Here is a 57,671-nt window from a genome sequence, read left to right as displayed (position 1 = left end):
GCATTCAGTGATAAGCGGACCGGTGGGGCTTGAAGACGTAACTCCACTCCGCGATCCAGGACTTCATTTTCTCCGCCACGAGGGAAGCGAGCAGGAATTCTTGGCGCTGGCCAAGAGCCATGCCCAACACATCCATGGCCTCGACTTCACTCTTGCTGTTCCACCCAGAATGGAAGATTGGCCATGAACAAGGATGCGAAACGGGTAGAAGAAATACTTGCCGCGGTGAAGCCGCTCGCAGCTGAATATTACCGGCTCACCAATAAGCCTCTCGGGGTCACCGGCGAGGTTGCGGAGTACGTCGCAGCCCAGAAACTTGGGCTGACACTCGCGCCGCCACGGACCTCCGGTTACGATGCCATCCGCAAGACGCCGTTAGGCGACGAGCGCATCCAGATCAAGGGGCGCGCGTTCGGCGAGACCTCCACGCCAAGTCAGCGGCTGGGGTCGATCAAGCCGGGGGCGGCCTGTGACACCGTGTTGCTCGTCATCCTCGACAACGCAACGCTTGAGCCAACGGGCATGTGGGAAGCACCCTACCCCAAGGTTATCGCCAAACTCGCCGAGCCTGGTTCAACCGCTCGCAATGTCCGGGGTTCGTTGAGCATTAGCGCCTTCAAGCAATGGGCACGTCCCATCTGGAGCGTCAACCCGCCCAAAACGCCTTCCGTTCGGTAGCTCCTGCATCCCTCATTGCTCATCTCACCGGCGCGGCCTGACCTTGCACTCAGGCTGACCTGACGGAGATCTCCGTTCGCCGCAAGGTGCAAGCCCTCGCGCAAGCGCGCCCTTCGGGTGCAGCGCCCGTCTCTCTAAGTGTCTGTTCCAAAACATGTTGAGTCGAATGAATCGGTTGTGATTCAAGGTGAGCGGCCTGATTCGATGGGGACGCGCCGCCAATGTGGACTACCGAGAACCGTGCACGCTACGACCGCAGCCGCCTGCGCTATCCGAGCGACTTGACCGACGAGGAGTGGGCGCTGATCGCGCCTCGCATCCCGCCGGCCAAGCGCGGCGGCAACAAGCGTACGGTGGACCTGCGCGAGATTGCCAACGGGCTGATGTACATCCTGAGCACAGGTTGCCAGTGGCGCGCGATCCCCAAGGACCTGCCGCCGCGCTCGACGCTGTATGGCTACTTCGATCTGTGGAGCTGGAACGGCACGCTCGATAAAATTCATCACGCCCTCTATGTCGAATGTCGCGAAAGGGCCGAGCGCGAGGCTTCTCCCACCGCCGCCATCATCGATAGCCAGAGCGTGAAAAGCGCTGAAAAAGGGGGCCTCATGATCTCCATGGCTACGACGCGGGCAAGAAGATCAAGGGCAAGAAGCGGCACATTCTCGTCGACACGCAAGGCCTCTTGATGCACGCCATCGTGCATGCGGCGGACATCCAGGATCGCGACGGCGGCGTGCTCCTGATGGCAACGTTGTTCGGCCTCTATCCCTTTCTTCTGAAGCTCTACGCCGACGGCGGATATCAAGGGCCACATTTCCAGAAGGGGCTGCGTAGCGCTCTGAAGCGCGTGAACCTCGAAATCGTCAAACGCTCCGATCAGGCTCACCGTTTCGTCGTCTTGCCCAAACGCTGGATCGTCGAGCGTACCTTTGCCTGGCTCGGGCGATGCCGAAGACTGTCCAAAGATTGGGAATGCTTCAATCACAGGGCGCTCGCCTTTCTCAAGCTGGCCTCCATCCGACTCATGCTGCGAAAGCTATGCAATCCAAGGTAATCTTTCCGGACAGACTCTAAGTGACTGCACGCCAGACCCTTGTGACAGCCAGCTGCGAATCGCGCATTTTCATCAATGGCTGTCATTTGCTCGCTGGTATAAAAATTCTGAATCGTTGCCCCTGATCGATTCGATAATTTAATTGGACGGCCGTTTCGGCAGCTGCGATTCTGACGCATGTCCGAACTCACGGTGCAATACCTCGTGCTCGAACGCTGCGATCCGGCCCGTAACATGGCGCGGTTCTATGTGCTCACGATCGAGCCGACACTGTTTGGCGATACTGCATTGGTGCGCGAATGGGGGCGTCTCGGCCAGCGCGGCCGGCGGCGCCTCGATCTGTTCGCTGGGCGGGTGCAGGCCATCGAGGCGCTCGAGACGTGGCTCGTGCGCAAAGCACGTCGCGGCTACGTCCGGCGAAATTCAACAGCTTCACCTTATGCTGATTCCGCTCGATGTCGCCCACCATTCCGGAATGATCTCGCCCACCGTTCCGATTTGATGTCGCCCACCATTCCGAGATGATCTCGCCCACCATTCCGGGATGATGTCGCCCGGGGTGACGAGGCCTCTTCTGGCTCCGATACGGTCCCGCCTTTCGGCTTTGCGAAGGGGGACCTGGATGCCGACGGAGAGGTTTGCGATGCGCCATGTGCGCGATGTGATCAGATTGAAGTCGGCCGGGATGCCGACCCGCGAGATTGCGCGGCGGGTCGGCACGGCCCCTTCGACGGTGCGGTTGACGATCCGCCGGTTCGAGGCGGCGGGGCTGACCTGGCCGTTGCCAGACGACGTCACCGACACGGTGCTGGAGGCCCGGCTGTTCGCCAGCGCCGGAGCCGGTCCGGGCACCCGGCGGGGCCATCGGCGGCAGGCCGAGCCGGACTGGGCGGCGGTGCATCGCGAGCTCAAGCGCAAGCACGTGACGCTGTCGATCGTGTGGGAGGAGTACATCGCGGGCGAACCCAGCGGGTATCGCTATTCGCGGTTCTGCGAGCTCTACCGGGCTTGGGAAGGCCGGCTGTCGGTGACGATGCGCCAGTCGCACGCTGCCGGCGAGAAGCTGTTCGTCGACTATGCGGGCGACGGCGTGCCGGTGGTGATCGACCGGCTCACCGGCGAGCGGCGCGCCGCGCAGATTTTCGTCGCGGTGCTCGGCGCATCGAGCTTCACCTACGCGCAGGCGACCTGGACGCAGGGCCTCGCCGACTGGATCAGCGGGCACGTCGGCGCCTTCGAGGCGATCGGCGGCGTGCCGGCACTGCTGGTGCCGGACAACACCAAGGTCGGTGATCAAGGCCTGCCTCTACGATCCGCAGATCAACCGCAGCTACGCCGATATGGCGGCGCATTACGGCACCGCCATTCTGCCTGCCAGGCCACGACGGCCACGGGACAAGGCCAAGGTCGAGCAGGCGGTCCTCATGGTCGAGCGCTGGCTGCTCGGACGGCTGCGCCACCGGATCTTCCACAGCCTCGCCGAGGTCAACGCGGCGATCGCCGAGTTAATGACCCGGCTCAACGAGGAGCGGCCGATCCGGCGGCTCGGCGTCACCCGCCGCAAGCTATTGGAGGAGATCGACCGGCCGGCACTGAAGGTCTTGCCGGAGAGCCCTTACGTGTTCGCCGAGTGGCGGATCTGCCGGGTCAGCATCGACTATCACGTCGAGGTCGAGGCGCATTACTACAGCGTCCCGCATCGCTTCGTCCGCGCCGAGGTCGAGGTGCGCTTCACCGCCCGCACCGTGGAGATTTTCCACAAGGGCGAGCGGATCGCCGCGCATCAACGCGTGAGCGGCAACCACAAGCACACGACCGTGCCGGAGCACATGGCCTCCAGTCATCGGCGCTACGCCGGCTGGACCATCGAGCGCATCCGCAAGGATGCCGCCACGATCGGGCCGGCCACCGCGGCGCTGTGTGATCTGATCCTGGATGAACGCACACACCCCGAGCAGGGCTTCCGCGCCTGCCTCGGCATCATCCGGCTGGCCCGCTCCTACGGGCAAGAGCGGCTCGATGCCGCAGCCATACGGGCGATCGATATCGGCGCGCGCACTTACGGTTCGGTCAAATCGATCCTCGCCAACAATCTTGATCGGCGTCCTTCACCCAAGCGCTCCGCGGACGACGCGCCGATCCTCCATCCCAACATCCGCGGGCCGCGCTACTACAATTAGGAGATCACGCCTTGCTCACCCATCCGACCCTCGATCAGCTCCATCAGCTCGGCCTTCACGGCATGGCCAAGGCCTTCGCCGACATCGAAGCCGGCGGCGAGGCCGCCAGCCTCGGCCACGCCGAATGGCTTGCGCTCCTGCTCGAACGTGAAGCGTCGCTGCGACGCGACAAGCGACTGTCGAAGCGGCTTCAATATGCCAAGCTGCGCCAGCAGGCCTGCGTCGAGGACATCGACTATCGCACCCCGCGCGGCCTCGACCGCAGCCTCTTGACGATGCTGGTCGAAGGCCAATGGATCGCCGACCACGCCAATCTTTTGATCTGTGGCCCGTCCGGCGTCGGCAAGAGCTGGCTCGCCTCGGCGCTCGGCAACAAAGCCTGCCGCGACAATCGCTCCGTGCTCTATCAGCGCGTCCCGCGACTGTTCAGCGATCTGGCTTTGGCGCGCGGTGACGGCCGCCACCCCCGCCTGCTGCGCGCGCTCGGCCGCGTCGATCTCCTCATCCTTGATGGTGTGGACGGCCTCACCTCAACGGCATCATAGTGCCAAGGCGTGGTCGCCAGAGCGCCACAAAGAAGGGAGACCGTCCGAGATGAAGTTTATCAGAATAGGCGTTGATCTCGCCAAGAACTATTTTCAGATTCATGCGCTGTCTAGTGAGGATGCACCAGCCGTAAAGCGCAAGCTGACGCGCCGGACGATGCGCGAGTTCTTCTCGAAGATCGAGCCGTGCCGCGTTGGCATGGAGGCTTGCGGCTCAGCGCACTATTGGGCGCGCGAACTGAAGGCCATGGGACACGATGTGTCTCTGATGCCGCCGGCCTACACAAAGCCCTATGTCAAACGAGGTAAGAACGATGCCGTCGATGCGGAAGCCATCTGTGAAGCGGTCTCGCGTCCTGCCATGCGTTTTGTGCCGATCAAGAGCGCTGATCAGCAAGCGACCCTGATGTTGCACAAGACGCGCGAGCTGCTGGTCAAACAGCGAACGATGAGCGTGAACGCTCTACGCGGCCACTTGGCCGAATTCGGTCTTGTCGTCGCCAAGGGCACCGGCCGCGTCGACGAGCTTTTAGGCCTCGCAGAAGGCGACGCGACTCTTCCCGACGCTGCTGTCGTGGCCGCGAAGGTTCTCGGTCAGCAAATTGATGCGCTCGGAAGCGCGCTCGATGATTTGGAGAGAGAGATCGCCAAGGCTCACGCGCTCAGCGAGACGAGCCGTTCGCTCGGAGAAATTCCCGGCGTTGGCAAGCTTGTTGCCTCGGTAATTACAGCCAGTGTACCAGACCCAAGCGTATTCAATTCGGGACGGGATTTTGCTGCCTGGCTGGGTCTGACACCCAGGCAAATTTCGAGCGGGGGTAAACCAACTCTCGGAACCATCACCAAGGCGGGTAATCGATATATAAGGAAGCTACTCGTTCTCGGAGCAACATCGCTTCTAAACGTTGTGGAAAAACGCCGCGGCGGCTTGCGCGACTGGATTGTCGGGCTTTTGGCTAAAAAGCTGGCGCGGCTTGTGACCGTCGCCCTCGCCAACAAGCTTGCTCGGATCATCTGGGCAATGATGAAAACCGGAGAATGCTTCCGCACCGAGATGTTCGCCAAACCTTGAGTGTCGGACAGCCGCATCCGAATCAAAGAATTATAAGCTTGGTAAGTGCAAGAAAGGCATGATGAAAGACAACGGTCGCCACCGAAAACCAGGAAAACCCGACCAGTCGTGTGAGCTTTAAAGCTCGCATCCTTGATGTGACCCCTTGGTTGTCGGACTTCATCAGGGCCAGCGGAGATATGATCCGCGCTAAAGGCCGGACATACGATCGCAGCCGTCCAAGTCGTTCGCAGTGCCAAATTGTGCTTGCCATCAGAGGCCGTCCACATATGACGACTGGGGACCCGAACCGCTCACCGCCGACCAGCGTCGTGATCTACTCGAGATCGTCGATGATCGCTACGACAAGGGATCATTGTTGATCACAAGTCAGCTCCCCGTGTCGCAATGGCATGACGTGATTGCCGATCCCACGCTTGGCGATGCCATCTTGGATCGCATCATTCACAATGCACACCGCATCGAGCTCAAGGGCGACAGCCTGCGTCGGCGGGCCGACGATAGGACAAACGCGTGACCACCGCACGCCCGATCGCCCCACCGGCCCACAGGTCCCTCCCATGGACCGCCGGACCGATCTCCAAACCCTCCCGTCTGTCTTGACCAGGAAGACCATTTCCAGCACACATTAAACACGTCAGTCGTGTTCGCCTCCGCAAGTGATCACCATCGTCTGGAATCCGTGATCACGATCGCCTGCAATCGCTGATCACCATCAGTGGAATACGCACCGTCGTCCGCCGCCTCATGGGCTATGGCCGCTTCGATGGCGTCGAGACGGCGCGTATGATGGGCGACATCAACTTCTTCCAACCGTCGTTCAAGCTGAAGGAGAAGCGTCGCGAAGGAGCTAAAGTGATCAAGCGCTATCATCTCCCATCGACGCCCTAAGAGCGTGCCTTAGCGCATCCCAAGGTGACCGCGGCCGTGAAGAAACGGCTACGCGATCAGTATCGCTCGCTCGATCCGGTCGCGCTGTTGGCAGAGATTCGCGCGATCCAAGAGGAACTAGGCAATCGCGTCGATCGTCGTGCCGGACAGGCGCGCGGCCCGCAACCCGCTCACACTAGCATCCTGCCAGCGACCGCAGCGACGTTCGCGAAGACGCTCGGCAAGAGCGTGACGGTCGGCGAGCCGCGTGCTACACACCGGCGAACTCGTCGACCCTATAAGACCAGAGTTCGCATGCCGTCCAAGCTCGACCCGCATATTGCCGCGATCGAAGCGTGGCTCGCAGAGCAGCCGCAGCTGACGGCACTCGCAATTGTCGGCCGGCTGCGCGAGAAACACCCCGAGGAGTTCGGAAAGAGACAGCATTCGATTGTGCAACGTCTGCTGAGGGCGCTCAGACGAAGGGCTGCCGAACGGTTGGTCGCCCAGGGCCCGCTCGACGACGCCACAACCGCTGCCCCATGGCCCGGGGCTGTGGACGGCCCGGGCTATGTAGGGCCCGACCCGCCCACAGCCCCTCTCGTCGAGCAAGCCGGTCGTCGAGCAAGCCGGAAAAGCCACTTGGCGCGGCCAATCCTTCAAGGTCGTATCGACCAGTACGATGGCGCCATGAGGGTAACATTCGCTAATGCGGCAATACGCGAGCCAAAATTGGACACGATGACGTAATTGCGGTCGGCGCCCGCGGCTCGAAAGGTCCGCTATCTTCAAGCCTTCCCGCAATCTCGCGAATCGGAGGGGGCTATGAAGCAATATGTTGGGCTGGATGTCTCGCAAAGAGAAACGTCAGTATGTGTGGTCGACGAAGTGGGTCAGGTCTTGTTCGAGGGAAAGGCCAAGTCCGACCCGGGGGCGCTCACGGCACTGCTTCGCAAGCGGGCGCCACAGGCGGAGCGCATCGGATTTGAGACCGGGGCGATGGCGAGTTGGCTATGGCATGAACTTCGTAGGGTTGATCTTCCGGTGGTCTGCATCGACGCGCGGCATGCCCACGCGGCTTTGTCCGTACGCATGAACAAGAGCGATCGGAATGATGCTCGAGGTCTGGCCGAATTGGTGCGGGTTGGCTGGTATCGAGAAGTCAAAGTCAAGAGTGAGGAAAGTCAGAAGATCCGCGCGATACTCATCGCGAGATCTCGGCTCGTGGCCATTCGTCGAGATATCGAGAACCAGGTCCGCAGTCTAATCAAAGAATACGGCTTGCTCTTCCCACGCGCGATCGGACTGAAGTTTCGCAATCAGGTCTGCGAGCTATTGGGCGAAGATCATCAACTCCTCGGTGTGATCGCGCCGCTTCTGTCGATCCATGAGCAGATCTGCAAGCAGCAAAGCAAGTTCGACGACGAAGTCCGCCAGTTGGCGAAGTCGGATGAGACGACGCGCCGCCTGATGACGGTTCCTGGTGTCGGCGTGGTGACCGCCTTGGCCTTCCGCCATACGATCGACGACCCATCGCGCTTCCGATCGGCATCAAGCGTCGGCGCCTATCTGGGTCTTACGCCCCGACGAAACCAGTCTGGTGAAACTGACATCAATGGCAAGATATCACGATGGGGCGACCGTCTTCTCCGAACGTACCTGTACGAGGCGGCGACCGTCCTGCTTTATCGAACGAAGAAATGGTCCTCTCTCAAGGCTTGGGGCATGAAGCTCGCCAATCGGATTGGCATGCGAAAGGCAAAGGTCGCCATCGCGCGCAAAATCGCCATCGTTCTTCACTGTATCTGGGTCGACGGCACATCGTTCGACTGGGGCCAGGCGAAGGAAGCCTGATCCGATCTTGTAAAGTTCCTGGTCCGGGCTGCCGGACTGGCGATGTCCCGCTGGGACGGTGTTGTGGCGACCTCGGTCAATCGGCTGGTGGCGGCTCGTCCGCACTCCGCTGCAAACGTTGAGGCGCCCGACCCGGACATCATCATGAGGCGCTGCGCGACCTCGGAAAGGACCGTGACCCCAGCGAAGACATCAACCAGCCCCGGCGATCCAATGCCTGGCCGGCAAAGCACGTATCAGCCGCGCCCGCGCCGTCTCCGCAACCCGGACCAGCTCCGACGGCGCGAGCACTACCTCCGTGCCGTGGGCGAGTTCAGAAATGTAAGCTTGACAACAAACCGCAATTAAAGGACGCCGATTGACAAAGCGAACGTCCTTCTGTCGTTCCCGCGTGGATAAGAGGGACCGGCTTACCGTCATCAACGCCGTTTGAGGCAATGCGGTTTTGGCAACGATTTCGCCTGTAAGCGTCCCGAGCTTATCCTCAACGTGGACCGCCCCCTATATATCCACCTATTGCGGCAGCTGCCATCCCAACAACGCCGACAATTGCAAACACAACCCCCCAAAGCACGCCTCCCGAAGTAGCAGATGCTTCCTCAGGAGTTAGTTCCGTTAGACCCAAGGCTGAGATATCGGCCTTCATTGCTGTGTCCTTTCCAAATCTTAGGATGAGTGAGCGATGCTGGCAAGAAAATCAAGAATCGTGCCAACTGCATAGGAACAGCCCAGAAAAGCGTTCTGCTATCTATTCAACGGCTTAACTGAGTGCGGCGGCACGCCGGCCGAACATCACCGTGTCACGGACGCGACAAAACGCCCTTACTAACCTACTCCGAGGCCCTCCGGCACGTGCAGGCTCAAGAGGCCAAGGGCAACATGGTGGCCTGGGTCATCGATCGCGCCGGAGCAGGCGCCACCAAATAGGAATGGTGATCACGCATCGGTCTGCAATTGATCGTAAGGCCGGCTCAAGCGCCTTGATTTGCACTGACGTCTATTTTGATCACGGCGTGTACCGACGCAGCCTCCACTTTTCCAACAATGCGTAGAAGCTGGCCTCAAACGCCTGCCGATCAATGACAGAGCTGGCCCCGGTTGTTTGGACAGAATTTCCGCGTTGATAGGTGGAGCGTCTGCCGTGGTTAGGCTGCCATGCGGAGCGGCAGCGAGTTGAAGTAGGCTTGATCCGGAGCGCCGCGGTCAAGGCTCGAGTGGGGACGCCGGCCATTGTACAACAAGGCTTGAGAACGCCCACGGGACCGTATGCCGTGAGGTTCTGTACCGGCATCACCCTTGGGCAGGCCGCGAGGTTTTCGTCCATGGTGTGATCGACAAGGCGGACGGCGTTGTTTTCCGCTGCACGCTGGATGGATCGGAGACGCGGCGTTTTCTGGAGATCCCATCCTGGATGTTCGACCGCGCGGCATGTGCTCGCGGTGGCAGCCTAACGGCAGAGCCCTTTGTCAGCCTGGAAGCGCTCAACGCGTTGTCGTCGCTTGTCGATTCAGCGGTCAAGAGCGCGACATCATCATTGAATGAACCGCTTTCCGGTGCATGCGGAGTCTCTCACGATGAGAATCGGGGAGAGGCTCATGGCAAGCAGGACGGCGATATCGGCGAACCCGGTTCGGCGCAACCGGCGGTTCGGCGTGCATCAGATGGACCTGTTCACGGGTGGCATAGCGCACGGCGCCGTCGGGGTACCGGAATGGCGGGAGCTGCCGAAGGAGGCGCAGGATGCGCTGGTGAACTTGATGACGCAGCTGGTGCTGGACCATGCACGGGTAAGCGCAACGCTCGCGAAGAGGGAAGACGGTCATGATCAGTGACAAGGTCCGCCCTCACCATCTCGAACGCAAGGCGATCCTCTATGTGCGCCAGTCCTCCGCCCATCAGGTTCTGCACAATCGTGAGAGCAGCGCGTTGCAATACGCGATGCGCGACCGATTGACGGCGCTGGGGTGGTCCAAGATCGAGGTGATCGACGATGATCTTGGGCGTTCCGCTGCCGGCGGCGTCCAGCGCGCGGGCTTCGAGCGGATGGTGGCCGAGGTCTGCCTCGGCAAGGTCGGCGCAGTCTGTGCGCGGGAGGTCTCGCACTTTGCCCGCAATAGCCGGGATTGGCAACAGCTGATCGAGATGTGTCGCGTCGTCGACACGGTGCTGGTTGACCAGGAAGCTGTCTATGCTCCGCGGCATGGCAACGACCGACTGCTTCTCGGGCTGAAGGGGAGCCTCAACGAGTATGAGCTGGACCTTTTGCGACAACGCTCGCTCTCGGCACGCTACGAGAAGGCCAGCCGTGGCGAACTGATTGCGGCCACGCCAGTCGGCTTTGTGAAGGTTGGTGATCGCTACGAGAAGGATCCGGACCGGCGTGTGCAGGACGCCATTACGCTCGTCTTCGACAAGATCGAGGAACTCGGGACCGCGCGGCAGGCGCTGCTGTGGTTCCATGAGCACGGCCTCGACCTACCAGTGAAGCAGCCGAACGGCGACACAGCCTGGCGGCGGCCCAGCTACGCGACTCTCCACAGGATGGTCGAGAACCCGGTCTACGGCGGAGCCTACGCCTATGGTAGAACAGCCGTAGCGACGGGGTACGGCGTCCATGGCGCAGGCGCGAAGATCCGGCGGAAGGCGCGCGCCGAGTGGCTCGTCCTCAAGCCGGACGCCCACGAAGGCTATGTGAACTGGGAGAGGTTCGAAGCGATCCGTACAATGGTCTCCAGTAACGTGCCCACGAGCCGGCATCATGGCGCGCCCAAGCATGGCGAGGCGCTGCTCGCTGGGCTCATCCGCTGCCGGCGTTGTGGCCGCAAGCTGACGCTGCGCTACAGCGGTATGAAGCATCACATCCCCCGTTACAGCTGCTCGCGCGGCTGGATGGACAACGGCGAACCGCGCTGCATCGCGTTCGGTGGCTTGCGCGTCGATGATGCGATCGAAGGGGCACTGCTCGGCGTTGTCGGACCCGGCGCCGTTGCGGCGGCTACGGCCGCCGCAGCCCAAGCCACACATCAGAGGGATCAAGTTCGCGAAGCGCTCGGCCGTGATCTCGAAGCGGCCCGTTACGCCGCCGATCGTGCCTTCCGGCAATATGACACGGCGGATCCGGCAAATCGCCTGGTTGCCGCGGAGCTTGAGACGCGCTGGAATCGCTCGCTTGCCCGTGTCTGCATATTTCAGTGATCGTGAGCAGCGATTTCGCGCGATCATGAGCGCCGAATTCAGACGATCGTGAGCAGCCTCGCTCCGGCCGAGGCGGTGATAGGGTCAGCGTTCTGGCTGCTCGTCAAGGGTGATGGTTTTGGCGTTGCGTTTTCGCATGCTTTCGCCAGCAAGCTGGAGGCGGTGAGCGTTGTGGACGAGGCGATCCAGAATCGCGTCGCCTAGCGTGGGATCTCCGATAACTTCGTGCCATGTGTCCACAGGGAGTTGGCTGGTTACGATGGTGGAGGAGCGGCCATGGCGATCGTCAAGGATTTCCAGTAGATCGCGCCGCTCGGCAGCGGTGAGCACCGACAATCCCCAATCATCCAAAATCAGAACCTGGGCGCGGCCAAGGGTTTTGAGCAAGCGGGCATAACGTCCATCGCCCCGCGCGAGCCCCAACGCTTCGAACAATCTTGGGACGCGGTGATAGAGGACCGAGCGATTATCTCGGCAGGCCTTGTGGCCGAGGGCACAGGCTAACCAACTTTTGCCCAATCCGGTCGCCCCGGTTATGAGCAAATTCTCGTGGCGATCGATCCAGTCGCCGCTGGCGAGCTTGGCGAAGACGGCCCGGTCGATACCCCGCGGCGTGCGCAAATCGACGTCCTCCACGCAGGCATTCTGGCGGAGCGAGGCCAGCTTGAGGCGCGTGGTGAGCCGCCTGGTGTCGCGTTCCGCCGCTTCCCGGTCGACCAGCAGGCCGATGCGATCTTCGAACGGCAAGGCTTCGAGATCAGGCGATCGTCGCTGCTCCTCGAAGGCCTTGGCCATGCCGCTCAAGCCGAGCTCGATCAGGCGTTCGTGGGTGGGATGGTTGAGCATACAGGTCTCCTTGGCTTCAGTGAAAATAATCGCGGCCGCGGATGTTGCCGTGGCGCAGGGGTTGGTGTTCGGAGGGCTCGTCGAGAAAGGTACGATCCAGACCGTTCTGGAGGATGGAGCGGATCGAGGCGACGGATCGCGCCTTGATCAGAATGCCGCGCCGGCAGGCCGCTTCGACGCGCTCCGCGCTGTAGCTTTTGACCAGTGACAGAATGCCGAGGCAGGTGCGAAAGCCTTGCTCGGGATGCGGCCGGGCCGCGATCACGGCCTGGAAGAAGGCGGCGGTCGACGGACCGATCCGCTCGCCGGCGACGATCACTCCGGCGGGCGTCCATTGACCGTAGCGCCGATGGGCGCTGGGCATATGGTCGGCGATGGTGGTGTGGCCCCGCCGGTTGGGCGCGCGGGCGTGGCTGGCGATCCTGCGGCCGTTGTGGAAGATCTCGACCGTTCTGTCATCGATGCGTGCGTCGACAAGCTCACGGATGAGCCGATACGGCGCGGAATACCAGTGTCCATCGATCTCGATATGATAGTCGGGGCCGATCCGGCATCGCTTCCAGCGTGCGAAAGCGTAAGCCTGGTCCGGCAGCTTTGTAAGCTTGGGCTTGTCGAGCTCGGCGAACAGTTCGGCGCGACTGGCGCCAAAGTCGCGCATCTGCCTTGCATTGAGTTCGACGACGAGTGTTTTGATGGCTGCGTTCAGCTCCGCCAACGAAAAGAAGCGTTGGTTGCGCAGCCGCGCCAGAATCCATCGCTGGGCGACTTGCACCGCAACTTCGACCTTTGCCTTATCTTTTGGGCGCCGCGGCCGGGCTGCGAGAATGGCCGTGCCGTAATGGCTCGCCATCTCGGCATAGGTTCGGTTGAGGCCGGGATCGTGGCGGTCGGGATTGGTGACGGCGGCCTTGAGATTGTCGCAGACTACGAATGTCGGCACGCCGCCGAGGAAGGCGAAAAGATTGATGTGGACCCGGATCCAGTCGGCGAGCCCCTCGCTTGGACAGGCCTCGGCATAGGTATAGTTGGAGGCGCCCATCGCCGCGACGAACAGCTTCATCGACTGCACTTCCCCGTTTGAGGGATCGATGACGTCGATGGTGTCGCCGGCGAAATCCACGAAAACCTTCTCGCCGCCCAGATGCGTCTGCCGCATCGAAGGCCGGGCTCGCCCCTTCCAGGCCTCGTACGTCGTGCAGAACCAGGTGTAGCCGAAGCCATCGGGATGGGTGGCGCGATACTCGTCCCACAGCAGCCGACGGGTCACGTTGCGTCGGCGCAGCTCCTTGTCGACATAGCCCCAGTCGGGAACGGCCCGCTGGGGGCTCTGCGACGCAGGCCTCGGCGCCGGGAAAAGCAGCAGCTCCAGGTCCTCGTCGCTCATTCCGGCCGGCAACGGCCAGTTCAGCCCGGCAGCCCCGGCTCGGCGTAGATAGCTGTGCACGGCGCCGTTGCTGATGCCCAAGGTGCGCGCGATGGCTCGCTCCGGCAAGCCTTGAACATGTTTTAAGCGGAGAACCTCTTTGATCCGGCGCATCGACAATCTCTGGGTGGGCATCGGCCTTCCTCGTTCACTGACGAGGCAGTTCCTAAGCCGGTTGAGTTGTCGGCCGAAGCGGGCTGAGTTGCTGAAAAGCTGCTCACGATCCCGCGAAATCCGTGCTCACGATCGTCTGAAATCTCTGCTCACGATCCCCTGAAATCCGTGCTCACGATCCCGCGAAACATGCACCCGTGTCGTCGAGGTAGAGAGCAAGATTGCCGCGCATGATGCGACGACCGCACCGACAGCGATCGATCCAACGATGCTCAGCGTGCTGGCCTCAGACCTCAAGTCAATCTGGTCAGGGCCGACCATCGATGCGCGGCTGAAGAAGCGCATCGTCCGTACGCTGATCCACGAGGTCGTTGCCGATATCGATGACGAAGCGTCCGAGATCGTTCTTGTCGTGCATTGGGCGGGCGGCGCTCACAGCGAGATGCGGCTGCCGAAGCGTCGACGGGGGCAGCGTAACAGCACCTCCGGTGACATCATCGCAGCCATCCGGCAACTGGTGCTGATCGCCAGCGACGACCTGATTGCGGGCCTGCTCAACCGCAACGGCCTCAAGACGGGCAACGGCAACCGTTGGACCCGTGAGCGCGTCACAACCACGCGATCTTATCATCGGATACCCGTCTTTCGGCGGGCCGAGGATAGCGTCGAGCCATGGCTCAATCTCTCCGACGCCGCCAGGCTTATCAAGGTCGCATCCAAGACGCTGCGCTTGGCCGCAGAAGCTGGTCAGATCGACGCGGTCCACCCTCTGCCGGATGGGCCATGGATCTTTGCGCGCGCGGCCTTGACCACGGATGCCGCCACATCCATCACCGAACGAGCGCGGCAGAACCCAAGATACCCCGCAGGATCGCATCCCGATCAACAAAGTCTCTTCTCTTCAACAACATAGACAAATGGGTGTTCTGATGCGCGGTTGTAAAAGTCGAGGTATCGGCCGATCGAGGCTCGAGCTTCGCTGACGCTCTCGTAGGCCCGCAGATAAACCTCCTCGTATTTGACGCTGCGCCACAGCCGCTCGACGAACACGTTGTCCCGCCAGGCGCCCCGGCCGTCCATACTGATGGCGATGCCGTTGTCGGTGAGCACGCCGGTGAACGCCGCGCCGGTGAACTGCCGAGCCTTGGTCGGTGTTGAAGATCTCCGGTTTGCCGTGACGAGCCAGGGCATCTTCCAGTGTCGCGACGCAGAATGCAGCCTCCATGGTGATCGACAGCCGCCACGACAGAACCCGGCGGGTCGCCCAGTCCAGCACCACGGCCAGATAGACGAAGCCTTGCGCCATCGGGATGTAGGTGATGTCCATCGCCCAGACCTGGTTCGGACGCGTGATCTCCATACCACGCAGCAGGTACGGATAGATCTTGTGGCCGGGCTCGGGTTGGGTGGTGCGCGGACGGCGATAGAGCGCCTCTATCCCCATCCGCCGCATTAGCGTTTTGACATGCCGGCGGCCGATCTTGCACCCCTCGGCAGCCAGCAGGGGGGATGTCCCGGGTTCTGTTGAATTTCTGAAGAGGTCGGCGTTGCCCACCTTGAGCCGGTAGGCTCGGGGTGCTGATTCCACAAAGGAGAGCAACGCCATGACGAGAGATATCACACCGGCTGGTTGGCCGGCGACCGGGGCTGTGGAGAAATCATTTGCGGAAGTGCGAGCGAGCTTCGATCGGTTCTGCCTTGCGGCAGGAATCGAGGCGCTCGGCACGATGATGGAGGCGGATGTGACAGCGGCCTGCGGGCCGCGCCACGGTCGTGATGCGGCGCGGCGGGCGCACCGTTGGGGCCGAACGCGGGGGCGGATCGGTTTCCACGGCGGCAAGATCGAGGTCGATCGCCCGCGGGTCCGGGGCATGGACGGCCGCGAGGTCACGATCCCGAGCTGGGAAACGGCGGCGCAGGAGGACTGGCTCGGTCGCTGGGCGATGAACCTGATGCTGATCAATGTGTCGACGCGCCGGTTCGGCCGCGCCGTCCGGCTGCCCGAGGGTGACGTGCCGGCACCGCCCGGATCGGGGATTTCGAAGTCGGCGGCCTCGCGGAGGTTCGTGGCTCTGTCGGCGGCGCGGCTGGCCGACTTCATGGCTGCCGATCTGTCCGCGCTCGACCTTCTGGTGGTCCAAATCGACGGGCTGCATCTCGACGACGATCTCGTGCTGGTGGCCGCGATCGGGGTTGACGGCGAAGGCAACAAGCATCCGCTGGCGCTGGTGGAAGGGGCGACCGAGAATGCAGCAACGGTTCAGGCCCTGCTGGACAACCTGGTCTCGCGCGGGCTCGACCCGACGGTGCCAAGACTGTTCATCGCCGACGGCGCGAAGGCGTTGTCGAAGGCGATCCGCCGCACCTTCGGTTCGGCCGCTGCGATCCAGCGCTGCCAGATCCACAAGGCGCGCAACATCATGGAACGCCTGCCGAAAGAGCATCATGCGGCCACCCGCCGGGTGCTGCGCCAGGCCTGGGAGCTCGATGACGCCGACAAGGCTGAAAAATTGATCCGCAATCTCGCGCGTCGACTCGACCAGCAATGGCCCGGCGTTGCGGCCAGTATCCTCGAAGGCCTCGACGAAATCCTGACTGTCGTCCGGTTGAAGTTGCCGAAGGAGCTTCGCCGATCGCTCGCCTGTACCAATATCGCCGAGAACATGATGGGCACCATTCGCCGCGTCACGCGCAACGTTAAACGCTGGCGGGATGCCGGTATGGCCTTGCGATGGGTCGCGGCCGGTATGATCGAGGCCAACAAGGGCTTCCGACGATTGAAGGCGCATAAGCAATTGTCGGTTCTGCGTGCGGCCCTTCAAGCTCACCACGATCGCATGACAATCAAGTCCGTTGCCCACGTCACGAGGGCTGCGTAATATTCATTCCGGCAACGTCGACCCGACGTAGTTCAACAGCGATCGGGACATCCCCCCAGCAGGCCTCGCAGCATTCGCGAACCGGCGAAGGAAAACTCCAGATGCATCCGGTCGAGCCTTTGCATCAGCGCGAGGTCTTTGGGCGGCACTGGACGCGGCAGATAGTAGACGCTGCCGCGGCTGATGTTCAGAGCTTCCGCCTGCTTGCCGATCGGCAGATCGTGTTCACGGTCGATCATCGCTTTGCGCTCAGCAATCCCGCCTTGGTGAGCGCTCCTTCTAAAAAACTGAGCGGGCGCTGCGCGCCCCCTGTGGGATATAAACGGGCGTCAACTCGCCGATCTTGGCATGCAGCGACTTCACGTCGACGGTGGGTTCGGCGATCCGACTCCCGCCGCCCGGACCGAAAACATCGGCAGCGCGGCCTTCGAGCTGGCCCTTCCACGATGTGATCTGATTGGGGTGAACGTCGAACTGCTCCGCTAGTTGCGCCAGCGTGCGGTCACCCTTGACGGCGGCAAGCGCCACCTTCGCCTTGAAAGCCGGAGTGTGGTTCCGCCGTGCTCGTCTGCTCATCGTCTCTCCTGATTCGCGGGTCAATCTTGCCCGCCGTCAGGCAGAAACTCCACTTATCGCACTGTTCAGATTTGCGGGGCCGGCTCAATCCTCGAATGGCTCGGAATAAAAACGTCAAAATCACTGTGATGAACCACTAGCGAGAACGCCCAATTGCAACCCTTCTCCACTGTAGCAGGTGTTCTGACGCGTGATCGTTCATCATAACGCAATCAACAGAGTTGTCGAACGAAACGTTCCGCCCATAAAAAGCGAGCCAAGGTGCTTGTTGCGGAAAATTCGTGTGTTGTTATCACCCTGTTCAAGAGCGCCATGACAGCCTCTTGCGAAACCAAGCCGAAGTCGGCCAAGGCGCAAGAAGCAAGCTGTGATGAAATTATGTCCGCACGAGCCGCAATCGCCTTTGGCAGTACAAGCGCGAAAGTCTCCTTTGCGTATCCGTGTGGAAATACGTCAGAGCCCAAGCGCTCACTCAAATAAGAACGGAGGAGTTCCTTGCCCGAGCGAAGTGCAAACGGAAGCTTCGCTCCAAAATTGATCAATCTCGGATCGCCGAATGGGCGGACGGGCCAAAGACCTCGCGTCGCGAGTGGGCGAGCATGACAAAGACTTGCGAGCAGAGTTGTGGATAGAGTGGCGCTGAGGGGGGCGCTAAAAAGGAAGGATGAACGAGCGGCGTCGAGCCCACGTTTCGTCAACAGGTCTTCTGCAAGCCCAAGTGCGATATCCAGGTCGGGTGAAGACGGAGATCTGGGTTCCTCCTCGTCGCTGCTGAAGCGAGCGCAAAGCTCGTCTCCTCCTATGCCGGTCCAGATTATTTCGCAGCCATCACCTCGGAACCGATCCCAGAGTGACCCGAACGCCTCAAGGTAATACTCTGAAATGAGTGGCAGGCGTCCTTTCAGGTCAAGATCTAGATCAATCGCCGGCATGTGGGCGTGCATGTCAACTTTGTGATCGCGACAATCCAGTGCGCTCAAAATGTTAGCTCGGCGGTCAATCTGCTTGGGGCTACTCCCGTCGCCCAATAGTATCCCGCCACATGCTAGCGATGCTACACTCTCGCTAACAGCAACTGCGACGGAAGCGGAGTCCATTCCTCCGCTCAGCTCCACAGCGTTTGCGCAGAAGGCCGTCGGCCGCGAACGAACAACCGCCTGAAGAGTATCAGAAAACTCAAGGACATAATTGCTCCCCTCTCGTCCAGAGAGCTCAGGGGCTGATGAAGTTGTCGCGCCGTACTCAAATGACGTTTCCGATCTGTCGACGTACAAGGTGGAGCCAGCAGTCAGCAGGTTAACGCCAACGCAGGCCTGTCGCGCAGAGTAGAACGTTCTCATCGACAGGTGATGCGCTATAATCTCTGCATCAATCGCTCGCGATTTATCCAAAAACTCGACAAAATCCCAGGAGAGCGTAACCGTGCGAGCGCGCTCCTCCACGTGGAAGTAAATTGGGAGGCTGCCAATATGGCCTGCTCGTACACGCAACCGAGGACCCCGGCGAGCGGCCTCGATCACGATAAAATCGAGCGGCCAGTGCATGCATTTCTGGTAGTGCTGACGAAACTGATCTGTAGACGCATGGTCTATTACGACCGAATGAACGCCAGCCCCGTCCGCCGCTCCTTGACGCTCACGTATGACGAAGAACCATTGCTCAGTGCTCTTCACTAACGAGCTCTCAAGACTCTTATGTTGGAAAGGCCAGATGCAGCTTTCACCAAACTCTATCGAACAGCCTTTGACAACAGGATCGAAGTTTTCCAGGTCGGCTATTTTCAGAGTGGCCTTGAGCATTTGTTCCTCGACTTAAACGTTACCGCCTCTCGTGTGAGAGGCGGTAACAGAGTGAAGAATGATCTTAAAGGTAACCTTCGTTAGCGCTGTCGCTAGGGAAGGGGCCCTTCGGATACGAAGTAGTGGGAGGTGGCAGCACCGGTAAGGGGAGGTCAGTTGTATCGGGCCGCGATGGCCGCTTAGACGTGTCTGCAGTTGCGCTCTTCATGTCGTGTTCCTATTGATAGCGTGATCGGGCTTCTCGTCGTGTGGCGCGGCAGCGTGTCGAGCCACTCTATAGCGTCTCTCATGTGAGAAGCCGGGCGACAACCTACCAAGATTTGCGGGTTGGATGACGGTGCTGGACAGAATTGGGTTGGAGCTTAGTAACGGTAAACGGCAGCAAATTCCGCAGAGCCGCATCTTTACGTGAGATCGTATGGAATCCAGATCGCAAGGCCATGTCGGCTCTCTCAGTGCAAGCAAAGCCCCATTCCCTGGATCCGCCGCAGATCAGGTCAACGACAGCACATTGTCGCCGGTTTCCGAAATTCTGCATGCGTACTGGCGATCCGATCGGCGCTTGCTTCTCATCGTTGCCACAGTGGTGCTGATCTCCAGCACGAGCAGCGTCGCAGCCCCCTATGTAGTCGTCCGTGAACAAGGCTCTAAGCGATTGAGCGAGAGTCTGTTTTTCGGATTTGAGACGGTTTGAGATTGCAGGGATTGGGAGGTAAAGACCGCCAAAGCCTGCAAATTCGATTGTGGATTGAACGAAGCCGCTGCCGCGGCGTAGGGGGCAAGGTGGCATAGATCGCCTCCTGGCTGAGAGGATGTGGGTGTTGGAGCCCACCCCCTCAGACAGGAGTATCGAGATGGCCGATTTGAGCCCTCTTCGCCGCCGCATGATCGAAGACATGACCGTCCGCAATCTGTCGCCGGCGACGCAAAGATCCTACATCAGCGCGGTTTCGAAGTTCAGCCGCTATTTTGGCCGATCGCCTGACCGGTTAGAGCTGGAAGACGTCCGCGCCTTCCAGGTGCATTTGGTCTCGACCGGCATCTCATGGCCGGCGCTGAACCAGATCGTCTGTGCGCTACGGTTTTTCTACGGCGTCACGCTCGGCGAGGCGCTCATCCCAGAGCGCATTCCCTATGCGCGAGAACCGCGCAAGCTGCCGGTCGTTCTCAGCGCCGACGAAGTGGTTCAGTTTCTTGAAGCGGTATCGAGCCTGAAGAGCCGCGCCGCGCTCACCACCGCCTATGCGGCCGGGCTCAGGGCCTCGGAGGTTGCGGGACTGCGGATCGAAGACATCGACAGCGCCCGCGGCGTCATCCAGGTGCGCCACGGCAAGGGCGCGAAGGATCGCAACGTGATGCTGTCGCCCCAGCTGCTGGGCATCCTGCGCACCTACTGGCGGCTCGCCCGGCCGCGGCTTTATCTGTTCCCTGGTCGTGACGAAGATCATCCGATCGATCAGACCGTGCTGCATGCCGCCTGCCGGTCGGCGGTGAAGGCTGCGGGCCTGACCAAGCGCGTCACGCTGCACACGCTGCGCCACAGCTTCGCGACACATCTTCTCGAGAACGGAACCGATATCCGGATCATCCAGGTCTTGCTCGGGCACAATAATTTGTCGTCGACAGCGCGCTACACGCAGGTCGCCACCGATACGATCCGAGCGACGCAGAGCCCGCTCGATCGCCTGTCGCTGGAGGTGACGCCACCTGGATGACCCGCAGCGGGATGCGGGTCATGACCCGCTCCGACATCCGCTCCAACAGGCCCGCCATCGAGATTGCCGATATTCTGCGCCGGCATGGCGACGCCTATCGCCGTGTACATGCCGGTCATCTGGGGCGGGTCGAGCGGCGCGTGATGAGCGCGATCGTTGCGTGCCGGACCGAGGCGCTCGGCGGCCACATGCAGGCTTGCGACGACTGCGGCACGACACGCGTTGCCTATAATTCCTGCCGCAATCGGCACTGTCCGAAGTGTCAGGGGAGAGCCCGAGCCGCGTGGCTCGCCGCGCGTCAAGCCGACCTGCTTCCGGTTCCCTATTTCCACGTCGTCTTTACACTTCCCGCACCGATCGCCGCGATCGCTTTCCAGAACAAGGCCGTCGTCTATGCCATCCTGTTCAAGGCTGCCGCCGAGGCGATGACGACGCTCGCCGCCAATCCACGCCGGCTCGGCGGTGCGATCGGCGGCGTCGCCGTCCTCCACACCTGGGGACAGACGCTGATGCATCATCCCCACGTCCATTGCGTCGTTCCGGGTGGCGGCCTCTCGCCCGATGGCGCGCGCTGGACCGCTTGCCGACCGAACTTCTTCCTGGCCGTCAAACCGTTGTCCAGACTATTTCGCACACTTTTTCTCAAACGTCTGTCGGCAGCCTTCAACTCCGGTGCCTTGCGTTTCTTCGGCGATCTCGGAGCTCTGGCCGAGCCGGCTGCCTTTGCGGCCCACCTCGACGCCATGCGACGCATCAACTGGGTTGTTTACGCCAAGCGGCCCTTCGGCGGACCCGCACAGGTCCTGGCCTATCTCGGCCGCTACACCCATCGCGTCGCGATCGCCAACAGCCGGCTCGTCGCACTCGACGACGATCATGTCGCCTTCTCATGGAAGGACTATCGCCAAAACAGCGCGACAAAGATCATGAATCTCAAGCCCGATGAGTTCATTCGCCGTTTCCTGCTTCATACGCCGCCTGACGGCTTCCACCGCATCCGCCACTTCGGCTTCATGGCCAACCGCCATCGCGCTGCCAAGCTCGCCCTTTGCCGCGAACTTCTCGATCATGAGCGAACAGCCCCAAACGATGGCCAGCCGTCGCCTGTGGATTCGGAGGCTCAAACCTGGGCCGAGGTTCCTGCCTGTCCCGATTGTGGTGGCGTCATGCGCATCATTGAGCGCTTTCGACATAGCTTCAGACGCCCCAGCCCTCGAACATCACCGTTCCGATGCGACACATCGTGAGCCAAGTCATGTCGTGCACGACGATCATCATTCGTCATTTCGCTCCCAGCGTCTCGATCATCGCGGACGATGTCGAATCCGTGCTGTCACACTGCGCGACAACAACCGTCCGATGCAGCAAAAGGCCTATCGCGATCTCAGGCGAAGCGCGTCTGATCTCAACTCTTCCAGGATGCGCACTCCTGTGTCTCTGCCTCACGCGCCGAGCCAGCAGATCGGGCATGGCGATCTCGAACAATCCCCATAGCTGCAAAACCGCGAATAGCCTCCCGCGCCTTCGTTCAATCCGGCTTCAATGAGGTCGCGTCATAAGCGCCTGCCGCGCCCTCGCGTGAGCGCGACCTCACAGAACCCTCCAGATTCCCTTTCGCAGCGGACCATGATTCTGTGTTGCATCGGAGGGGACGATGCGACCGAAGAAGCACAAGACGACGGGATCGAACGACCTGTTCCGGGCGCGGCTGGACCAGATCATCAATCTGAAGCACGAGCTGGTTCTGTTGGCCGGCAAGATCGATTGGGACTGGATCGACGGCGAGATCGCGCCGCTCTACAGCGAGAACGGCCGGCCGGGGATCGAGACCCGCTTCATGATCGGGCTGCTGTTGCTCAAGCAGATTTACGGGCTGTCCGATGAGGGGATTTGCGAGCGCTGGGTCCACGACCCGTATTTCCAGTACTTCACCGGCGAAGAGTTCTTCCAGCACGCCTTCCCGCACGAGCGATCGGACCTGAGCCATTGGCGCAAGCGGCTCGGCGACAAGCTGGAACTGCTGCTGGCCGAGAGCCTGCGGGTGGCGCACGAGGCCGGCGCGTTACGCGGCCAGGACCTCAAGCGGGTCACGGTCGATACCACGGTGCAGCCAAAGGCCATCACCTTTCCGACCGACGCCAAGCTGCTGCATGCGGCCATCAAGGGGCTCAACCGCCTGGCGAGAAGGCACGGCGTCAGGCTGCGGCAGTCCTATTCTCGGATCGCCAAGGCCGCCGCGATGATGGCGGGCCGCTACGCCCATGCCAAACAATTCAGGCGGCATCAGCGGCAGTTGCGTATCCTGCGCTCAAGGCTCGGCCGGATCATCCGCGATATCCGCCGCAAGATCGACGGCCAGCCAGCCCTGGAGGAGGCGTTCGCCCTTCCGCTTGGCCGGGCCAGCCAGATCCGCTCGCAGCAGCAGCGCCAACGCGGCTGGAAGCTTTATTCTTTCCATGCCCCGGAGGTGGAGTGCATCGGCAAGGGCAAGGCCTCCGCGCCGTACGAGTTCGGCGTCAAGGCTTCCATCGTCACCAACAACCGCCGAGCTCCCGGCGGTCTGTTCGTGCTACACGTCAGGGCGCTGCCCGATAATCCGTATGACGGTCACACCCTGCGCGACGTCATCGACCGCACCGAGGCACTCACCGGCTGTCCGATCGAGCGGGCCTATGTCGACAAGGGGTATCGCGGCCACGACGCTCAAAATCCACGTCGCGTCTTCATCTCCGGCCAGAAGCGCGGCGTCTTCGGGATCATCAAGCGCGAGTTGCGCCGCCGATCCGCCATCGAGCCCATCATCGGACACCTGAAGGCCGAAGGTCACCTCGGGCGCTGCTACCTCAAAGGCCGCGCAGGAGACGCCGCCAACGTCGTCCTCTCCGCCGTAGGCCACAACTTCCGCCGCATCCTCGCCTGGCTGAGAGATTTCTTGGACCTGTTCCTGATCCGGATATGGCGCACGTTCACATGTCCCATCCCGCTCAATTCGGATTCTTAACGGACGACTATGTATTTTCGGGTCTCATTGATCGCCTCCCGCGGGGGGGAAGGCATGTCGGCGTTTGCCTGGGGATTCGCCGGCTATGCGGTCCTGCTCGGCATAGCCTCCGCATTGCAGCGCATGCTGCAGTATCTTTCCTTCATGACAGCCGAGAACCTGGGCTTCATCGCTGCAACTCGCTTTTTCGATCGCATCCTGAGAAAAACCTCAGCCTTTCTTCTTGAGCACAATCCCGTGGAGATACAGAGTGCGGCTGCGCGCGGGTGCAGCGCGTTGACGACGTTGGTCCAGCTTGGAATTATGATATTCATCCCGGCTGCAGCGCAGCTTCTGCTTACGCTCGCTATTCTCGGTGTGCTCGTCAATATCCAGATCGCTGCAATCGTCGTCGCTTATGGGGCTGTCGCGATTACATTGGGGTGGAGTTCCACGCGTCGGGCGCGCGTGTTTCTGGACCGGGCCATCGAAGCCGGACAGGAGAATGCGCGTTTCGTCGGCAACGTCATGAACTCCATGGACACGTTGCGCCATTTCGGCAGTCATTCCTGGACGAGCCAGCGCTTTACGATGAAGGCGCGGGAAGTGCGCGATAACTGGCGAACCTACGTGTTTCAACGATTGGCCTACATAGCCGTGCTCGGCTTAGCCATCGCGCTACAATTTGCCGTCACACTTCTCCTTCTAATACCTGAATACCGGGCCGGCGCGGTCACGATCGGCGATATTGTGCTATTCAACACGCTTCTACTCCAACTCAATATGCCCTTCGAGATGGTCGCGCGCGCGATCTCTGACGCGGCGCGGTCGCGAGCCGACCTCATTCCTCTCGCCAGACTGTGGGTCGCACCAGAAGAGCGGCGAACATCTCATGCTCATGATTTCACGCCCTCCGAGGGCATTGGTTATGCCTACAACAACGGTCGTGGCGTTACGAATGTCTCGTTTATGGCTAGGCGCGGCGCCATTACCTTCCTTGTCGGCGAAACCGGATCGGGGAAGTCGACAATATTCAAGCTCGTCCTGAAATCGATTGAGCCAGACTGCGGCCGTATTCTGGTCGATGGAACCGATATAGCGACCATCGATCACACGGATTGGTATGCCGCAGTTGCTGTTGTGCCGCAGGAGGTGATGTTGCTCAATGAGTCGCTAGCCGACAACATTCTGCTAGTGGTTCATCACAGTGATTTTGACTCTTTGACGACGGCCGGATAGGCGCGGCGGAGTTTGGCGCGGGCTTTGTCGGTTGTGAACATCCACTTGATGCGGTCTTGCGCCTTGTTTCGCTGCCGTTGCCATGCCGCGATCTCGTTTCGGAGCTTTTTGGGGTCGTCGATGCGGCGGCCGAGACACTGGCGCTGCAGCACGCTGATCTCGCACGCAACCAGGTTGGGCCAACTGGCGTGTTTCGGGGTGTAGTGGAATTCGAGGCGGCGCAGGATGCGCCGGGCTTCGGCGGGCGCAAATGCTTGATACAGCGCACCGGCGGTATGGATCGACAGATTGTCCTGCACGACACGGATGCAGGCGGCTTCGGGATAATGGACGTCGACGAGTTCACGCATGCAATGGGCGTAGTCGACGGCGGCGCGGCGCTCGGTCGCCTTCACGTTGCGCCACCCCCGATGTGGATCGAAGGTAACGAAGAGATTGACGGTGCCATTGCGGCGGTACTCGTAATCGTAGCGCTCGCGCTGTCCGGGCTTGGCGGAGACCGGCTGGCGCACCTCGCCGATCAGCTGGACCGGGGTCTCGTCGAAGCAGACCAGCGGCCGGGCGGGATCCGGCCTCTCGGCGTAGAGGTCAAGCACGTCCTCCATGCGGGCGACGTATTCGCCATCGACATGAGGAATGCACCACATGTCCCTGCGCCATGGCTTGAGGTCGTTCTCCGCCAGCCGGCGGCGCACGGTCTCGCCCGACAAGCTGTCGTGATCGGTGAGCTTGACCATCGCGTTGGCCAGCAGCGTCAGCGTCCAGCGTTTGCGGCCGGCCGGCGGCTTGGCGCATGCGGTCGCCACCAGCAGGGCCTCCTCCTTGCCCGTCAGCTTGCGTTCCGCCCCTGGACGCGGCTCCTCGCTCAGGGCCCGCTCCAGATTGCCTTCCACGAAGCGGCGCTTGGTCCGATAGACGGTGGAGAGGCTGACACTTACGGTCCGGGCAATCTCCTCGTCGCGGCGCCCTCCATCGGCCGCCAGCAAAATCTGCGCCCGCTTGAGCTTGCGCGCGGCGCACTTGCCGCCGCCGAGCATCGCCGTCAGTTCGTCTCGCTCGGCTTGGCTCAATTCGACCCGATAACGGACATTCATCCTTTGCCTCCTTGTCGGAAGGCCGGGACGAATCGATCCATGAGTCAAAAATCAGGCGCGCGCTTCACCCAGAAGCAGGGGCACTACCTCGCTTTCATCTACACATATTCCAACATGTTCGGACAGCCGCCCGCCGAGAAAGACATCCAGCGCCACTTCCGCGTCAGCCCGCCTTCGGTCCACCAAATGATCGTAACTCTCGAACGAAACGGATGCATCCGTCGTCAACCCGGCGTCCCAAGGAGCATCGAAATTCTCGTGCCGCCGGAAAGCTTGCCGATCCTCGAATGGCTCGGAATAAAAACTTCAAAATCACTGTGATGAACCACTAGTCTTACTGCGTCACAAACGGTGGTCTGTGAAATGGGCGAACTTGATTGCACAACAAGGACATCTCGACAACGTTCGGACCAGCCCTTGTTCGAGTCGCCGTCGCATCGTCGTGATCGAATTTGGAATGTGACGTTGGGTCCGTAGCGGCAGAACCGCGGGGTCTGTAATCCGCGGAAACGCGAGCGAGCGGGATCGGCCGGGCGCGCCGAGCGCCTGAGGGGGGAAACGCCTCCCGCTCGGAGATCAGGAATCCGAAGGCTGCAATGCACATCGTTGCGTGATGATGAAAGCCGCGCCAGCCGCGTCCCTCGAAGTGGCCAAGCCCGACCTCCTGCTTGAGTTCCTGATAGTCGCGTTCGATGCGCCAGCGCAATTTAGCCGTCTCTACGAGAGTCCGGAATGCCACATCCTCCGGCAATGTCGAGAGCCAGTATTTGGTAGGCTGGTCCTCGCCTTTCGGCCATTCGATCAGCAACCATTCCTCCAACCGCTGGGTGGTTTGCCAATAATCACGGTGCGCGGCACGGACCCGCACGCGGGCAAAGCGCGAGCTCAGCTTTTCGTTCGTTCCTTGCCGCCACGTGATGGTGCGCCAAGCTTTGGCCGGCAGGCCGATCGCGAGCGCTTTAACGGCGGCCGGCCGACGCTGACGGTTGCGGCGCATCAGTTTCGGGGGACGGCCGCGGCCCGACCATGGCTTCGGCGGCAAGGGACCGGTGCCGGGCGCCCATACCGTTGTGCTCGACAGAAGACCCGCCACATAGGTCAATCCCAGCGCCGTGATCTCCGTGCGCAGATCGCTGTTGTTGCCATAGCCCGCGTCCATCAGCACGACACCACGCGGAAGGCCGGTCGCACAGGCCCACCGCAACTGCTCCAGCGCGATCTCCGGCTTGGTCCGGAAGCCGACTTCGGCAGGAATGCCCACCTTGCGCCGCCGATCGCAATCCTCAGTCCATTCCTTCGGAAGATAAAGGCGGTAGGCAACAGGCAGGCTGGCGTGGTGATTGGCAATCGATAATGACACCGCCACCTGGCAATTATCCTGCTTGCCGAGCTGCCCGCAATATTGCCGTGCAACTCCAACCGAATGTCGCCCCTGCTTGGGAAATCCGGTGTCATCGATGATCCAAGCTTCGATCGGGCCCTGGCGTTCGATCGCCGGCAGGACCATCTCTCGTACCTTGCCCAGCACCTTCTCATCCGACCAGGCGCCGCTGCCGACGAAATGCAGCAGCGATTGATGTTGGGCGGCCGTCCGTTCCGGAGCCGTCATCGCCGCCATTGGCTCCACGCTCTTACGACCGCCACAGGCCATGAGGCCGACGCAATAGTCGCGCAGCGGTGCCTTCCGATCAGCATGACCGATGACGCTGGCAAGCCCTTCCAAATACGTCGCAAATCGCATCTCACTGGTCTTGGTGCCACGCCCGCTCATGTAGCCTCCTCGGCTGATGGTCCATGCTTCAACCATCGCTGATTCCGGCCGGATAAAGCCTGCGGTTTTGTGACTCAGTCGTTCTAGTCTTACTGAGTCAGAGTGTCGCGGCCCTTGTCGACAGGAATCATATATTTGAGAAGACTCACTTTTCGTCATGCGGGGGCTGAGATGAGTCTGACAAAATCGGGAGACGTAGCGTCGCGGTTTTCGGCATATATTGAGGGCCTTGCGAGTGTGATCGGCCATGCAGGACGCGCCAAACCGCTGCGCGACTACTGTACCGGGCTGATGATGCCATGCGATCGCAAGAGCGTCGAGCCGATGGCGGCAATCACGGCACCTGAGCGGACAGCAGCGCAACATCAGTCGTTGTTGCATTTAGTCGGTCAAGGTGACTGGTCGGATCAGCAGGTGTTGGCCAAGGTCCGTGAGTTAGTGCTGCCGGGCATCGAACGCTGCGGGCCGATCGAAGCGTGGATCATTGATGATACGGGCTTTCCCAAGAAGGGGCGGCATTCAGTCGGCGTTGCGCGGCAATATTGCGGCCAGTTGGGCAAGCAAGACAATTGTCAGGTGGCCGTATCTCTTTCGCTTGCGAACCATCATGCGAGCTTGCCGGTGGCCTATCGGCTCTATCTCCCAAAGGAGTGGGTGACGGACCGTACACGTCGGCGCAAAGCCGGAGTCCCCAAGGAAATCACCTTCAAGACCAAGCCGGCAATTGCACTTGATCATTTGCGCTGGGCCTGTGCGGTGGGCTTGCCGCGCGGCGTGGTCCTGATGGACGCCGGCTACGGCACCGACACCGCTCTGCGTGGGAGTATTACCGAACTGGGCCTGAGCTACGTGGCCGGCATCTTGCCACAAACCTCGGTATGGGCGCCCGGAACCGGACCGCGGCCGCCGAAGGCATGGTCGGGGAACGGACGACCTCCGAAACTGCTACGGCGTGACAGCAAACACCGACCGATTTCGGTCAAGAAGCTTGCGATCGGTCTGCCAGCACATGCTTGGCACAAGATCACGTGGCGTGAGGGTACGGCAGAACCGTTGTCTTCGCGGTTTGCCCGTGTGCGCGTCCGTCCGGCACATCGAGATTACTGGCTCGCCGAAAGCCGGCCCGAGGAATGGCTGCTGATCGAGTGGCCAGAGGGCGAGGCAGCACCAACCAAATATTGGTTTTCAACGCTTGCAGCCAACATTGGATTTCGTCAGCTGGTCGATATTGCCAAGCTGCGCTGGCGCATCGAGCGCGACTACCACGAACTCAAACAGGAGGTTGGCCTTGGTCACTTCGAGGGACGAAGCTGGCGTGGCTTCCACCACCACGCAACATTGTGCATTGCCGCCTACGGTTTTCTAGCCCGTCTTATTCGTCAGAGGGCGCCTGAGAGGCTGGCGAGCGTGGTGTAAAGCGCTGATGCGGCGTAGGATTCGGTTGCAAAGCCAACCCCATCACCTTCAGCCGCGAACACCACGCCCGCCATGACCGACGATACGATTCTGCCCTTCTCGTTTCCAGCCGTTCACGCCAAGAAAGTCACAGCTGCCTTCGATGGCGGTCGGCTGACCTCGAACGGGGGCGTGATGCTTCTGGCGATGGCCGAGCGGCGTCTCGGCTTGGCCGACAATTTGGCCCGGGTGTTCCCGGATCGGCGCGATCCGACGCGGGTCGTGCACAGCCTGGTCGATATGTTCCGCGCGCGCATGTTCGCGATCTGCTGCGGCTACGAGGACGCCGACGACCTCGATCATCTGCGGTCCGATCCCGCATTCAAGCTGGCCTGCGGACGGCTGCCGGACACGGGTCGCGATCTGTGTTCCCAACCGACGCTGTCGCGCCTGGAGAATGCTCCGCGCCTGCGCGACGTGATCCGACTGACCTACACTTTGGTCGACGCATGGATGGATAGCTACCCGCGCGAGCCGGCATCCGTCACGCTCGACATCGATGATACCTGCGATGTCGTCCACGGCCATCAGCAGCTCTCGCTGTTCAACGCTCATTATGACGAACGCTGCTTCCTGCCGATCCACGTCTACGACACGGAGAAGAGCCGGCCCGTGGCGGTCGTGCTGCGGCCCGGCAAGACGCCGGGCGGCGTCGAGGTGCGTGCCCATCTGCGCCGCCTGGTACGGCATATCCGGACGCGGTGGCACAACACGCGAATTACGTTCCGTGGCGACGGGCACTATGCCCGGCCGGAGGCAATGGCGTGGTGCGAGACCAACGGCATCGACTACATCTTCGGTCTGTCCGGCACCAAGCCGCTCGCCAGAAAAGTCGACGCGGTCGCCGACGACATCCGCACGCGACGCGCCATCGAGAACCTGCCGGTTCTGCGCGGCTATACCGAGACGCGCCACAAGGCAAAGTCCTGGGATCGCGAACGACGCACCGTCGCCCGTATTGAGGCGACGATGCTCGGCCTCGACATCCGCTTCGTCGTCACCAGCCTCGATGTCGGCTCGGCCGAGTGGATCTACGACAGCCTGTATTGCGCGCGCGGCCAAGCCGAGAATCTGATCAAGCTGCATAAGACGCAGCTCGCCTCCGATCGCACCAGTTGCCGTTCGGCGCTCGCCAATCAAGTCCGCCTCGTTCTCCATACCGCCGCTTATTGGCTGATGCTGACCGTGCGCGACGCCATTCCCAAAGTCCGGGAATTGGCCACTGCCGAGTTCGCGACGCTGCGTCTTCGGCTCTTGAAAATCGCCGCCCGGGTTGTCGAGACCAAGAGCCGCATTCGCCTTGCGTTCGCCGCGGCATGTCCCGAAGCCGACCTGATCCGCAGCTTGCCCGGCGCGCTGCTGCCGCTCGGTCCTTGACCGGTGGGGCGTCCGCCCGCGTTCACCCAACCCATCCCTCAAGCGCGTTGCAAAGTACCGGTCGTCAGGCGGTGAAAAGCCGAAGGCAATCCTGTGCGCCTCGTCAGCGGAGGTGTGCGGATGCACCAGTCGGACCAAAATACCGCGCTCTCACGAATAGGGCGGGCTAGTCTCCGAGCGAGAGACGATTCCCCCCTCAGAAGCAGCCTCCACCAAAATCTTCAAGGAAGCTGCTATTCCCGCAACCTATCGGCCGAGGGGATCCGCCATTGCGGCCTGAACGACACGTTCCGAATTCGATTGCGACCGTCCGACGAAGATTGAGCGCTGCGCTCGTCGTCACACTATCTCGATGCCCTTGTTGCATCAGGGCACTCTCAAGTCAAAGTGGCTATCGAAATTTATGACGCAGTAAGACTAGTCTTACTGCGTCAGAAAGTCGCGGACGTTTTTGACGACGAATCGGCTACCCGAGGGACTCACGCGAGGGGGAGCTGGAATGGGTAGCCGAAGCGGTAACCAGGGTGAAGCGCGATTTACGGCCTATGTCGAGGGTTTGGCGAGCGTGATCGGGCACGCGGATCGGACGAGACCGCTGAGGGACTACTGTGTTGGCCTGATGCTGCCCGGGGATCGCAAAAGCGTCGAGCCGATGGCGGCGATAACAGCCCCGGAGCGAACGGCGGCCCAGCATCAATCATTATTGCATTTCGTCGGCGCGGGCGGATGGTCGGACGAGAAGGTCTTGAGCAAGGTGCGAGAGATGGTCCAGCCCAAGATCGAGCGACACGGTCCGATCGAGGCCTGGATCATCGATGATACTGGCTTTCCCAAGACCAAGAAAGGGCGGCATTCGGTTGGCGTGGCACGGCAATACTGCGGTCAGCTTGGCAAGCAGGACAATTGCCAAGTGGCGGTCTCGCTATCGATTGCCAATCATCATGCGAGTTTGCCGATCGCCTACCGTTTGTACCTGCCGGAAAGTTGGGCCGAGGATGAGGATCGCCGAGAGAAGGCGGGCGTACCAAAGGATGTCACCTTCAAGACCAAGCCTGAGATCGCGCTGGAGCAGATCCGGTCGGCGTGTGCAGCGGGCATTGCACGCGGTGTTGTGCTGATGGATGCGGGATACGGGGCCGATACCGCGCTGCGCGAGGAAGTGACGGCACTGGGGTTGCGCTATGTTGCCGGTATCTTGCCGCACACCTCTGTCTGGCCACCAGGCACGAGACCGCTGCCACCAAAGCGATGGTCTGGGAATGGGCGGCCGCCAAAGCTGATCCGGCGCGACGACAAAAATAAGCCCTGCTCAGTCAAGGCGCTCGCGCTCGCGCTGCCGAGAACGGCCTGGCGCAATGTCAGATGGCGCGAAGGCAGTGCTGATTGGCTGACCTCGCGCTTTGCACGCGTTCGGGTCCGTCCCGCTAATCGCGATTACTGGCTGAGCGAGCCCCGTGCGGAGGAATGGCTGTTGATCGAATGGCCTGACGGCGAGGCGGAGCCGACCAAATACTGGTTCTCGACACTGCCTGAAAACATCTCCTTCCGCGCCCTGGTCAACTTCGCCAAGCTCAGATGGCGCATCGAACGCGACTACCAAGAGCTCAAGCAGGAGGTCGGCCTGGGGCATTATGAAGGGCGTGGTTGGCGCGGCTTCCATCACCACGCCACGTTATGCATCGCCGCCTACGGCTTCCTGATCTCCGAAAGGGAGACGATTCCCCCCTCGCGACCTCGTCGGCCCGCGTTCGTCAAAGAATTTGCGCTTCCCAAAAATCAAAAGCCGCGGGGCGCTACCGCTCAGAACCGAGCGTCATATTCCGAATTCGATCGCTACCATGCGGCGGCGCCTTATCAGCGCATTGGTTAGCCGGCTACGTAGATGTCCGTGCTGCGCAGTCCAAATCCAGGTCGATGCGCCGCATGATTTGTGACGCAGTAAGACTAGATTAGTCTAGGATGTGGGCAATCTAATGTCCCGAGTCACAAGTTCGCAATCGTAGATTCGCAGTAGGTTCGCGTCGCTGTGCCAAGGCTGGAGGCAGCAGCAGTGACGGAGGATCTGATGGCGGTCCGGCAACTTGCCTCCCTGACATTGAGTGATGAAGAGCGCGCCGAACTGAAGGCGCTGACGACGCGGCGGAAGACGGCGCAGGCGCTGGCTCTGAGAGCCCGGATCGTGCTGACCTGCGCGGAAGGCGGTCAAAACAAGGAAGTGGCGGCCAAGCTGGGCTTGGGCCGGTCAACGGTAGGCAAGTGGCGGCGGCGCTTTGTGGAGCGGCGCGTGGACGGGCTGCATGACGAGGCCCGCTCCGGAGCGCCACGTACGGTTGACGATGCCCGCATCGAAGCCCTGATCGTAAGGACGTTGGAGAGTTGCCCCGAGAACGCCACCCATTGGAGTTCCCGCGGCATGGCGAAGGCCAGCGGCCTGTCGGTGTCGACGGTGCAACGCATCTGGCGGGCCTTCGGGCTCCAGCCGCACCGGCTGGAGACGTTCAAGCTCTCGACCGATCCAAACTTCGTGGCCAAAGTGCGCGACGTCGTGGGCCTTTACGTCTCCCCGCCGGAGCACGCCATCGTTCTCTGTGTGGATGAGAAATCCCAAATCCAGGCACTGGACCGCAGTCAGCCGATGCTGCCGATGCGTCCCGGCCAACCGGCCCGAAGAAGCCATGACTACACAAGGCACGGCACCACATCGCTGTTCGCCGCCCTCGACATTGCCAGTGGACGGGTGATCGGCAAGTGCTACGGACGCCACCGTGCTGTCGAGTTCCGCAAGTTCCTCGACGAGATCGAGGCTGCCGTGCCGCGCGACCTCGACGTCCATTTGATCATGGACAATTACGCCACGCACAAGACGCCATTGATCCGAAGATGGCTCGCCAAGCGGCCCCGGTGGCACGTGCACCTGACCCCGACCAGTTCGTCATGGCTCAACCAGGTCGAGCGCTTCTTCGCACTCCTGACCGACAAGAAGATCAGACGCGGCATCTATCGGAGCGTTGCCGCCCTCCGGGCAGACATCGCTTCCTTCATCGACCGGCACAACGCCGATCCCAAGCCGTTCCGCTGGACTAAGTCCGCCGATGACATCCTGGCATCCATCGAACGCTTCTGCCGGTACAACGCTCCGCCAAATCCAGATTCGATATCGCGAACTTCTGGTCCACCACACTAGGTGCCATCGAGCGTTTAAATGTTGCCGGCGTTGATCCATTGGACAATGCTGCGCATCGTCAGCTTTCTCCGAGTTCTCCCTCTGTCTCCCTGCGCGGCGCCCGCGCACCAGAGGCGACCACTACTCAGTCGCTTGCCCATAGTGTTAACGGCGCGCCAAATTCTGCACTGCTTGGAATCTCGGTTCCTGAGCTTGTTACTCAGCAGACGCTTTCAGGTATTGCGCCCAAGCTCGAGGACTTTGCGACGGGAAGCAACATGTCGGCAATCGCGGCGCTCATTGTTCGTGTCAATTCTGAGCTTCGCAAAGCGGCCAGAGAGGACATGTGGGCGGCGGTTGGCGCCGATATCGCTGCGCAGGACGCGGCCGCCAAGTCGATTCGAAGCTCAGGGCTCTACCAGTTGTTTGGCTCAATCGTCGCATCGTGTGGCGCTATCGCTGGCGCCGGCATGAACCTCAAGGGTGCTCGCCAGAGCCAATTGCGATTTGAAAGCAATGCACCCAAGGCCCCGCCTGGCCTTGACGCTCACACTCCTGGTGGCATGGGCCATTTCGACTTTACGCGCATGGCTCGCGCGCAAACCGCAGCCGCACAGGCGACCATGAAATGGGGAGGCATGGCCGCCATTGCAACGGAAACGTCCAAGATCGCCGGGGCCGGCATGAACATGGCGTCCACTCAATGTCAGGAAGAAAAAGTGAAGCATGACGCGGATAGCACCAAGGCGAAGGCCCACGCGGAGGACGAAAGGCAATTCATCGATTACTATCAGACGCAGATCCAGGACATGCTGAGCAAGCTTGCGGAGATGCGTAGTGCAGATAGCGAGACGAGGAGCAAACTCGTCAACATGGCCTGAGTGCAACCCATCGTTTAAGCAAACGATGTTTAGACCGGAAGGAAGGTGGAAAATGATCAATGGAACTGCCAGCGTGCCGTCCTACAGTGCGGATTATGCCCTCACAGATGGACAGTCGCTATATTCAACCATGCTGCTGCTCATGATGGAGCGACACGGCATCTACGAGACGGAGCTCCGGGCTGATTATGCCAGCATGCAGGCGCGCAACAATCTTTTGAAAGACATGAATAGTGCATTGGCGACCATGCGGGCCGAAAGGCCAAATGACGAAAAGACTGTCAGATCGTACGGCACCTTTATAGATTCGCAAGGCAAGACCCGAAGCGTTTATGAGTTCGTACAGGCGAATGGCATCGCCATCGAGACCAACTGTAACGACGTGTATGGCATACAGGCGGAGTTCGACGCTGCGATCAACAATGTTAGGGCGGCGATTGATAGCGCCAACAGCGAAGGGCAAATGGCAGTGATTTCGTTGCAAGGGCTTCTGGATAAGCTCAATCAGGTCACTGAATTGACATCTAACGTTCTGTCGAAAGACGAAAAGGCCAAGGAGGCTGTCATTGGCAATATTCGATGATGGGCCAGTATTGACTGAGCTAAGGCTGATTCTGGGTGACGCGGCCTGATCAGGCCGCGTGGCTTTCAGTGGTCGGAATGACCTCTGATGCCGTCAGTAAACTTTACACCGGCAATGACCCCCGGCAACTGATTTGTGATCCTTTCGTTTGCACCGTGCGATGCCGCACCGTGGCGAACACGCTCTCGATCGTACTCGAGGTGCGCAGATGTGTCCAATGCTCGGCAGGGAAGTCGAAGAACGCGAGCCGCGCCTCACGATCCTTGATCAAGCACTCGACCGCAGGTCCGTATTTGGCACGGTATTTCTCGACGAAGGTGTCGATCGCGGTTTCGGCTTTCGCTCGGGCTCGGTGCCAGATTGAAATGGACCCGCGGAGCGGGACCGCTTGAGCCGGTTTGTTAGTTGGAAACTGACCGCTCCTGATTACTTCCTATCACGCTGCCAGAGACGTACGCATACGACGAAGCTTACGATTACCCACATCTTTTGAGGTGCACTGAGCCGAAAAACTTGAGTCGCCAGAATCGCTTGTGATTCTTTGATGGGCACCTGATTCGAGAAGAGGTGCTCTATGGGACTGACTTCACGCGCCCGGGATGAGAAGGCGCATCGGTTGGCGTCTGACGTTGTGACTTGGTTTGACCGTGAAGCTGCGCTGTGCGAATTCCAGGACGCTCATCGATATCGCAACGGGAGCGACACGCTGACTCAAAAATGTGGGTAATCGTAAGAGCTCACCGGATGCGTACAGCCTGATGTCGGTTCCTCGTCCTCCAGCGTCTCCCCTATGTGAACACTCCAGATCGAAGATGCTGACAATGCTCAGACAGAGCTGGCTCCGCAAATTCGGACAGTAGCTTGAGTGGATTTTCTGCCTGAGAGCGGCGAGGATTCTTGCCGCGAATCAGGAGCGAAGATGACGAAGAGGAGTCGCCGGACGCATTCTCCGGCATTCAAGGCAAAGGTGGCTTTGGCGGCCGTGAAGGGGGAGAAGACGTTGGCCGAGCTGGCGCAACTGTTTGATGTCCATCCGAACCAGATCACGACCTGGAAGACCCAACTCCTGGAAGGCGCCGCCGGAGTGTTTGGGCAGGACAACGGACCGGCCGAGGCGCCGGTCGATTTGAAGGCGTTACATGCCAAGATCGGCGAGCTTGCGTTGGAGAACGATTTTTTGTCCGGCGCGCTCACCAAGGCGGGCCTGCTGAGCGCAAAGCGATGATCGACCGCGACCATGATCTGTCTGTCGTGCGCCAGGCGAAGGTCCTGAACCTTGCCCGCAGTACGGTTTACTATGAACCTCGGCCGGTTTCGGCCGAGGACCTTGTCTTGATGCGCCGGCTCGATGAGCTGCACCTCGATTATCCCTTCGCAGGGGCGCGCATGCTGCGATCGCTGTTGCAGCGTGAGGGCATGCAGGTTGGCCGCCGCCACGTCGCGACGCTGATGAAGCGCATGGGGATCGAGGCGATCTATCGCCGTCCGAACACGAGCAAGCCCGCACCGGGCCACAAGATCTACCCGTACCTATTGCGCGGATTGAAGATCGAGCGGCCGAACCAGGTCTGGGCAATGGACATCAGCTACATTCCGATGCGACGTGGATTCGTCTACCTCGCGGCGACCGTCGATGTGTTCAGCCGACGGGTATTGGTCCATCGCGTATCGATCACGATGGAGACGATATTCTGCGTCGAAGCGCTCCAGGAGGCGTTGGCGAAGCACGGCAGGCCCGAGAGTTTCAACACGGATCAGGGTAGCCAGTTCACCAGCCTCGACTTCACCGGCGTGCTGCTGGACGCGAACATCGCCATCAGCATGGACGGCAAGGGTGCCTGGCGCGACAACGTGTTCGTCGAGCGGCTGTGGCGCACTGTCAAATACGAGGAAGTCTATCTGCGTGCTTACGACAGCGTGCTCGAGGCGCGAGCATCGATTTCCAAATATCTGGCGTTCTACAATCGAGGACGTCCTCACTCGAGCCTTGACGAACGCACGCCCGACGAGGCTTACTTCGGCGCGCAAACGATGGTGACGGCCGCATGATCGTCGCCAACGATTTTGCTGCGGCTCTGGTCGAGCTTACGCCCTCCCGACGCCACAGCAAACTCGTAAAGCCCCGCCTTCAGCATAACCCGGCAGGAATCCACTTAATTTTCGCGGGGCGCTGTCCAAACAACCGGGGCCAGCTCTGACCTCTGGTGTCGAAATTGTTCGATGCGATCGATTTCACACTGCCTGTTTTCGCGCTCCCGCCGCATCTCTTGCGCCCGTCGAGCAGTTCCACATTCAGCCGGCCGCCGCTCGAAGCTGGCGCGTTGTACGCCGCCGGCGGCTTAGGGACCGAGATCATCGATCACTTCAACCTCTGACCACCCGAGGGCCGTCGGCGGCTCCCGCATGGCGTATCGCAATGCACTGCTCTCGCGAATATGCAACACCTGCTTACGCTGAGGAATGACGCACGTAAGACACTTGCCTTGCGCTCCAGATGATGAGGGCTGACCTTGTCAGAGATAGGCCTCCTTCGCGGCGTCGCTGTCGACGCAGCTTGGTGGAGGACCAATTGCGTCATAAGGCTCGTGACGGCCGCCCGCGGTTCCGTTGGCCGCTCCAGCCATACGGAAGCGCCGGCGGTGCGATTGGATACGTCGCTTCCGAACAGATCCATCTGCTTCTGTGCCTCCGCTGTCAACAGCGGAGAACAGGAAGATGGAAGTTGAAGAGTACTTGGGCAGAAGCCGGCTGTACCGGCGTCTCAGAAGCGAGCCGCACGGACGGCTCGTCGAGTGCTACGCCGTTCGTCTCGTCGAAGAGAGGCTCGTTCGGCATGGCGCGTGGCGCTGCCTCAACGTAGTTGGCGGGCTCCTGAGTTGGATCGCGGGCCGTCGCTATAAGCTGATTGATCTCGATGAGCAGGTCGTTGAGCAGTACCTCCGACATCGAGGTGGGAGGCAATCTATACAACCCGGCGACCGGGCAGCGCTCAAGCGATGGTTGTCGGTGCTGCGCGAGGAAGGCGCGATCGCGCCGTTGGTGCTACCGCCTCTCACCCCGCACGAACGGATCTTCAAGGAGTTCGATGCCTACCTGCGATCAGAGCGCGGCTTGGCCCCGAAGTCCATCGTACGCCATCTCCCGGTCATCCGCAGGTTTCTGCACGAGGTGTGCTCCGGCGGCGCCGCCGCCCTGTGCAAGATCAACCAAGAGGACGTGATCCGCTACATTGAGTGCCACGCCCGGGATTGGAGCCCGGGAACAGGCAAGGCGATGTGCTGGTCGTTGCGCGCCTTTCTCCGTTACCTCCACCATCGGGGGCTGAACGCGCGCCCGTTGGCGGATTGCGTTCCATCGATGCGGCGATGGAAGCTCGCAACTCTGCCGACCTATCTGCCTGCCGCGCAGGTGCAGAAGGCTCTTGTCGTCCCCGTCACCCTGCGCCTTGATCGACTGCATTTGACGCTTCAGGCGGCGTTTGGCTGGACGAATAGCCACCTCTTCAAGTTCTTCGCTGGTGATGTCCATTGGGGATTCCTGATCCCGACAACGATTACGGCCACCGGCCCATCGATGCCCGCAAGGCGCGCCTCTGCGATATCGTTCATGAGACGGGCGCCAAGACGATCCACTATCTCTATGACTTCGGCGACAGCTGGGACCATGTGATCAAGCTCGAAAAATGGTTCGACGACACGTCGACCGAGGGACTTCCCCTCTTGCTCGAGGCCACCGGTCGTTGTCCTCCGTAAGATGGCGGCGGTGCGCCAGGCTATGCCGAATATCTCGATGCCATCGGCGACCCCTCCCACCCAGAGCACGAACACATGCGCCGCTGGGGTCCCGAACGCTTCGCTCCCAACGTCATCGACCGGAAGGCACTCGAGGCCGCCGTCAACGCTTTGTCCGAAATTTGGAAGCCGCGGCGGCGCGTCACGCGGCTCAAATAGACGTCAAGCGTCGATCAAAAGGGCCGCAGAGCTACGCTTACGGTCCATCGACCTGCGCCTCATTGAGACCCGTCGACTTTGTTTGAGGGGCCTGGCTTCGTGTTTGATTTTCCCGGCGCCGGCTTCGCCGACTTCTTTGTCTCCGAGCTGAAGGCCAACGTCGACGATCCCAAATAGGGGGCGCAGGGTGGCTCCAAGAGCAAACGCCTGCGCTACTTCCTTCAGAGCGAGCTGCGGCACAAGGTTCGTTTCCGAACAGCCTTCATGAAGGCAAGCGCGCTGGGTCTTCTCTCAAGTTTAGCCGGTGATCTCAAGAGGCTGTGCTTTCGCCGCTGATGCTCCTCGCACCGGCTTCAGTGCTCTGCTTCTTTCCGTGCAAGACAGTTAGCGTTCCTTGTTGGAGCGCAGAAAACTTTCCGACGAACAGGCTGACCTCAAAGAAGCGAACCGTTCCGGGCCCCGCTTTTTTTGCGCGATACAGTGCAAGCTCGGCATTTTTCAGGAGCTCATGAGGCGTATTGCCGTCGCGCGGAGCCAACACGATCTCGCCGCTTTCCCGCGCCATATCCGATAGAATGAAACAATCCTGCGGGTTCGCCGCAAGAAGCGCACGATACGAACGCAATGGCCGAGGTGTTTCGAGACCAGCCCCTCAGACAGGTCTGGCCCGAATGAATTTTAAGGGCATTGTCGAGGTTAACACCAACTCCGCTCTGTCGGCGCCCCTGCGCCTTGCCCATAGCACCGCAGCACTTGCGCCGATGATCAGCAGTCTGCGTAGTGTTCCGCTCACCCATTCGAGAGGTCTTACCACCGCTCGAGCATGCCTTCATTCTTCTACTTAGTCGCGACGCTTGCGTCATCCCTCATGGTAAGGTGCGTGTTCCGTCACCTACCAAATATAGTGATTGAGCCGCATGATGATGAAGTGTCACTATTGGTTATGACGACCGATCCGATCGTCAGCATGCGGCAAGATGAACGAACTGAGGGAACTATAATGATCCAAAAAGCGCACACTGCTGAATGGCGCAAATACAGAACGGGTCTCTGGGCGAGAACCTTTCTTCTTATATTGGTCGCGGCGGCGGGCTTGTGCTCCCAGCCGGCGCACGCCAAGCCCGTCCCGTGTCCCTACGATGACGTGATCTGTGACGAGTTCTGTTTCTGTGATGATCGTGGTGGGTGAGTGATCTAGCGCCGGAGGTTGGCTTCGGCCGCGAGGTCGAAGCCAACTCCCTTCGGAATGGTGAGCAACGCCTACAAGGAAAACGTTAAGGCAGTAGCTGCTTTCAGGAGAATTCGATTCTCTCCCCCGGTCAGCGCGTGTCGGCGTTCTCGTATTGCCAGCAGGGCCTGCAGCCCGTCATCAACGCGTCCTTTCACGGAATTATCCCAAATCCGCCTCGCCGGTAACGATCCTTCAGACGTCAACGCGCGGCGCGACGTTGCAGGCATCAGATCCGACGGATTCGTACGAAGCGTACGGATCGTATTCTTCGATAAAGTTAGGCGATTGCCTTCCGCGTCCGATACTGCCGCTTGGGAGTTACAACACAAATAGCAGTCTTGCTGCTAATCCCCTTGCCTGAACTTAGCCAATCAGTCATCAACGCTCGTGTTCATTTTCACAATCCATTCGGCGATCTCGGTGGCAACCCGTTCATCCGTGACGATCCTTCGATGAGTTGCAAAGGTCAACTTATTCAAGAGCCTATGCCAGCGCGAGCGTCGAAAATCGGCATTGTGTAGGGAAGGGTGTCCACGCGATAATGAAACGGCTTGAACGGCATTGGCTTTGACCGGACTGCAATGAAAAGAAAGTCCAATGAAAAGCCTAGCTTTGCGCCCGAATACATGAGGTTGCTCAGTTCATTCAGAAACTGAAATGCCATGGCAATGAAACCCAATAGCGATGGTCGGAAGTAATTCCATATAAGTTTGAACAGTCCTGCGAACAGAAGAACGATGGCTGCAACGAGGAACCACGTTCGATAGGCGTCTAAACTGAACAAGATGCTACAGGTCGCTAGCCCGTCTTATTCATGATTGCCGGGCGGGGCAGCTGGAACATTTCCGGTCGGGGTGAAGGCGCGCGCGAACGCTTCGGCTTTTTCGCCGCTTTTCGACCCGACTTCGTGAACGCGTTGGAGGACGGCAGCGGGGTGACCGGGGGCTCATGCCCCGCGTGTCAGGGTGCTTGCGGGACCAGAGCGTTTGCCAAGCCGCGGAACAGGTCGGCGTCGGGGCACGCCGCAGCGAAGGCGAGACGGACGCGGGTGGCGGTCTCGATGACGCGGGCTGCGATCTTGAGAAGCCTGAGCCTGATCGTGTTGAACTCGGCCGTTGCCAGATCGCGCGGCTTTGGGATGGCATCGCGCACGGCGAGGATGAGCCAATAGGCGGCGGTGTGGAAGACGAGGCGGACCTGGTTGGCGAGCGCCGAGCGGCAACTGGTGCGATCGGAGGCGAGCTGGGTCTTGTGCAGCTTGATCAGGTTCTCGGCCTGTCCGCGAGCGCAATAGAGGCTGTCATAGATCCACTCAGCCGAGCCGATATCCAGGCTGGTGACGACGTAGCGGACGTCGAGCCCTTGTTGGGTTGCCTCGATGCGGGCGACGACGCGGCGCTCACGATGCCAGGAGCCGGCCGCGTGGCGGGTCTCGGTGTAGCCGCGAACCACGATCTTGTTCTCGATCGCACGTTCGGTTCGAAATGCATCACAGACCTCGTCGACCTTTCTGGCGAGCGGCTTCGTGCCGGCTAGCGCGAAGATGTAATCGACGCCGTTTTGCTCGCAAAAAGTCATCGCCTCGGGGCCGGCGTAATGGCTGTCGCCGCGGAAGGTGATACGCGTATCGGGCCAGCGCCGGCGAATGCGCCGAACCAGGCGGCGCAGGTGTGCCCGCACCTCGCGGCCGCTCGGCGTCTTGCCGGGGCGCAGGATGACCGCAACAGGCCGGCTGTGCTCGGTGTCGTAGACGTGGATCGGCAGGAAGCAGTGTTCATCATAATGGGCGTTGAACAGCGAGAGTTGCTGACGGCCATGCACCACGTCGACCGTGTCGTCGATGTCGAGCGTGATTGCGCTCGGCGCTCGCGCGTAGCTGTCCATCCATAGGTCAACCAGCACAGAGCTCTCAGCCGGATCACCTCGCGCAGGTGTGGTGCATTCTCCAGGCGCGATAGGGTCGGCTGCGAACACAGATCCCGGCCAGTGTCCGGCAGTCGGCCGCAAGCCAGCTTGAACGCCGGATCGCCGCGTAAACGATCGAGATCATTGCCATCCTCGTAGCCACACGCGATGGCGAAGATGCGGGCGCGGATCATATCCGCAAGGCTGTGCACGATGCGTCCCGGATCGCGCCGCTCGGGGAATACGCAGGACAACTTCGCGGCCAAGCCGAGGCGCCGGTCCGCCATGGCCAGAAGCATGACGCCGCCATCCGACGTCAGCTTGCCGCCGTCGAACGAGGCTGTGATCTTCTTGCGGGAAACGGCTGGAAATGAGAACGGCAGACTCGTATCGTCGGTCATGGCGAGTGTGGCGGCCCGGATGCGCGGAGGGTGGGTGTCTATCCTACGCCACCTCAGCGGCTTACGCCACGCTCGCCAGCCTCTCAACAAGCCGCTGATGAATAAGACGGGCTAGGCCGGCCGATGAGAATTCTCGGACCCGATTGTGGACAGATTTGTGCTGCGGACGTGAAAGGCCATTTTCGCCCTTGCAGCGCCGTACGAACGGAGCTTGTCACTGATTATCATCACGCGCGGCGACGGAGCTATCGCCAAATTTTGGTGACGGCGCGGCCGGTCAGGCGGCGGCGGTTATGGGCTGACGGTCAGTCGGTTTGGCGATGAGCTCGATCCCGTCGTTGAATGTCACACCGAGAACGAGTTTTGGCAACTGGTTGTGGCCATCGAGACGACGCCGGCTTTTCTGCGCGGCCTCAAGCAGTTTGAAGACCATCGCGAGCGCCGTTCTGTTGGACAGGCAGCCCTTTGATCGGATCGTGCGGTGGCGCACGGTAGCGAAGGTGCTTTCAATGGGATTGGTGGTCCGCAGGTGTTTCCAGTGTTCGGCCGGGAAGTCGTAGAACGCCAGTAGCGTGTCCCGATCCTTGCTCAGGCAGTCGGCCGCCTTCTCGTATTTGGGCGTATAGCTCTCGATGAAGGCGTCGAACGCCAGCTCGGCGGCGGCCTTGGTTTCGGCCATCCAGCTCTCCTGCAACGCGCGTTTGGCTTTAGGCTGCTGGCTCTTCGGCAACTTGGCGATCACGTTGGCGGTCTTGTGTACCCAGCAGCGCTGCTCGCGCGTTTTCGGCCAGACCTCGCCGGCGGCCTTCCAGAACCCGAGCGCGCCGTCGGCGATGGTGAGCCGCGGTGGCACGCCGAGCCCGCGCCGCTTCAGGTCGAGCAGCAGATCGCGCCAGTCCTGCGCGCTCTCGCGGGCGCCATCGGTGAAGCCGACCAGTTCCTTGCGGCCTTCCGGCGTCGCGCCGATCAGCACCAGGATGCACTGCTTTTCGTCTTCGAGGCGTGCTTGGAGATGGATGCCATCGGCCCAGATGTAGACGTAGCGCTTCGCCGACAGATCGCGCCTCTGCCACGCGGTGTGTTCGTCAAGCCAACCGTCCTTCAGACGGCCGATGGCGGATGCCGACAACCCGGCAGCATCCTTGCCGAGCAGCGCCGCCAGAGCCTCGGAGAAGTCGCCGGTGGAGATACCCTTCAGGTAAAGGATCGGCAGCAGCGTCTCGATCGATTTCGAGCGGCGCATGTAGGGCGGCAGGATCGACGGAGAGAACCGGATGCGGTCGGGATCGGTAGCCTCCGCCTCGCGATCGCGTACACGCGGCTGGCGGACGCCGACCGGACCGATACCGGTCATCACCTCGCGTTCCGGCAGGTGACCGTGGCGCACGAGCGCTGGTGGCCGTCCGCAGTCTTCAAATCGGCATGCTTGCCGAGAAAGTCCGCGACCTCGGCCTCGACCGCCTGGGCCAACAGAGCACGCGCCCCATTGCGCAAGATTTCGGTGAGTTGATCGTCGACGTTTCCTGGCTGAATCAACTTGATGATGTTATCTTTGGACACGGCATATCGCTCCTTCGGTGGAGAAGTGGAGGCGTCAAGCACCCCCACGATATGCCGCCTTCCCGATTCCCGCCGTCACCAACTTTCAGCGATAGCTCTGCGGCGACGTGTCGGTGGATTTCAAGAGCTTGTTCAGCAGCACCAAATCTCGTCGACGCTTGATCACGACGTCGAGAACGAGGCCATTCTGGTCGACAGTGCGCCTGAACCAATGTTGTTCGCCGGGATCGCGATAACGACTGCGTCGAGCTGTCATTTGTGGCCGCGAACGGAGCTGGCGAATCCGGTCGGAGTGGACAACGCAAGTACGTTAGATGTCCGACAATGTCGGATGACTGAAATAGCAGTCTCAGGCTAGCATATTGACAGAACACGATTTCTCCTTTGGCACGCCAGATGCTTGGTGTCGTCTATAGAGGCGCATCGACTGAGGAGAAGTCGTCCGATGATCTCGCTCACCGGAAACTCAGACCAGGCAGACGTGGCAGTTGCGATTCTGCCGAAGTCGAATGGCGTGGGGCCTGCTCGCGACATTCGGAATCTGGGCTGCGCGCAAGAATTTCGGCACCGCCCCCATATTCGCAAGTTACTGTCGGCGCGGTTATCCCGAGCAAATTCGAGCCAGTGTGGCTAATTTGATCGCTACGCGGCGCGACGCCCTGGTGGGAATGCCTAGCGTGATGGATGGACTGCAGGAGCGGTGAAGATGACATATCGGGCATCTCGGGCGCGCGGGAGCGCTTGGCAATCAGGCGATCAGCACCGGCTACCTGATGCGCGATCGATCTCCTCTACCGTCGTTATCGGTAGTGGTACGCTCGCTATCAGATGCGCGCAGCTGGCAATTGAGATGGGCCACGTCATTGGTGCGGCGTTGTGTGTCGACGGCGTATTCCGTGATTGGGCTGTTCGCGCGAGCATTCGGTCTGTAGCAAGCGTTGAAGAGCTCTCTTCTTTCTTGAGCGTCGCCTCCGTAGAGTGGATTTTCTCAGTTGCCAATCCCTTCATATTGCCAGCGGATGTATTGGGCCGGGTTCGGCGAGGTGCTTTCAATTACCACGACGGTCCACTGCCACGATACGCGGGAACGCACGCGACGTCCTGGGCGCTGCTGGCGCAGGAGACCGAATACGCCATCACATGGCATCGGATCGATGATGGCGTTGATACGGGAGACATCGTGGTTCAGCGCCAAGTGCTGATTGCGCCCACCGATACGGCACTGTCCCTGAACCTCAAATGTTATGAAGTCGCGATAGAAGGCTTCCGCGAGCTTTTAACTGGCTTAGCGAAGGGAGAGCTTACTAGCTATCCGCAGGCGCTGGTGAGCCGAAGCTACTTTCCGAAACGTAGACGCCCAGATGCGGCAGGCTGTCTGCGATGGGATCGGCCCGCGCAAGATCTGTCAGCGATGACGCGTGCCTTAAACTTTGGGCCATATCATCCCAATTCATTGGGGCTGCCCAAGGCATTCGTGGACGATGAGGTTGTCATAGTCAGCCGGTTGGAGGCGCTGCCTCAACGCTCGGGCCTGCCGGCAGGTTCTCTGCTTGAAGTCCACTCCAGCCACTGGCGGGTGGCGACGGGTACGGAGGATGTCAATGTTTGCTTTGGCAGCTCCGATGGTCAGGTGCTGGACGCGGAAGCCCTCGCCAGGCACTCCAATCTGGATGAAGGTGATCGTCTTCCAATTTTGAGCGAAGATGAGGCGCGGAGCATAACTGCGAGCCATGAATTGCTGGCGCCTTCAGAAGAGTTTTGGGTAAAGCGGCTAGAGCAGCTTAGAATATTGCAGCTTCCTTTCCTGTCGGTGTCCGCGGCTAAGACGCCACCAAGATGGCAGTCGAGTTCGTGGTTTATTGCAAGAGCTTTGGCTAAGTTGTCGCCACATGACCGCACGGAATACTTGGTAACGGCTTGTCTGATCTATCTCGCGCGCATCACGGGAGAAACAGAGCTTCAACTGGGTTGGACGCCAGCATCGGATGGAGCACTAGCTGGCTCCAAAGCGGTGGGCGTGTTGATCTCCTCTGTCGTGCCGATGGAAGTTACTATTGAGCTTGCTAATGATTTTGAAGAAGTGCGCAAAACCGTAGCGGCCGAAATCGCTCAGCTGAGGGAGCACGGTAGCTTTGCTCGGGATCTTACCGTGCGCTGCCCGGCATTTCGGGGTGTGGAGGCGCTACAGTCGAAGCAGCCCTGGCCGATTGGCATCATAATCACCACAGACGGCGGTTCTGGCGCTGGCGATCTGAACACAAGCCCAAGTGCTGGGGAGGTCCTATCCGGCGATTTGCTGACGTTTGAGGTTTCCGCTCTGGATGGGAGCCTTCGATGGCATTTTGATGCAAGTCGGCTAGAGCCGAAGCAGATCGACCGCATGACGCAGCATTTGCAAACTTTGTTATATGGTGTGACGGCCGATGCCGGGCAGCCGGTCGGCCGCATCGACATCCTGCCGGCCGACGAACGCAGCTATTTGCTGGAGGAGTTGAACCGGACGGCGGCGCCGTATCCGTCAGACAAGTGCATCCACGAGCTGTTCGAGCAACAGGTCCGGCGCGCACCCGAAGCGGTCGCGCTCGTCCATGAGGACGAGCGCTTGAGCTATGGCGAGCTCAATGCGCAGGCCAACCGGCTGGCGCATCATCTGATCGCGCTCGGGGTCAGGCCGGATCAGCCGGTGGCGATCTGCCTTGCGCGCAGCCCGGCGATGGTGGTGGGGCTCTTGGCGATCCTGAAGGCGGGCGGCGCCTATCTGCCGCTGGATCCGGCCTATCCGTCTCAGCGGCTGCGTCAGGTGCTGGGCGATGCCGCGCCGCAGCTGCTGCTTTGTGATGCGGCCGGCCGCGCCGCGCTCGGCACCGAGGCGCTGGCCGATGTGACGGCGCTCGATCTGGATGCGGCCACCCCGCCCTGGGCCGCGCTGGCTGTCTCTGATCCCGAGCCGCGCGCCCTCGGCCTCACATCGCGCCATCTCGCCTACATCATCTACACCTCTGGCTCAACCGGTACCCCCAAGGGGGCAAAGAATGAGCATCGGGGTATTATCAATCGCCTGGTCTGGATGCAGAAAGCCTACGCTCTCGATACGCCTGATGTCGTCTTGCAGAAGACGCCATTTGGCTTCGATGTCTCGGCTTGGGAATTCTTCTGGACGTTGCTTGAAGGGGCGACCCTGGTGCTGGCACCTCCGTCTGCACATAAAGACCCCGATGCGCTTGTAAACCTTATAATCAGTCAGCGCATTACCACTGCACACTTTGTACCATCCATGCTTGTCAGCTTCATGGACACGAAGGGTGTTGATCGCTGCAGCTCGCTGCAGCGTCTCCTGTGCAGTGGCGAGGCGCTTCCTGCCTCCGTTGTGCACAAGGTTCGGCGTGTATTGCCTTGGATTGGTCTGCACAATCTATATGGCCCCACGGAAGCTGCTATCGACGCTACAGCCTGGAGTTGTCCGGCAGATTTTGATGGGGCATCGATCCCGATTGGCCGTCCGATTGCCAACACGCGTGTGTATCTGCTGGACGGCCATGGCGCGCCTGTGCCGTTTGGTGCGGTGGGTGAGCTTTACATCGGCGGAGCGGGGGTTGCGCGTGGCTATCTGAACCGGCCGGAGCTAACGGCAGAGCGGTTCATCACCAGTCCCTTTGTGGACGGCGATCGGCTGTACAGGACCGGCGACCTGGCGCGCTATTTGCCGGACGGCAATCTGGAGTTCCTGGGCCGCAATGACGACCAGGTGAAGATCCGCGGCTTCCGCATCGAGCCGGGCGAGATCGCGGCACGGCTGGTCGAGCACGCCTGGGTGGGCGATGCGGTGGTGGTGGCGCGCGAGGATCACACTGGCGAGAAGCAGCTTGTGGCCTATGTGGTGACTGCGTCCGAGCCTGGATCGGACAAGGCAGATGGCGACGCACTGGCCGGCACCTTGCGCGCGCATGTGAGTGCGCAGCTGCCGGACTACATGGTGCCGTCGGCGTTCGTGCGGCTATCGGCACTGCCGCTGACGGTGAACGGCAAGCTCGATCGCCAGGCGCTGCCGGCGCCCGCTGACGATGCCTATGCGCGGGCCGCCTATGAGGCGCCGCGCGGCGCGACCGAGACGGCGCTGGCAGAGATCTGGGCGGAGCTTCTCGGGGTCGAGCGGGTCGGACGCCACGACAACTTCTTCGAGCTCGGCGGCCACTCGCTCCTGGCAGTGCAGCTCTTGAGCCGGCTGTCGCAGGCTGTTGGCGTCGCACTGCCGCTGACGGAGCTGTTTGCCAAACCGGTGCTGGCGGAGCTGGCGGCAAGCCTCGTGGAGGTGTTGAGCCGCTCCGGTTCGCAAGAGCTGCCGGCGATTGCGGCCGTGTCGCGTCATGAGCCGTTGGTGCTGTCGTTTGCGCAGCAGCGGCTGTGGTTTTTGGCGCAGTTGGATGAGGGCAGCACGAACTACCACATTCCGCTGGCCTGGCGGCTGCGTGGGGCGCTCGACCGCAGCGCCTGGCAGCGCAGCCTTGATCGTTTGTTTGCCCGGCACGAGGCGCTGCGCAGTATCTTTGTCGCACCGGAGGGCAAGCCCCGGGTTGAGGTTCTACCGGCGGATGCGGGGCTGCCGGTGCTCGAGCACGATCTGCGGGGCCGGCCGGATGCTGAGGCGGCGCTTCTGAAGCTGTGCCATGAAGAGGCCGGCACGCCGTTCGATCTTGCGCGCGGGCCGCTGATCCGCGGGCGTCTGATCCGGATGTCGGATGAGGAACACGTCGTCCTGCTGACCCAGCATCACATCATCTCGGACGGCTGGTCGCTGGGCGTGCTGGTGCGTGAACTCAGTCAGCTTTACCGGGCGTTTGAGGCTGGACAGGACGATCCCTTGCCGCCGCTGGCAATCCAGTACCCTGATTATGCCGTCTGGCAACGGCAGTGGCTGTCGGGGGAACGGCTGCAGAAGCAGGCGCAGTATTGGCGCGACACCCTGTCGGGTGCTCCGGCCCGTCTTGCGCTGCCGACGGACCGGCCGCGGCCGGCCCAGCAGTCGTTTGCCGGGGCCAGTATTCCTGTTGTCATCGATGCGGATCTGACGCGGGACTTGAAGCGGCTGAGCCGGCAGCATGGCACGACGTTGTTCATGACGGTGCTGGCGGGCTGGGCGGCGGTGCTGTCGCGTCTGTCGGGGCAGCATGACGTTGTGATCGGCGTGCCGAGCGCCAATCGCGGCCGGCGCGAGATTGAAGGGTTGATCGGCTTCTTCGTCAACACCCTGGCGCTTCGGCTGGACCTGTCGGGCGAGCCGAGCGTGTTGCAGCTTCTGGAACGGACGCGGCGCACGGCACTGGCTGCGCAGGAGCATCAGGACCTGCCGTTCGAGCAGGTCGTCGAGATCGTCAAGCCGCCCCGGCATCTCGATCACACGCCGTTGTTCCAGGTGATGTTGGCCTGGCAGAACAACGCCGTCAGGTCGTTCGACCTTGCCGGGTTGAGCGTGGAGGCTGCCGGGGAAGGGCTCAATCAGGTCAAGTTCGATCTGGAGCTGAGTCTAAGCGAATGTGATGAGGTCATAACCGGAAGGTTTGATTATGCCACGGCGCTGTTCGATCAGGCGACGATCGAGCGGCAGCGTGGTTATCTGCTGGCGCTGCTGCGGGCGATGGTTGCCGATGCCGGGCAGCCGGTCGGCCGCATCGACATCCTGCCGGCCGACGAACGCAGCTATTTGCTGGAGGAGTTGAACCGGACGACGGCGCCGTATCCGTCAGACAAGTGCATCCACGAGCTGTTCGAGCAACAGGTCCGGCGCGCACCCGAAGCGGTCGCGCTCGTCCATGAGGACGAGCGCCTGAGCTATGGCGAGCTCAATGCGCAGGCCAACCGGCTGGCGCATCATCTGATCGCGCTCGGGGTCAGGCCGGATCAGCCGGTGGCGATCTGCCTTGCGCGCAGCCCGGCGATGGTGGTGGGGCTCTTGGCGATCCTGAAGGCGGGCGGCGCCTATCTGCCGCTGGATCCGGCCTATCCGTCTCAGCGGCTGCGTCAGGTGCTGGGCGATGCCGCGCCGCAGCTGCTGCTTTGTGATGCGGCCGGCCGCGCCGCGCTCGGCACCGAGGCGCTGGCCGATGTGACGGCGCTCGATCTGGATGCGGCCACCCCGCCCTGGGCCGCGCTGGCTGTCTCTGATCCCGAGCCGCGCGCCCTCGGCCTCACATCGCGCCATCTCGCCTACATCATCTACACCTCTGGCTCAACCGGTACCCCCAAAGGCGTCATGGTCGAGCATCGCGGACTGGTGAACTATTTGCATTGGTCGAATCGCCGTCATTGCGAACGAGCTGCGAATGGCTCGCTGATGCTGCTGTCGTTTAGCTTTGACGGCAGCATCACGACCTTGTTTGGGCCTTTGCTGGTCGGTACCAAGCTGCGCATTCCAAACCAGACTGTCCCAATAGATGGGCTTGCCGCTGTCGACGATGGCCAGACCTATGATCTGATCAAGCTGACGCCTTCGCATCTAAGCATGCTGAACAAACGGCTCGAAGCCGACAAAGCGGCGGCTCCCACAAGAGTGCTCATGGTCGGGGGCGAGGCCCTAATTCCGGCAGACATGCAGTTTTGGCAAGAGCGTTTTCCGAGCGTGCGTCTGATCAATCATTTTGGTCCGACGGAAGCAACGGTTGGATGTGCCACATTCGAGATATCCAAATCCGTCGAGGGGCTGGCATCGATCCCGATTGGCCGTCCGATTGCCAACACGCGTGTGTATCTGCTGGACGGCCATGGCGCGCCTGTGCCGTTTGGTGCGGTGGGTGAGCTTTACATCGGCGGAGCGGGGGTTGCGCGTGGCTATCTGAACCGGCCGGAGCTAACGGCAGAGCGGTTCATCACCAGTCCCTTTGTGGACGGCGATCGGCTGTACAGGACCGGCGACCTGGCGCGCTATTTGCCGGACGGCAATCTGGAGTTCCTGGGCCGCAATGACGACCAGGTGAAGATCCGCGGCTTCCGCATCGAGCCGGGCGAGATCGCGGCACGGCTGGTCGAGCACGCCTGGGTGGGCGATGCGGTGGTGGTGGCGCGCGAGGATCACACTGGCGAGAAGCAGCTTGTGGCCTATGTGGTGACTGCGTCCGAGCCTGGATCGGACAAGGCAGATGGCGACGCACTGGCCGGCACCTTGCGCGCGCATGTGAGTGCGCAGCTGCCGGACTACATGGTGCCGTCGGCGTTCGTGCGGCTATCGGCACTGCCGCTGACGGTGAACGGCAAGCTCGATCGCCAGGCGCTGCCGGCGCCCGCTGACGATGCCTATGCGCGGGCCGCCTATGAGGCGCCGCGCGGCGCGACCGAGACGGCGCTGGCAGAGATCTGGGCGGAGCTTCTCGGGGTCGAGCGGGTCGGACGCCACGACAACTTCTTCGAGCTCGGCGGCCACTCGCTCCTGGCAGTGCAGCTCTTGAGCCGGCTGTCGCAGGCTGTTGGCGTCGCACTGCCGCTGACGGAGCTGTTTGCCAAACCGGTGCTGGCGGAGCTGGCGGCAAGCCTCGTGGAGGTGTTGAGCCGCTCCGGTTCGCAAGAGCTGCCGGCGATTGCGGCCGTGTCGCGTCATGAGCCGTTGGTGCTGTCGTTTGCGCAGCAGCGGCTGTGGTTTTTGGCGCAGTTGGATGAGGGCAGCACGAACTACCACATTCCGCTGGCCTGGCGGCTGCGTGGGGCGCTCGACCGCAGCGCCTGGCAGCGCAGCCTTGATCGTTTGTTTGCCCGGCACGAGGCGCTGCGCAGTATCTTTGTCGCACCGGAGGGCAAGCCCCGGGTTGAGGTTCTACCGGCGGATGCGGGGCTGCCGGTGCTCGAGCACGATCTGCGGGGCCGGCCGGATGCTGAGGCGGCGCTTCTGAAGCTGTGCCATGAAGAGGCCGGCACGCCGTTCGATCTTGCGCGCGGGCCGCTGATCCGCGGGCGTCTGATCCGGATGTCGGATGAGGAACACGTCGTCCTGCTGACCCAGCATCACATCATCTCGGACGGCTGGTCGCTGGGCGTGCTGGTGCGTGAACTCAGTCAGCTTTACCGGGCGTTTGAGGCTGGACAGGACGATCCCTTGCCGCCGCTGGCAATCCAGTACCCTGATTATGCCGTCTGGCAACGGCAGTGGCTGTCGGGGGAACGGCTGCAGAAGCAGGCGCAGTATTGGCGCGACACCCTGTCGGGTGCTCCGGCCCGTCTTGCGCTGCCGACGGACCGGCCGCGGCCGGCCCAGCAGTCGTTTGCCGGGGCCAGTATTCCTGTTGTCATCGATGCGGATCTGACGCGGGACTTGAAGCGGCTGAGCCGGCAGCATGGCACGACGTTGTTCATGACGGTGCTGGCGGGCTGGGCGGCGGTGCTGTCGCGTCTGTCGGGGCAGCATGACGTTGTGATCGGCGTGCCGAGCGCCAATCGCGGCCGGCGCGAGATTGAAGGGTTGATCGGCTTCTTCGTCAACACCCTGGCGCTTCGGCTGGACCTGTCGGGCGAGCCGAGCGTGTTGCAGCTTCTGGAACGGACGCGGCGCACGGCACTGGCTGCGCAGGAGCATCAGGACCTGCCGTTCGAGCAGGTCGTCGAGATCGTCAAGCCGCCCCGGCATCTCGATCACACGCCGTTGTTCCAGGTGATGTTGGCCTGGCAGAACAACGCCGTCAGGTCGTTCGACCTTGCCGGGTTGAGCGTGGAGGCTGCCGGGGAAGGGCTCAATCAGGTCAAGTTCGATCTGGAGCTGAGTCTAAGCGAATGTGATGAGGTCATAACCGGAAGGTTTGATTATGCCACGGCGCTGTTCGATCAGGCGACGATCGAGCGGCAGCGTGGTTATCTGCTGGCGCTGCTGCGGGCGATGGTTGCCGATGCCGGGCAGCCGGTCGGCCGCATCGACATCCTGCCGGCCGACGAACGCAGCTATTTGCTGGAGGAGTTGAACCGGACGGCGGCGCCGTATCCGTCAGACAAGTGCATCCACGAGCTGTTCGAGCAACAGGTCCGGCGCGCACCCGAAGCGGTCGCGCTCGTCCATGAGGACGAGCGCCTGAGCTATGGCGAGCTCAATGCGCAGGCCAACCGGCTGGCGCATCATCTGATCGCGCTCGGGGTCAGGCCGGATCAGCCGGTGGCGATCTGCCTTGCGCGCAGCCCGGCGATGGTGGTGGGGCTCTTGGCGATCCTGAAGGCGGGCGGCGCCTATCTGCCGCTGGATCCGGCCTATCCGTCTCAGCGGCTGCGTCAGGTGCTGGGCGATGCCGCGCCGCAGCTGCTGCTTTGTGATGCGGCCGGCCGCGCCGCGCTCGGCACCGAGGCGCTGGCCGATGTGACGGCGCTCGATCTGGATGCGGCCACCCCGCCCTGGGCCGCGCTGGCTGTCTCTGATCCCGAGCCGCGCGCCCTCGGCCTCACATCGCGCCATCTCGCCTACATCATCTACACCTCTGGCTCAACCGGTACCCCCAAAGGCGTCATGGTCGAGCATCAAAGCGCCGTGAACCTGCTGCATTGGAGCAGCGGCGTATTTGCGGAGTCAGAGATTAGCCGCACACTGTTTTCGACCTCGATCAGTTTTGATCTGTCTGTCTATGAGTGCTTCGTACCGCTGTCGCAAGGAGGCGCCCTGTGTCTTGTCGAGGATGCACTGGCGCTGGCGCAGACGTCCTTGGATGTTTCCTTGATCAACACCGTCCCCTCGGCGATCGCCGCCCTTGTCGACCAAAAAGCCGTGCCGGCTTCGACAAGCGTCATCAATTTGGCCGGTGAGCCGCTGACGGCAGGTCTGATCGAGAGGGTCTTCGAGGGCAGTGATGTAGAGAAAGTCTGTAACCTGTACGCTCCATCGGAAACGACGACTTATTCGACCTGGATTTGCATGCCCAGGAGAGAGGCTGTCGTTGAAACGATTGGCCGTCCGATTGCCAACACGCGTGTGTATCTGCTGGACGGCCATGGCGCGCCTGTGCCGTTTGGTGCGGTGGGTGAGCTTTACATCGGCGGAGCGGGGGTTGCGCGTGGCTATCTGAACCGGCCGGAGCTAACGGCAGAGCGGTTCATCACCAGTCCCTTTGTGGACGGCGATCGGCTGTACAGGACCGGCGACCTGGCGCGCTATTTGCCGGACGGCAATCTGGAGTTCCTGGGCCGCAATGACGACCAGGTGAAGATCCGCGGCTTCCGCATCGAGCCGGGCGAGATCGCGGCACGGCTGGTCGAGCACGCCTGGGTGGGCGATGCGGTGGTGGTGGCGCGCGAGGATCACACTGGCGAGAAGCAGCTTGTGGCCTATGTGGTGACTGCGTCCGAGCCTGGATCGGACAAGGCAGATGGCGACGCACTGGCCGGCACCTTGCGCGCGCATGTGAGTGCGCAGCTGCCGGACTACATGGTGCCGTCGGCGTTCGTGCGGCTATCGGCACTGCCGCTGACGGTGAACGGCAAGCTCGATCGCCAGGCGCTGCCGGCGCCCGCTGACGATGCCTATGCGCGGGCCGCCTATGAGGCGCCGCGCGGCGCGACCGAGACGGCGCTGGCAGAGATCTGGGCGGAGCTTCTCGGGGTCGAGCGGGTCGGACGCCACGACAACTTCTTCGAGCTCGGCGGCCACTCGCTCCTGGCAGTGCAGCTCTTGAGCCGGCTGTCGCAGGCTGTTGGCGTCGCACTGCCGCTGACGGAGCTGTTTGCCAAACCGGTGCTGGCGGAGCTGGCGGCAAGCCTCGTGGAGGTGTTGAGCCGCTCCGGTTCGCAAGAGCTGCCGGCGATTGCGGCCGTGTCGCGTCATGAGCCGTTGGTGCTGTCGTTTGCGCAGCAGCGGCTGTGGTTTTTGGCGCAGTTGGATGAGGGCAGCACGAACTACCACATTCCGCTGGCCTGGCGGCTGCGTGGGGCGCTCGACCGCAGCGCCTGGCAGCGCAGCCTTGATCGTTTGTTTGCCCGGCACGAGGCGCTGCGCAGTATCTTTGTCGCACCGGAGGGCAAGCCCCGGGTTGAGGTTCTACCGGCGGATGCGGGGCTGCCGGTGCTCGAGCACGATCTGCGGGGCCGGCCGGATGCTGAGGCGGCGCTTCTGAAGCTGTGCCATGAAGAGGCCGGCACGCCGTTCGATCTTGCGCGCGGGCCGCTGATCCGCGGGCGTCTGATCCGGATGTCGGATGAGGAACACGTCGTCCTGCTGACCCAGCATCACATCATCTCGGACGGCTGGTCGCTGGGCGTGCTGGTGCGTGAACTCAGTCAGCTTTACCGGGCGTTTGAGGCTGGACAGGACGATCCCTTGCCGCCGCTGGCAATCCAGTACCCTGATTATGCCGTCTGGCAACGGCAGTGGCTGTCGGGGGAACGGCTGCAGAAGCAGGCGCAGTATTGGCGCGACACCCTGTCGGGTGCTCCGGCCCGTCTTGCGCTGCCGACGGACCGGCCGCGGCCGGCCCAGCAGTCGTTTGCCGGGGCCAGTATTCCTGTTGTCATCGATGCGGATCTGACGCGGGACTTGAAGCGGCTGAGCCGGCAGCATGGCACGACGTTGTTCATGACGGTGCTGGCGGGCTGGGCGGCGGTGCTGTCGCGTCTGTCGGGGCAGCATGACGTTGTGATCGGCGTGCCGAGCGCCAATCGCGGCCGGCGCGAGATTGAAGGGTTGATCGGCTTCTTCGTCAACACCCTGGCGCTTCGGCTGGACCTGTCGGGCGAGCCGAGCGTGTTGCAGCTTCTGGAACGGACGCGGCGCACGGCACTGGCTGCGCAGGAGCATCAGGACCTGCCGTTCGAGCAGGTCGTCGAGATCGTCAAGCCGCCCCGGCATCTCGATCACACGCCGTTGTTCCAGGTGATGTTGGCCTGGCAGAACAACGCCGTCAGGTCGTTCGACCTTGCCGGGTTGAGCGTGGAGGCTGCCGGGGAAGGGCTCAATCAGGTCAAGTTCGATCTGGAGCTGAGTCTAAGCGAATGTGATGAGGTCATAACCGGAAGGTTTGATTATGCCACGGCGCTGTTCGATCAGGCGACGATCGAGCGGCAGCGTGGTTATCTGCTGGCGCTGCTGCGGGCGATGGTTGCCGATGCCGGGCAGCCGGTCGGCCGCATCGACATCCTGCCGGCCGACGAACGCAGCTATTTGCTGGAGGAGTTGAACCGGACGACGGCGCCGTATCCGTCAGACAAGTGCATCCACGAGCTGTTCGAGCAACAGGTCCGGCGCGCACCCGAAGCGGTCGCGCTCGTCCATGAGGACGAGCGCCTGAGCTATGGCGAGCTCAATGCGCAGGCCAACCGGCTGGCGCATCATCTGATCGCGCTCGGGGTCAGGCCGGATCAGCCGGTGGCGATCTGCCTTGCGCGCAGCCCGGCGATGGTGGTGGGGCTCTTGGCGATCCTGAAGGCGGGCGGCGCCTATCTGCCGCTGGATCCGGCCTATCCGTCTCAGCGGCTGCGTCAGGTGCTGGGCGATGCCGCGCCGCAGCTGCTGCTTTGTGATGCGGCCGGCCGCGCCGCGCTCGGCACCGAGGCGCTGGCCGATGTGACGGCGCTCGATCTGGATGCGGCCACCCCGCCCTGGGCCGCGCTGGCTGTCTCTGATCCCGAGCCGCGCGCCCTCGGCCTCACATCGCGCCATCTCGCCTACATCATCTACACCTCTGGCTCAACCGGTACCCCCAAAGGCGTCATGGTCGAGCATCGCGGACTGGTGAATCATACGACCTGGCAGGTCAACCAATTCCAATTCACTGTCCACGACATCTTCTTGCAGCGAACCTCTTTCGCTTTTGATGCTGCCGGATGGGAGCTATGGACAGCTTTGTCGACTGGCGCACGTGTGATCTTTCTTCCTCTCGACCGGCAATCAGACATTCGAACCATTTTAGATCTTTTGCACAAGTATGCAGTCACAGTTCTGCAAGTGGTTCCGTCACTCCTTTCAGCATTGCTTACGGGCGCTGACGTTGAGCAGCAGCGAATCGCTTCTTTACGCTACCTCTTCTGTGGTGGAGAGCTCCTCAGAAAAGAGTTAGCCAACAGATGGCTGCAATTGGGGGCAAAGGCACTTGTCAATCTCTATGGCCCTACCGAGTCAACAATTGACGCGGCGGCCTGGCTTTGTCGTGCTAAGTTTGACGGGGAAGTTGTCCCGATTGGCCGTCCGATTGCCAACACGCGTGTGTATCTGCTGGACGGCCATGGCGCGCCTGTGCCGTTTGGTGCGGTGGGTGAGCTTTACATCGGCGGAGCGGGGGTTGCGCGTGGCTATCTGAACCGGCCGGAGCTAACGGCAGAGCGGTTCTAACGGCG

Annotated in this window: 31 protein-coding genes and 14 pseudogenes; 29 read left to right on the top strand and 16 right to left on the bottom strand. The window is 61.5% G+C overall.

What is annotated here, in order from left to right; genetic code table 11:
- Positions 1–183 precede the first annotated feature (183 nt).
- The 7 genes and pseudogenes from HAP41_RS47505 to HAP41_RS47475 all read left to right on the top strand — a co-directional run.
- Positions 184–678: a hypothetical protein gene (locus tag HAP41_RS47505; RefSeq protein WP_166106976.1), complete on the top strand. Its 495-nt coding sequence runs from the start codon at positions 184–186 to the stop codon at positions 676–678.
- 221 nt (positions 679–899) lie between these two features.
- A pseudogene (locus HAP41_RS47500) lies at positions 900–1,735 on the top strand (IS5 family transposase).
- 177 nt (positions 1,736–1,912) lie between these two features.
- A pseudogene (locus HAP41_RS47495) lies at positions 1,913–2,149 on the top strand (WGR domain-containing protein); the annotation flags it as partial.
- A 229-nt stretch (positions 2,150–2,378) separates the two neighbouring features.
- Positions 2,379–3,915 (top strand): annotated as a pseudogene (gene istA, locus HAP41_RS47490) (IS21 family transposase).
- An 11-nt stretch (positions 3,916–3,926) separates the two neighbouring features.
- Positions 3,927–4,454: pseudogene (locus tag HAP41_RS47485) on the top strand (ATP-binding protein); the annotation flags it as partial.
- A 55-nt stretch (positions 4,455–4,509) separates the two neighbouring features.
- A complete protein-coding gene (locus tag HAP41_RS47480; RefSeq protein WP_166106974.1) occupies positions 4,510–5,532 on the top strand; it encodes an IS110 family RNA-guided transposase in 1,023 nt (340 codons plus the stop codon).
- A 271-nt stretch (positions 5,533–5,803) separates the two neighbouring features.
- Positions 5,804–6,049, top strand: a pseudogene (locus tag HAP41_RS47475) (ATP-binding protein); the annotation flags it as partial.
- Positions 6,050–6,195: 146 nt separating this feature from the next.
- Here HAP41_RS47475 and HAP41_RS47470 read toward each other — a convergent pair.
- Complete coding sequence (locus HAP41_RS47470) at positions 6,196–6,405, bottom strand: hypothetical protein (protein WP_166106972.1); 210 nt, start codon at positions 6,403–6,405, stop codon at positions 6,196–6,198.
- A gap of 42 nt (positions 6,406–6,447) precedes the next feature.
- Between HAP41_RS47470 and HAP41_RS47465 the strand changes: the two genes are divergently transcribed.
- From HAP41_RS47465 to HAP41_RS47450, 4 genes and pseudogenes are all read left to right on the top strand, one after another.
- Positions 6,448–7,152, top strand: coding sequence for a hypothetical protein (locus HAP41_RS47465; RefSeq protein WP_166106932.1), 705 nt, complete (start codon positions 6,448–6,450; stop codon positions 7,150–7,152).
- Positions 7,153–7,227: 75 nt separating this feature from the next.
- Positions 7,228–8,256 (top strand): IS110 family RNA-guided transposase, encoded by a 1,029-nt coding sequence (locus HAP41_RS47460; protein WP_166106930.1) that lies wholly within the window; start codon positions 7,228–7,230, stop codon positions 8,254–8,256.
- Positions 8,257–9,851: 1,595 nt separating this feature from the next.
- Positions 9,852–10,088 carry a hypothetical protein gene (locus HAP41_RS47455; protein WP_156504748.1) on the top strand — a complete coding sequence of 79 codons (237 nt, stop codon included), beginning with the start codon at positions 9,852–9,854 and terminating at the stop codon, positions 10,086–10,088.
- A pseudogene (locus tag HAP41_RS47450) lies at positions 10,078–11,433 on the top strand (recombinase family protein); the annotation flags it as partial. The gene HAP41_RS47455 and the pseudogene HAP41_RS47450, both read left to right, overlap by 11 nt.
- A gap of 102 nt (positions 11,434–11,535) precedes the next feature.
- Here HAP41_RS47450 and istB read toward each other — a convergent pair.
- Together istB and istA (HAP41_RS47440) are read right to left on the bottom strand one after the other, a co-directional pair.
- Positions 11,536–12,297 (bottom strand): IS21-like element helper ATPase IstB, encoded by a 762-nt coding sequence (gene istB, locus HAP41_RS47445; protein WP_166063422.1) that lies wholly within the window; start codon positions 12,295–12,297, stop codon positions 11,536–11,538.
- Positions 12,298–12,313: 16 nt separating this feature from the next.
- The gene (gene istA / locus HAP41_RS47440; RefSeq protein WP_166065845.1) at positions 12,314–13,855 is read right to left on the bottom strand and encodes an IS21 family transposase; all 1,542 of its coding nucleotides are present in this window, start codon (positions 13,853–13,855) and stop codon (positions 12,314–12,316) included.
- A 247-nt stretch (positions 13,856–14,102) separates the two neighbouring features.
- Between istA (HAP41_RS47440) and HAP41_RS47435 the strand changes: the two genes are divergently transcribed.
- Positions 14,103–14,747, top strand: coding sequence for a hypothetical protein (locus HAP41_RS47435; RefSeq protein WP_166106970.1), 645 nt, complete (start codon positions 14,103–14,105; stop codon positions 14,745–14,747).
- Here the strand turns inward: HAP41_RS47435 and HAP41_RS47430 are convergent.
- Positions 14,717–14,914, bottom strand: coding sequence for an integrase core domain-containing protein (locus HAP41_RS47430; protein WP_248577268.1), 198 nt, complete (start codon positions 14,912–14,914; stop codon positions 14,717–14,719). The two genes, HAP41_RS47435 and HAP41_RS47430, sit on opposite strands and share 31 nt — an antisense overlap.
- 43 nt (positions 14,915–14,957) lie before the next feature.
- Positions 14,958–15,140 (bottom strand): annotated as a pseudogene (locus HAP41_RS47425) (DDE-type integrase/transposase/recombinase); the annotation flags it as partial.
- A 298-nt stretch (positions 15,141–15,438) separates the two neighbouring features.
- Between HAP41_RS47425 and HAP41_RS47420 the strand changes: the two are divergent.
- Positions 15,439–16,713 (top strand): IS256 family transposase, encoded by a 1,275-nt coding sequence (locus tag HAP41_RS47420; protein WP_166064748.1) that lies wholly within the window; start codon positions 15,439–15,441, stop codon positions 16,711–16,713.
- Positions 16,714–16,763: 50 nt separating this feature from the next.
- Here the strand turns inward: HAP41_RS47420 and HAP41_RS47415 are convergent.
- Positions 16,764–17,289: pseudogene (locus HAP41_RS47415) on the bottom strand (transposase); the annotation flags it as partial.
- A gap of 212 nt (positions 17,290–17,501) precedes the next feature.
- On the bottom strand, positions 17,502–19,088 hold the full coding sequence (locus HAP41_RS47410) for a hypothetical protein (protein ID WP_224581131.1): 1,587 nt from the start codon (positions 19,086–19,088) through the stop codon (positions 17,502–17,504).
- Positions 19,089–19,942: 854 nt separating this feature from the next.
- Here HAP41_RS47410 and HAP41_RS47405 point away from each other — a divergent pair.
- The 4 genes from HAP41_RS47405 to HAP41_RS47390 all read left to right on the top strand — a co-directional run bounded on the left by HAP41_RS47405 (position 19,943) and on the right by HAP41_RS47390 (position 25,022).
- Positions 19,943–20,803, top strand: a complete 861-nt coding sequence (locus HAP41_RS47405; RefSeq protein WP_029085027.1) for a tyrosine-type recombinase/integrase — start codon at positions 19,943–19,945, stop codon at positions 20,801–20,803.
- Positions 20,804–20,823: 20 nt separating this feature from the next.
- On the top strand, positions 20,824–22,050 hold the full coding sequence (locus tag HAP41_RS47400; protein WP_166053869.1) for an IS91 family transposase: 1,227 nt from the start codon (positions 20,824–20,826) through the stop codon (positions 22,048–22,050).
- Between the two features lie 407 nt (positions 22,051–22,457).
- Positions 22,458–23,804 carry an IS5 family transposase gene (locus HAP41_RS47395; protein WP_166053956.1) on the top strand — a complete coding sequence of 449 codons (1,347 nt, stop codon included), beginning with the start codon at positions 22,458–22,460 and terminating at the stop codon, positions 23,802–23,804.
- A gap of 54 nt (positions 23,805–23,858) precedes the next feature.
- Complete coding sequence (locus HAP41_RS47390) at positions 23,859–25,022, top strand: ATP-binding cassette domain-containing protein (RefSeq protein WP_224581132.1); 1,164 nt, start codon at positions 23,859–23,861, stop codon at positions 25,020–25,022.
- Here the strand turns inward: HAP41_RS47390 and HAP41_RS47385 are convergent.
- The gene (locus HAP41_RS47385; protein WP_166106967.1) at positions 24,986–26,116 is read right to left on the bottom strand and encodes an IS630 family transposase; all 1,131 of its coding nucleotides are present in this window, start codon (positions 26,114–26,116) and stop codon (positions 24,986–24,988) included. The two genes, HAP41_RS47390 and HAP41_RS47385, sit on opposite strands and share 37 nt — an antisense overlap.
- Before the next feature lie 39 nt (positions 26,117–26,155).
- On the opposite strand from HAP41_RS47385, the gene HAP41_RS47380 reads away from it, so the two are divergent.
- On the top strand, positions 26,156–26,437 hold the full coding sequence (locus HAP41_RS47380; RefSeq protein WP_166106965.1) for a LexA family protein: 282 nt from the start codon (positions 26,156–26,158) through the stop codon (positions 26,435–26,437).
- Positions 26,438–26,450: 13 nt separating this feature from the next.
- On the opposite strand, the gene HAP41_RS47375 is transcribed toward HAP41_RS47380, so the two are convergent.
- Positions 26,451–27,887: an IS701 family transposase gene (locus HAP41_RS47375; protein ID WP_166105276.1), complete on the bottom strand. Its 1,437-nt coding sequence runs from the start codon at positions 27,885–27,887 to the stop codon at positions 26,451–26,453.
- 171 nt (positions 27,888–28,058) lie between these two features.
- Between HAP41_RS47375 and HAP41_RS47370 the strand changes: the two are divergent.
- The 6 genes and pseudogenes from HAP41_RS47370 to HAP41_RS47345 all read left to right on the top strand — a co-directional run.
- A pseudogene (locus HAP41_RS47370) lies at positions 28,059–29,252 on the top strand (IS701 family transposase); the annotation flags it as partial.
- A 123-nt stretch (positions 29,253–29,375) separates the two neighbouring features.
- Complete coding sequence (locus tag HAP41_RS47365) at positions 29,376–30,719, top strand: IS1380 family transposase (protein WP_166053720.1); 1,344 nt, start codon at positions 29,376–29,378, stop codon at positions 30,717–30,719.
- A 499-nt stretch (positions 30,720–31,218) separates the two neighbouring features.
- A complete protein-coding gene (locus HAP41_RS47360; RefSeq protein WP_166106962.1) occupies positions 31,219–32,589 on the top strand; it encodes an IS701 family transposase in 1,371 nt (456 codons plus the stop codon).
- A 195-nt stretch (positions 32,590–32,784) separates the two neighbouring features.
- The gene (locus HAP41_RS47355) at positions 32,785–33,903 is read left to right on the top strand and encodes an IS630 family transposase (protein WP_166107040.1); all 1,119 of its coding nucleotides are present in this window, start codon (positions 32,785–32,787) and stop codon (positions 33,901–33,903) included.
- Between the two features lie 38 nt (positions 33,904–33,941).
- Positions 33,942–34,763: a hypothetical protein gene (locus HAP41_RS47350; RefSeq protein WP_166106960.1), complete on the top strand. Its 822-nt coding sequence runs from the start codon at positions 33,942–33,944 to the stop codon at positions 34,761–34,763.
- 52 nt (positions 34,764–34,815) lie between these two features.
- On the top strand, positions 34,816–35,346 hold the full coding sequence (locus tag HAP41_RS47345; protein ID WP_166106957.1) for a hypothetical protein: 531 nt from the start codon (positions 34,816–34,818) through the stop codon (positions 35,344–35,346).
- 139 nt (positions 35,347–35,485) lie between these two features.
- Here the strand turns inward: HAP41_RS47345 and HAP41_RS47340 are convergent.
- Positions 35,486–35,692 (bottom strand): annotated as a pseudogene (locus HAP41_RS47340) (transposase); the annotation flags it as partial.
- Between the two features lie 573 nt (positions 35,693–36,265).
- Between HAP41_RS47340 and HAP41_RS47335 the strand changes: the two are divergent.
- Together HAP41_RS47335 and HAP41_RS47330 are read left to right on the top strand one after the other, a co-directional pair.
- Positions 36,266–37,395 (top strand): IS3 family transposase gene (locus HAP41_RS47335; RefSeq protein WP_166106955.1). Its coding sequence is split into 2 segments (ribosomal slippage): positions 36,266–36,518 and positions 36,518–37,395, totalling 1,131 coding nucleotides; the frame shifts between segments, so codons are not numbered across the junction.
- Between the two features lie 164 nt (positions 37,396–37,559).
- On the top strand, positions 37,560–37,721 hold the full coding sequence (locus HAP41_RS47330) for a hypothetical protein (RefSeq protein WP_166106953.1): 162 nt from the start codon (positions 37,560–37,562) through the stop codon (positions 37,719–37,721).
- Positions 37,722–38,040: 319 nt separating this feature from the next.
- Here the strand turns inward: HAP41_RS47330 and HAP41_RS47320 are convergent, their stop codons facing one another.
- On the bottom strand, positions 38,041–38,292 hold the full coding sequence (locus HAP41_RS47320; protein WP_224581149.1) for a hypothetical protein: 252 nt from the start codon (positions 38,290–38,292) through the stop codon (positions 38,041–38,043).
- A 60-nt stretch (positions 38,293–38,352) separates the two neighbouring features.
- On the opposite strand from HAP41_RS47320, the gene HAP41_RS50885 reads away from it, so the two are divergent.
- Positions 38,353–39,015 (top strand): IS1096 element passenger TnpR family protein, encoded by a 663-nt coding sequence (locus tag HAP41_RS50885; RefSeq protein WP_414643406.1) that lies wholly within the window; start codon positions 38,353–38,355, stop codon positions 39,013–39,015.
- Positions 38,916–39,296 (top strand): annotated as a pseudogene (locus tag HAP41_RS47310) (plasmid pRiA4b ORF-3 family protein). The gene HAP41_RS50885 and the pseudogene HAP41_RS47310 overlap by 100 nt, the downstream one beginning before the upstream one ends.
- 310 nt (positions 39,297–39,606) lie before the next feature.
- Here HAP41_RS47310 and HAP41_RS47305 read toward each other — a convergent pair.
- From HAP41_RS47305 to HAP41_RS47290, 5 genes and pseudogenes are all read right to left on the bottom strand, one after another.
- The gene (locus HAP41_RS47305; RefSeq protein WP_166106850.1) at positions 39,607–39,921 is read right to left on the bottom strand and encodes a hypothetical protein; all 315 of its coding nucleotides are present in this window, start codon (positions 39,919–39,921) and stop codon (positions 39,607–39,609) included.
- A 1,566-nt stretch (positions 39,922–41,487) separates the two neighbouring features.
- Positions 41,488–42,833, bottom strand: a pseudogene (locus HAP41_RS47300) (IS1380 family transposase).
- 117 nt (positions 42,834–42,950) lie between these two features.
- Positions 42,951–43,070: pseudogene (locus tag HAP41_RS50880) on the bottom strand (IS6 family transposase); the annotation flags it as partial.
- Positions 43,071–43,110: 40 nt separating this feature from the next.
- A pseudogene (locus HAP41_RS47295) lies at positions 43,111–44,393 on the bottom strand (IS256 family transposase).
- 85 nt (positions 44,394–44,478) lie between these two features.
- Positions 44,479–44,649: a hypothetical protein gene (locus HAP41_RS47290; protein WP_166106951.1), complete on the bottom strand. Its 171-nt coding sequence runs from the start codon at positions 44,647–44,649 to the stop codon at positions 44,479–44,481.
- 594 nt (positions 44,650–45,243) lie between these two features.
- Here HAP41_RS47290 and HAP41_RS47285 point away from each other — a divergent pair.
- Positions 45,244–57,666: a non-ribosomal peptide synthetase gene (locus HAP41_RS47285; RefSeq protein WP_248577267.1), complete on the top strand. Its 12,423-nt coding sequence runs from the start codon at positions 45,244–45,246 to the stop codon at positions 57,664–57,666.
- The last annotated feature ends 5 nt before the right edge of the window (positions 57,667–57,671 follow it).

The sequence above is a fragment of the Bradyrhizobium barranii subsp. apii genome, from assembly GCF_011516635.5.
Classification (GTDB): Bacteria; Pseudomonadota; Alphaproteobacteria; order Rhizobiales; family Xanthobacteraceae; genus Bradyrhizobium; species Bradyrhizobium barranii.
The sequence above is the reverse complement of the archived record's forward strand: the minus strand, read 5'-3'. Positions and strand labels throughout refer to the sequence as shown.

Bases quoted from the DNA above. Each gene is read 5' to 3' on its own strand.
- HAP41_RS47405 (WP_029085027.1), top strand. From the start codon at position 19,943: ATGGCCGATTTGAGCCCTCTTCGCCGCCGCATGATCGAAGACATGACC.
- HAP41_RS47410 (WP_224581131.1), bottom strand. From the start codon at position 19,088: ATGCTCAAGGCCACTCTGAAAATAGCCGACCTGGAAAACTTCGATCCT.
- HAP41_RS47435 (WP_166106970.1), top strand. From the start codon at position 14,103: ATGCTCAGCGTGCTGGCCTCAGACCTCAAGTCAATCTGGTCAGGGCCG.
- HAP41_RS47360 (WP_166106962.1), top strand. From the start codon at position 31,219: ATGGGTAGCCGAAGCGGTAACCAGGGTGAAGCGCGATTTACGGCCTAT.
- HAP41_RS47455 (WP_156504748.1), top strand. From the start codon at position 9,852: ATGGCAAGCAGGACGGCGATATCGGCGAACCCGGTTCGGCGCAACCGG.
- HAP41_RS47290 (WP_166106951.1), bottom strand. From the start codon at position 44,649: ATGACAGCTCGACGCAGTCGTTATCGCGATCCCGGCGAACAACATTGG.
- HAP41_RS47375 (WP_166105276.1), bottom strand. From the start codon at position 27,887: ATGAGCGGGCGTGGCACCAAGACCAGTGAGATGCGATTTGCGACGTAT.
- HAP41_RS47385 (WP_166106967.1), bottom strand. From the start codon at position 26,116: ATGAATGTCCGTTATCGGGTCGAATTGAGCCAAGCCGAGCGAGACGAA.
- HAP41_RS47430 (WP_248577268.1), bottom strand. From the start codon at position 14,914: ATGGACGGCCGGGGCGCCTGGCGGGACAACGTGTTCGTCGAGCGGCTG.
- HAP41_RS47505 (WP_166106976.1), top strand. From the start codon at position 184: ATGAACAAGGATGCGAAACGGGTAGAAGAAATACTTGCCGCGGTGAAG.
- istA (WP_166065845.1), bottom strand. From the start codon at position 13,855: ATGCCCACCCAGAGATTGTCGATGCGCCGGATCAAAGAGGTTCTCCGC.
- HAP41_RS47285 (WP_248577267.1), top strand. From the start codon at position 45,244: ATGGGCCACGTCATTGGTGCGGCGTTGTGTGTCGACGGCGTATTCCGT.
- HAP41_RS47320 (WP_224581149.1), bottom strand. From the start codon at position 38,292: ATGTCGGAGGTACTGCTCAACGACCTGCTCATCGAGATCAATCAGCTT.
- HAP41_RS47470 (WP_166106972.1), bottom strand. From the start codon at position 6,405: ATGATAGCGCTTGATCACTTTAGCTCCTTCGCGACGCTTCTCCTTCAG.
- HAP41_RS47365 (WP_166053720.1), top strand. From the start codon at position 29,376: ATGACCGACGATACGATTCTGCCCTTCTCGTTTCCAGCCGTTCACGCC.
- HAP41_RS47380 (WP_166106965.1), top strand. From the start codon at position 26,156: ATGAGTCAAAAATCAGGCGCGCGCTTCACCCAGAAGCAGGGGCACTAC.
- HAP41_RS47420 (WP_166064748.1), top strand. From the start codon at position 15,439: ATGACGAGAGATATCACACCGGCTGGTTGGCCGGCGACCGGGGCTGTG.
- HAP41_RS47460 (WP_166106930.1), top strand. From the start codon at position 7,228: ATGAAGCAATATGTTGGGCTGGATGTCTCGCAAAGAGAAACGTCAGTA.
- HAP41_RS47395 (WP_166053956.1), top strand. From the start codon at position 22,458: ATGCGACCGAAGAAGCACAAGACGACGGGATCGAACGACCTGTTCCGG.
- HAP41_RS47390 (WP_224581132.1), top strand. From the start codon at position 23,859: ATGTCGGCGTTTGCCTGGGGATTCGCCGGCTATGCGGTCCTGCTCGGC.
- istB (WP_166063422.1), bottom strand. From the start codon at position 12,297: ATGCTCAACCATCCCACCCACGAACGCCTGATCGAGCTCGGCTTGAGC.
- HAP41_RS47345 (WP_166106957.1), top strand. From the start codon at position 34,816: ATGATCAATGGAACTGCCAGCGTGCCGTCCTACAGTGCGGATTATGCC.
- HAP41_RS47355 (WP_166107040.1), top strand. From the start codon at position 32,785: ATGGCGGTCCGGCAACTTGCCTCCCTGACATTGAGTGATGAAGAGCGC.
- HAP41_RS47400 (WP_166053869.1), top strand. From the start codon at position 20,824: ATGACCCGCTCCGACATCCGCTCCAACAGGCCCGCCATCGAGATTGCC.
- HAP41_RS47480 (WP_166106974.1), top strand. From the start codon at position 4,510: ATGAAGTTTATCAGAATAGGCGTTGATCTCGCCAAGAACTATTTTCAG.